This window comes from Rhodococcus sp. ARC_M12 (assembly GCF_022810385.1).
In the GTDB taxonomy this organism is placed as follows: Bacteria; Actinomycetota; Actinomycetes; order Mycobacteriales; family Mycobacteriaceae; genus Rhodococcoides; species Rhodococcoides navarretei.
In genome coordinates, this window is the sequence record NZ_JALGQI010000020.1 from 1 (window position 1) to 57671 (window position 57671).

Here is a 57671-nt window from a genome sequence, read left to right on the forward strand (position 1 = left end):
CAGAGTTACGGCGGCCATAGCGGAGGGGAAACGCCCGGTCCCATTCCGAACCCGGAAGCTAAGCCCTCCAGCGCCGATGGTACTGCACTCGACAGGGTGTGGGAGAGTAGGACACCGCCGAACACAAACAACGGAATGCCCCCGACCTCACGGTCGGGGGCATTCCGCATTTCGAAACCACCCGCACATTCCCGGACAACATTCGAGGACCGGCATCGGAACCGGTTGCCTGCCCACGAAGCGACTGCGCGCTCAGTACGCGGAGACAGACGCGCGCGCATTCGCCATCCGCGTGCACAATCGCACCCCAACCACCGGCCATTACCCGCGCACCTGACAAATGCGCGCGCATTCGCGGACACCGGGGTCGTCGACCCGGACACCGCCGTCACCCCCCGAGCTGCCCGACATCCCGCGACGGTCACCCGACAAACGCGCGCGCATTCGCCATCCGCGTGCACAATCGCACCCCAACCACCGGCCATTTCGCGCGCACCTGACAGACGCGCGCGCATTCGCGGACGGCCAGAACCCCGGTGCCGGCGCGCGAGCGGGCTGCGGGGTATGGACGCGACCGCTTTGGCGGGTTCGGAGTCTCGACCTCGCCTCAGGTGACGATAGATCCGAGGATTGTCGAGCAGAGCACGGTGGCGTCGTTTCGGCTCCGCGTAATCCGGATCTCAGGTACTTGCGAAATGACATGTCTGTCAGGCGAATTCGAGGGCCGAAACTCATGCGTCGTGCGTACTGATTTTAATCGGTGGAGTTCGTCGCCACGGCCGTGCATGATCGTTGCACAGGGACATCGCAGAGACCGTGGAGGTGGACAATGGCAACAACAGCGAATGACGCAGGCCGTCGAGTTGTTCATATCCGGTCTGCGAGTTTTATCGATGATGCTCTCTGAGTAGAGCTTCGGGGCTGTCGGTCCATTCGGACCCAGCCGATGTTGCACTCGATCCAATACTCTGCCGCGCAGCAATGCTCTGCGTTCGGCGTCCACTCTTGTTGTAGGAGAACAGATGTACCACTACGAACAAATCCTGAACGAACATCGACAACGCGTCGCGCGTGGTGCGCAGAACTACGAACGGCGTCGCGTCGCGGCGGAACGGGCCGCCGAAACAACTGTCGCAGAATCGGATTCACGTGAAAATGAGGCCATGCAGGGACCGACGTGGAACGACTGCGAATCGGAATCGGAGATCGGCATCGAGGCGATGTCGTTTCGAGGCTGACTCTCAGGGCTCGACCAGATGCGAGTAGCGATCGCCCGCAGCCGCGATGAAGTCGCGAACGAACCAGCACGTAGGGACAACTCGGAGTCCCTGCGTGCTGGTGTCGTCGAGTGCATATTCGGTGAGGGCAGCGGCAAGCCCTCGACCGCGAAACTGCGGAAGCGTCACGGTGTGATGAAACGTTCTGGAGCCGTCCGATTCGAGGTATTCCGAGTAGCCCGCCAACTCGGCATCGACATAGATCTCGAACCGATGGTCGGCATTGTCGTGGGTGATCTCGACCGTCATGGTGGTACCTCCTGCCCGAGTTCTGTGTCACCACGGTAACCGGCGCTCGTCCGGTGGGGTGTTCTGCGGTTACTCGAGCATGCATCGACGCAGTAGGGTGAGGGAAACCGAGTCGTGCGAGCGCCACCCGTCGCAACACCGCTCTTCATAAGTACGGGGCGCTCTCGAGGCTGAAGGTGGCAATCCGTGGAAGACACATCCGACCGGGGAATCAAGGCATTCATACGAACCGTCGCTCAGCGCGGTGGACGTGCGGAGCGGCTCACGACGTCGCGTCGCAATCCAGTGCAGGTCTGGTCGATGGACGGCACGTCGTCGTGCATAGTTCGGGTGCGATCCAAGGTCACAGGTGATTGGAAGGCCCGCAGGCAGGACGAATCGCTCGAGAGTGACGACACCGGATCCTCGTACTGGGTGTTCGTCGATCTCGCGAACGACGAGCCGCGCTTCTACATGGTCTCGTCCGAGGAGATGGCCACCGACATTCGCGGAGAAGTCGACCTGTGGGTCCAGGATTCGCCACTCCGTACCAGGACCGGACATCACGCAATTGCGGTGGACCGAGTACTGCACGGCAGCGAGCGTTGGGACCTGCTGGGTCTGAGCTCGACGTTGGACACATCGATCGATCTCGGTCCAGAACAGACGTGGGTTCGCACTCCACGGGTGAAAGTAGCTCGTAAGTCGGCGAAGGCGGCCGTGGAGGAAGAAGTGATCGACAACCGAGTACGGGTGGTCGCCGATTGCGAGGGCTATCGGCTGAGCGGTCGCTACGACCCCGAGACGCAGCGACTCGAGATCACCGCAGGCCCGATGGAGGGCAGACGGTTCGACAATCCTTCGGTCGCTGCCAGCGCGGTTGCCACGCACATCAGCGGGGACGTCGAAGAGCGCGACGGTTGGCAGTTCTGGCAGCTGGACACTCCGGATCGCGCGCCGCTGGGATCGTTTCAGTAGAGAACTACAGCTCGCGACTGGTTTGCTGTGACTCCTCACCAAATCGGCATTTACCGTGAAAACGGGACAAAGGTCGGATTAAGCTAGCTCTGGTAGGACGAGCTCCCTCTTTTAGCCCCTGGGTCGAATCGATGTTCGAGAGTTCGTCCGTGCATCGAAATTCGGGAATCAGCGAGCTCAGCGGTCGACAGTGCGAGGGGTGCTGTCGACCGTGGGGAGAGGTATTCACCATGGACCATTCCTACCGGTCGGGCACAGCCCACGCGTCCCGGTTCCTGTTCCTCATCGCGCAGTTCGTCGACAGAAGAATCCCCGCCGAATTCTTCTCTGCGCAGTTTCGCGAGCTACAAAACACCCAGTCCACGTACCTCGATGCCGACGTTTCGTCGGTGATCGGGATGTTGTCGGTCGACGTCGGTGCGTACCTGGGCGATGTCGAGATACGAGGGGTCGACTACATCGACTCCGAACAACTCTGGCTGGCTGCTGGTCAGGCGTTCCGTGACCTGATGACCGTCCAGTCCGAGCACTTCGAGCGCGAGGCCGGGTGAGGACCACGCCCATCATCGCCCGTCATGAGCGAAATCGATCACGGTGCCGCAGAAGATCTTCGAGCCGAAATCGACGATGAGTGCCGCGCATTTCGATCGGCAGATCGCCTGCGTCGGCCAACCGTCTGACATAGGTGTCGGAAACACCGAGCACCTCGGCAGCGTGCGAGGTGGTCAGTAACTCGTCCACCGTTCCGATCGCAACAGCTCGGGCCGTCGCCAGCTGGGTGAGGAGCTCGAGTACTGCGGTGCGTGCTGCGTCGTCGAGCGGTACCTCCGAACCTCCGATTCTGATGTCGACGTCTGCTCCGGTCCGCTCGTGAACGAGCGCCGCGAGCGAGGTGGCCGATCGCGACTCGAGAGCAGGCATGACGAATCGGAAGTCCATTCGTCCAGGATAGGACTGGCGACGGCGTCGGTACGCATAGGCTCGAAGCACCCAGTATGTGAGGAGTGCTCCAGTGCCGCAGTTGTTGCATCTCGATTCGTCCGCTGATTCGGCTCGTTCGGTCAGCCGTCGGGTGACCGCTCGCTTCTCCGACGCCTGGCATGCCGGCGGTTCCGACCATTCGGTGATTCACCGGGACCTGCACTCGAGTCCGCTGCCGCACCTACCCACGTCTGCGCTGCATTGGGCACCTCATCTGCGAACCGCCGACGAAACCGTTGAGCCATCCGCCGAGGCCCTGCAGATCGAGCTGATCGAAGAACTGATCTCGGCAGACGTGGTGCTGATCGGCGCGCCGATGTACAACTGGTCGATCCCGTCGACCCTGAAGGCATGGATCGACTACGTACACGTTCCGGGCATCACCGTGCCGTTCGACGGTGACACGGCACCTCTCGTCGGCAAGCCCGCCGTCGTGGTGACCAGTCGGGGAAACGACTACACGCCCGGTACCGACAACGCGTCCACCGACCACACCACCGCGCAATTGCGCCAGGTGCTCGGAGTGGCGCTGGGGATGGACGTCCACTTCGTGCCGGTCGATCTGACGCTCGCCGAGCGAGTGCCGGCGCTCGCACCGCAGATTCCGAGGGCGCGAGCGAATGTCGAGGCGGCGTTCTCCGCCGTCGACGATCTCGCGCTGCGGTTGGGTGGAGCAACGCCCAGGTGATGGCCGAGTAGTCGGCGAGGTGCTTCCGAACGGCCCAGGCAACGACCCCACGCGCACCGCCGATCACCGCGGCCCCTGATAGGGGAACAACGCCGAAGTCCCCGCGTCGACTGCATTCGCGCGGTACCGGTCAGAGCGTCGATGCGCTGAGGAGAACGTCCATCAGCTGCTTCTCGACTGCCGCGAAGTGCGGCGTCGTGACGATCTCGAGCCCGCGTGGGCGGGGCAGCGTCACCTCGATCTGCCGTCGAACATGGGCAGGCCTGGGGGAGAGGACGATCACGCGATCGGACAGATAGACCGCTTCGCGGATGTCGTGCGTGATCATCAGCACCGTCCACCGGAATTCCGACCAGACCTGCTGCAACCAGGCCTGCATGTCGCTCCGAGTCAACGAGTCCAGAGCCCCGAAAGGCTCGTCGAGCAGCAGTACCGATCGTCCCTGGACCACCGTGCGCAGCAGCGCCGCTCGCTGACGCATACCGCCGGACAGTTCGGACGGCCTGGCCGACTCGAACCCGTCCAGGCCGAACACCGGGAACAATTCACGTGCCCGCGCACGCGCCTCCTTCTTGGCAACGCCTTGCACTTCGAGACCCAAGGTCGTGTTGTCGAGCACCGAACGCCACGGAAACAACAGATCCTTCTGCGGCATATAGGCGCACGGCGGTACTCGAACAGTGCCGGAGTCGGGCCTGTCGAGCCCGGCCAGCATGTTGAACACAGTGCTCTTGCCCGAACCGCTCGGGCCGATGATCGACACGAACTCCCCGGGCCGCACACCGAAAGACACACCGTCGAGTACGGGGTTCTCGCCGAACGATTTGCTCAGGTCGCGGACGTCGATGCAGCTGTCGGAAGTGCCGGCGTCAGACATGAAGGCCGGCCGAACCGTGGCGCGCCCAGGGGGCTACGACACGCTCCACCACGAAGGTGGACACGAAAAGAATCACACTGATCACGGCCGTGACGGCGACCGCGGCCAGAACCAGATCGGTACGAAACGAGTTCTTCTGCTGGCTCATGTAGATGCCGAGTCCCGCACTCGCTCCGGCGTATTCGGCAAAGATCGCACCGACGACGGCGTAGGTGATCCCGATGCGAAGTGAGGTGAAGAACCGGGGGAGCGCCGACGGTAGCCGCACATATCGGAATTGTTGCCAGCGCGAGGCACCCATGCTGGCCAGCAGCGATCTCGCGTCTCGATCGGCAGCTGCGAAACCCTCGATCAGCCCGATGGCCATCGGGAAGAAAGTGGCCAGGGCGATCACCAGGATCTTCGGAAGCAAACCGAAGCCGAACCAGATGATCAACAACGGCGCGATCGCGATGATCGGCAGCGTCTGCGACACGACGAAGAGGGGCACGAACGCGCGCCGCAGCCACGGGGAGAAATCGACCGCGACCGCGAGCAACCACGCCAGGGCCAGAGATACCGCAAAGCCTACGAGGGTCACCTGCAGGGTCGCCGACGCGTTCTCCGCGATGGCATCGCGCTGCGCCCATCCCTGGACCACCACGCGACCGGGGGACGGCAGCACCTGCGGCCTGACGCCGCTCACCTCGACGTAGACCTGCCAGGCCGCTACCAGCAGGACGACGACGGTCAGCGCGGGCCACGCCCACCGTATCGAGGCTCGGATGCCACTGAGCGAGTACGAACCTCGATCGGCGGCTGCCGCCCTACCGATCGCCGAGGTAGTCATTGGTGAAGTAGGTCGACCAGTCCGGCTCTGCGGTCAGCGGCGCGCCGTTCTGATCGGCCAGCACACCGCTCTCGTAGAGGAATTTCGAGTATGCGGTCCACTTGTCGAGGCTTTGTCGTCCGACCTCGCCGGAGGAGTCCTTCATGTACTTCGCCGCCAGCATCTCCTGGCTCTCGAAGACGAGCGATTCGTCGGTGAAGGTACCCGGATTGGCGTCGATGAGATCCTGCGCCGCCCTGTCCGGGTCGTCGGCGGCGAGCTGGTAGCCGCGCTGCAGTGCCTGCACGAATTTCTTCGCCTCGTCCGGGTGGGCTGCGAGCCAGGGTTCGTTGCCACTGATCGTGATGGCGTAGGCATCGGGAAACCCGTAGTCGGTGTAGTCGAAGTACTTCATCGGAGTCCCGCTGTGCTCGGCCTCGATGCCTTCCCATGCGAAATACGAGACGGTGAAGTCCGCGGTACCGGAGTACACGGCCTCGTACGCCGACGTCCCCAATACCACTGTTTCGTATTCGCCTGTGCCGCCGTCGTTCTGGATGACCTTCGCGAGTCCGGCCTGCTCGCCGGACTCACCGAAGCCTGCGTAGACCTTGCCGTCCAATGCTTTCGGGCTCGGTATGTCGTCTCGATCCGCACGAACCCCGATGCCGGTTGCCCAGCGCTGAAGTGGCGCGAGGACCGAGACGGTCTGCGCGCCGGCCGAGGTGGCGAACACGCCGGAACTCTGTGTGCTGATTCCGAACTCGGCGTTGCCGGCGTCCACCAGTGTGTCCGCCGCGGTGTTGTTGTAGGGCAGAATTTCCACGTCCAGCCCGGCGTCGGCGAAATAGCCTTCCTGCAAGGCCACGTAGAGACCGGTGTGGTTGGTGTTCGGGGTCCAGTCCAGCGCGAAGCGAATGGTGTCGGAGTCCGACGACTCCGAGCAGCCGGCCAGTCCGGTGGTGGCAACGACGGCCGCCGCAAACGCGGCAAGGATACGAGTGGTTCTCATGCGGATACCGCACTCTCGGCCAGGGGCCAGGGGGTGGGATGTAAAGCGCTGTCCCAGAACATCAATTCGTACCTCGATGCCACCACGAAGGCGTCGACCATCTGCTCTCGTTGCTGCGCAGTCGCGGCGGCTGCGGCGTCGTCGACGAAGGTCTTGGCGGAGTCGACGACGGCATGGAATTCGGGTGCGTCGTACGCCGCGACCCACTGCGCGTAGGGGTGCTCGGGGTCGCTCTCGAGCACTGTCTTCGCAGCGCGCGCGAGTGCGCGGCCGACATCGGCGTAGATCCAGAAACATGGCAGAACAGCTGCTGCGGCAACGGCATACGGTTCGGTTGCCGCCGTGGCGGTCAAGTAGGAGGTGTATCCCAGGCATGCCGGTGAGGGCTCCGGCGTCCCCGTCGACGGCGGAAGTGCTCCGCCGGTGAGCATGGTCTCGTGCGACGCGGCTTCGTCCATCGCGCTCGCGGCGGCGCTCGCCCAGAACGCACCGGCGACGGGGGTCGGTGCGTGTGCTGCCACAAGCGCCAGCGACTTGACGTACCCGCCGAGGTAGAGCGAATCCTGTTCGAGGTATCGACGGAACGCATCGAGCGGAAGCGTTCCTGCCCCGAGCAACTGGAGGAATTCCAGGTCGTCGATCGCGCGTCGAATGTCCTCGGACGCATCCCACAGTCGATCGGTGAAGCGGACCGGGTCCGCAGATACAACAGGCGTCATCGCCTTGACATCCCTTCGTCAGCATTACCTGCATCAGGTTCGGCGGGTTTGATCTCAGCATCCGCATGAGCGGACACACCCCGTGTCAGAACGAAGCGACAGTAACACCGGTCACTCGGTGTCGCTGCTGCCGCCCCTGCATCTGCGGTCCGGCGTCACCCCAACATGTCTTCGAGTTCCATACCCTTCGTCTCCCTGATCTTGGCCTTGACGAAGAAGAACGAGAGCGCGGCGAACAACGCGAATCCTGCATAGATGACCCACAGGCCCACGGACGACGTCAGGGGTGGGAATGCAAGCGTGACAGCGAAGTTGGCCATCCAGTTGGCCGCGGTACCTATTCCGAGCGCCATCGCTCGCATGCGGTTGGGGAACATCTCGCCGAGCATGACCCACATGATCGGACCCCAGGTCGAGGCGAAGAAGATGACGAACAGGTTCGCGCCGATCAATGCGATCGCACCCCACGGAGCGGGCAACGTGACGTCGTCGCCGCTGCCGGTCGCCTGCGAGAACGCAACGGACGCCATGACGAGCCCGACGAACATGCCCATCGAACCCGCCAACAGCAGCTTGCGCCTGCCGATTCGATCGACGAACAGGATCGCCACGAACGTCATGGCCACGTTGATCACGGCCGTGATGACAGAGGTGGTGAACGACTGATCCTCGGTGAAGCCGACCGATCGCCACAGCGTCGTCGAGTAGTAGAAGATCGCGTTGATGCCGACCAGCTGTTGCAGCACGGCCATCGTGATGCCCACCCAGACGATCGGTTGCAGGCCGAACTTCGGCCCGCGGATGTCGGCGAACGACGAGCGGGACTCCTTGCGGAGTGTCAGTCTGATCTCGTGTACTCGCTCGTCGGGATGTAGTTCGCCGGTGATCTCGGCGAGAACCCTGGCCGCTTCTTCGTCGAGATGTTGACCCACCAGGTAGCGCGGCGATTCCGGTATGAGCGTTGCCAGCAACCCGTACACCAGTGCCGGTACGACGCCGACCAGGAACATCCAGCGCCAGGCCTCGATACCGAACCACAGGTCGTTGGACGCGCCGTCGGCCGCACCGGCGAGGAGGGCGTCGGACAGCAGAGCAGCAAAAATGCCGATGGTGATGGCCAATTGCTGGAGCGAGGCCAAAGAGCCGCGCCATCTGGCGGGAGCGATCTCGGCGATGTACGCCGGTGCGATCACCGACGCGATGCCGATTCCGAGTCCACCGAGCACTCGCCACAGCATGAGATCCGGGACGCTGAAGGCCAATCCCGAACCGATCGAGGACACGACGAACAGGGCCGAGCCCAGCAGCATCACTTTCTTTCGTCCCCATCGGTCTGCGAGGCTGCCGGCGAACCAGGCACCGACGGCACATCCGATCAGGGCGATCGCGACCACGAAGCCGGTGGTGAACGAGCCGAGGGAGAAGTGATCTTCGATCGAGTCGACGGCTCCGTTGATGACCGAACTGTCGAAGCCGAACAGGAAGCCGCCCACAGCTGCGGCGACGCTGACACCGATGACCTTCGCTGTGTGGTGGTCCGAGGTCTGATTCATGAGTGACGCACCTTCCGGCCGCGCGCACGGGCGTCGGCCGCTGGGGAGACCGTACGGCAGGGATTGTCGTACCGTCCTCGGACATTACGCCTGGTAATTCGCCGCACGAACGAGACCGTCAACGAAGGTCGAAATCCTCGTCCGAGACGGTGAATCCGTGACCGACCTGATCGGTGCATGTGACCCCGGTCTGCTCGTCGACGGCGCATCGAAGACCGTTGGTGGAGCCGCTACCGGCGACGGTGAGCACCTCGCCGTACGGCAGGGCCGCTGCAGGCCCGTCGAATCGGTGGAACTTGGGATCGCCGAGACTCTCGAACTTCGCCGGAGATCCGGCGATGAGCTGCACGGAATTGGGCTTCACCGCCGTTCCCGACGCACCGCTTCCGAGAACCTCGGGTGCCGATTCAGGCAGTGACCCGTGGCATCCGGCGATCGACGATTCGAGGACGGCGATCCCGCACTCGAACTTACCGCTGGGACTGGAGAAGTAGTACCAGCCGGGTGCCTTGCCTGCATAGTCCTGCGGGTCTGCCTGGGCTGCAGCAGAACTCGACGGTGCCGCCGTGGTGGACGTCGGCGCGCCGGTCGCTGTGGTGGACGGTGCTGCCGACGTGGCAGAAGGGACGGAGGGAGCCGTGGTGATCGGGGTGGGGCGGTCGGTGATCACGGTGGCCATCGGCCCGTCGCCCCCGCCGCTCGAACCGCAGGCTGTGAGCAGGCATGCTCCGACGACTGCTATTGCGGCACATCCGACTCTGGTCACGGCCTCGTCCTTCGCTCGTGGGTATCGACGCTCCGCAGATCGTCGCCGACGGGGTGGTCGATGTTGGTACGTTGGGCAACGACCGAACGGGAGGTTCGATGGTCAACGCGTCCGGCTCGACAGCGTCCGATTCCGCAGCGTCCGACTCCACCGTGCGTGTGAGTACGCCCTACGGCGACGTCCTGGGCTATCCGGTCGCCGCCGACGCGTCGCCGATCGTGGCCTGGCGGGGTATTCCCTATGCGACGCCCCCGGTCGGGACACTTCGATTCAGGGCTCCGCGCCCGTTGCAGCCCTGGTCCGGTGTGCTCGACGGACTCGAGTTCGGCGCGATGGCTCCGCAGGGGCGTGACAGTCCGGTGCCCATCGATCCGTCGTTGTCGATTTCCGAGGACTGCCTTTCGCTCAACGTCTGGGCTCCCCGTCCCGGGGGGGAACTGCGCCCGGTGCTGGTGTGGATCCACGGTGGTGCGTACTCGCTCGGATCGTCCGCCCAGCGGGTCTACGACGGGAGAAACCTCAGCGAGAACGGCGACGTGGTGGTGGTGACCATCAATTTTCGTCTCGGCGCGTTCGGGTTCCTCGACCTGTCCTCGTTCTCCACCGACGAGCACACGTTCGAGACCAACCTGGGGTTGCGGGACCAGATTGCCGCGCTCGAATGGGTCCGCGAGTGCATCTCTGCGTTCGGCGGCGATCCCGATCAGGTGACGGTGTTCGGCGAATCCTCCGGGGGAGCGTCGGTCACCACGTTGATGACCTCTCCGAAGGCCGAGGGGCTTTTTCAGCGAGCCATTGTGCAGAGCGCGCCTGCGACGTCGGTGTACGGCCCGGATCGGGGTGCCGCGGTGGCGTCGAGGTTCCTGGAGTTGGTGGGTGTCGACCGGGAAGACATCGGCGAACTGTTCGACATGCACTTCACGAAGCTGGTGACCGCGGGTGACACACTCTGCTACGAGGTTCCGACGAGAGTTCCTGGAACACTTGGACTTTCGCCTGTGGTCGACGGTGACATCGTCCCGCGTTACCCCGTAGCGGCATTCCAGAAGGGTCTCTCGCACAGGATTCCGTTGATCATCGGCACCAACCACGACGAGCCCTCGATCTTCCGATTCATGAAGTCTCCTCTGATGCCGATCACCTCCGACACCGTGTCCGAGATGTTCCGCGCCATCGCCCACGACCACGCGGATCTGCCTGCCTATCGGGTTGCCGAGATCATGGCGGCATACCCGGACCGAGACAAACCGGCTGGGGCACAAGCGATGTCGCGCGATGCTGGATTCCTGATGCCGAGCGTGTGGATCGCCGACGGACACAGCAGGCATTCGCCGACGTGGATGTACCGATTCGATCATGCGACGCCGATGCTCAAGGCTGCACGGGTGGGAGCCGGACACGCGACCGAACTGCCGTATGTATTCGGCAATTTCGGAACACTCAACCGAGATCCCACCTTCTGGCTCGGTGGCCGAAAGCCGGCAATGGCGGTGTCCGCGCGGATGCAGAGACGCTGGCTGGCCTTCGCGCGGTACGGCGTTCCCGCCGCACTGGATGCGTCCAAGCACTGGGCTCCGTACACCGAGAAGACGCGCTGGACGCTGGTGATCGATGCATCCGACACCCTCGTCGACGACCCCGACGGCGACATGCGCGCTGCGTGGGGCGACCGCGTTCTCGGATTCAGCTGACACGTCGCTCGTGCGTTTTGCCGCACGGACGTTGCTGACATGAATCGAACGTAACAGCAAGAACACCGGTCGCTCGAGTCACACCGGTAACAATTGGATGTCAGCAACCTGTCGGTAGGTGCGGTTATGTTCGATGCGTGTTGATGTCCAGGATCGTCGAAACGTCCCGTGCCGTGGCCGCGACGCGCTCACGAAAAGTCAAGATCGAGCAGATCGGTGCCCTGCTCGCCGAGGCCGATGCCGGTGACATCGAGCCCGCCGTGTCCTGGCTGTCGGGGGAGTTACCGCAGGGGCGGATAGGGGTCGGCTGGCGCACGCTGGCCGATCTCGACGTGACGTCCGCTGCCGACTCGGCGCTGACGGTTGCCGAGGTGGACGAGGCCATATCCTCGGTCGCGGCGACGTCGGGGGCCGGTTCTGCTGCGCGGCGGGTAGCGATACTGACCGACCTGTTCTCCCGAAGTACAGCCGAGGAGCGTCAGTTTCTGATCCGCCTCGTGACCGGCGAGCTGCGTCAGGGCGCGCTCGAGGGAATCATGGTCGACGCTGTTGCGGCGGCCACCAACCTGCCGCAGGCTCCGGTACGTCGAGCGTTCATGCTCTCGGGTCGTTTGCCCGCGACGGCCATTGCCGCCATCACCGGTGGCGTCGACGCGCTGGATGCATTCCGGCTCGAGGTCGGTCGCCCGGTTCGGCCGATGCTTGCCTCTCCCGCGGAGTCTCTACACGCTGCCTGGGAACAATTGTCCGGCGACCTCACCGTCGAATACAAGCTCGACGGTGCGCGAATTCAGGTGCACCGCTCCGGAACCGACGTGAGCATCTACACGCGGACTCTGCGCGACATCACCGCGAGCGTGCCCGAGCTGGTGGACCTGGTTCTCGAGCTGCCGTGCGATTCGGTGGTCCTCGACGGGGAGACCCTCGCACTCGAAGACAGCGGGCGGCCCAGGCCTTTCCAGGAAACGATGAGCCGATTCGGTGCCGAGAGCGCACACGAGCTCCTGCTGCAGCCCTATTTCTTCGACTGTCTGCACCTCGACGGTGTCGACTTGCTCGATTCCCCGCTGGAGCAGCGGCTGGCTGCACTGGACCGAGTGGCACCGGGGCACCGAATTCCCAGTGCCGTTCGGCCCGATACGGACGAGGCCGCGGCCCACTTCGACGCTGCACTCGACGCCGGGCACGAGGGAGTCATGCTCAAAGCTCTCGGTGCACCGTACGCCGCAGGCCGCCGCGGAAAGAGCTGGCAGAAGGTCAAGCCCGAGCACACCCTCGATCTCGTCGTCCTCGGAGCCGAGTGGGGATACGGGCGTCGCACCGGCTACCTCTCGAACCTGCACCTCGGAGCTCGCGATCCCGACGGCGGTGACCCGATCATGGTCGGTAAGACCTTCAAAGGCCTGACCGACGTGCTGTTGCAGTGGCAGACCGACGAATTCCCGAAACACGAGCGAGAGCGCGACGAGCACACCGTATACCTGCGCCCCGAACTGATCGTGGAAATCGAACTCGACGGCGTGCAGGTCAGCCCGCGTTACCCGGGCGGTGTGGCCCTGCGATTCGCGCGAGTACTGCGATACCGCCCTGACAAGAACCTCGCCACCGCGGACTCCATCGATGCGGTGCGCGCACTCCTTCCACATTCGTGAGAACAGTTCCGACGATTAATACACACGAAACCGGCCGAACGATCCCGTAACACGGCGCAAAATATCTTGAGGGTGCAAGCCAGCGAGAGATGGAGTGCCAATGATGTCCACAGTTCGAGCTGCTCTGGTCCAAAGCACGTGGACCGGTGACAAAGAATCGATGATCGCGGCACATGAGGGGTTTGCTCGGTCCGCCGCCGAGCAAGGCGCGAAAGTCGTCTGTTTCCAAGAACTTTTCTACGGCCCGTACTTCTGCCAATTGCAGGACGCGAAATTCTACGATTACGCCGAATCGGTACCAGGGCCGACCGTCGACCGTTTCGCCGCGCTGGCGAAAGAACTCGGCATCGTGATGATCCTGCCCGTCTACGAGCAGGAGCAGCCTGGACTCCTCTACAACACCGCAGCCGTGGTCGATGCAGACGGCACCTATCTCGGCAAGTATCGAAAACACCACATTCCACACGTGAACGGATTTTGGGAGAAGTTCTACTTTCGCCCCGGCAATCTGGGGTGGCCGGTGTTCGATACGGCGGTCGGCCGGATCGGCGTCTACATCTGCTACGACAGACACTTTCCCGAAGGCTGGCGTGCGCTCGGTCTTGCCGGGGCCGAAATCGTGTTCAATCCTTCGGCGACCTCGAGGGGACTGTCCAACTACCTGTGGAAGCTCGAACAACCCGCCTCGGCAGTGGCCAACGAATATTACGTAGGCGCGATCAATCGCGTCGGAATCGAATCCGAGTACGGTGACGACGACTTCTACGGAACCAGCTATTTCGTGGACCCCGAGGGCAAATTCGTCGGCGAGGTGGCCTCGGATTCCGAATCCGAAATAGTCGTTCGCGACCTCGACATGGACCTGATCAAGGTGGTCCGCGACCGGTGGGCCTTCTATCGTGACCGCAGACCCGATGCATACGGCCCATTGGTGGAACCCTGATGGCCACCACCTTCGTGCACGGTGGAACCGTGGTATCCACCACCGGCGCACAGGAATTGGATGTGCTCATCGATAACGAAACCATCGTCGGCGTGCTGGCACCAGGATCGGTCTCTCTGGCTGCGGACCTGAAAACCTCTGCTGACACCGTCGTCGACGCGACCGGAAAGTACGTCATTCCCGGTGGGGTCGACGGTCACACGCACATGGAGATGCCGTTCGGCGGCACTTTCGCGTCCGATACCTTCGAGACCGGAACGCGCGCCGCGGCGTGGGGTGGCACGACGACGATCGTGGACTTCGCTATTCAGACCCCCGGACAACGCGTCCAGGACACTTTGGCGCAATGGCACGAGAAGGCCTCGGGGCAGTGCGCCGTCGACTACGGCTTCCATCAGATCATCGGCGACGTCACCGACGATTCGCTGAAAGCCATGAGCGAGTTGGTATCCGAGGGCGTCACCAGCTTCAAACTCTTCATGGCGTATCCGGGCGTGTTCTACTCCGACGACGGCAAGATTCTGCGCGCGATGCAGTCCGCTGCCGAAACGGGTGCACTGTTGATGATGCACGCGGAGAACGGCATCGCGATCGACGTGCTCGTTGCTCAGTCGATCGCGCGGGGAGACACGGCCCCGTACTTCCACGGCACGTCTCGGCCGTGGCAGCTCGAGGAGGAGGCGACGCACAGAGCCATCATGCTGGCCAATGTGACCGGTGCACCGCTCTACGTCGTGCACGTCTCTGCCAAGCAGGCCCTGGAACAGATCGCGCAGGCCCGGGGTAACGGGCAGAACGTGTTTGCCGAGACCTGCCCGCAGTACCTGTACCTGTCGCTCGAGGAACAGCTCGGCGCACCGGGCTTCGAGGGTGCCAAGTGGGTCTGCTCGACGCCTCTGCGGTCGCGGGCCGAGGGTCATCAGGACGAGTTGTGGCGGTACCTGCGCACCGGAGACGTGGCAACCGTCAGTACCGACCATTGCCCGTTCTGTATGAAGGACCAGAAGGAGATGGGTATCGGCGACTTCTCCAGGATTCCCAATGGGATCGGCTCGGTGGAACATCGAATCGATCTGATGTTCCAGGGCGTCAAGAGCGGCAAGATCACTCTCGAGAAATGGGTCGACGTCTGCTGCACAACCCCGGCCAGGATGTTCGGCATGTACCCGAAGAAAGGCGTCATCAGCCCAGGAGCCGACGCCGACATCGTGATCTACGATCCGAACGGGCATACCAGCATCGGAGTCGAGAAGACCCACCATATGAACATGGACTACTCCGCCTACGAGGGTTTCGAGATCGATGGCCACGTGGACACCGTGATCTCGCGTGGCCGGATCATCGTCGACGGCGGATCGTATTCCGGTACTGCGGGACACGGCCGTTTCGTCCGACGCGACCTGTCGCAGAATCTGATCTGAGCCATGGACATCGGGGTAGTGCTGCAGTGCAATCCGCCGGCGTCCCGGGTGATCGAGCTGGCGAGGCAGGCCGAGACACATGGGTTTTCGCACGTATGGACGTTCGATTCGCATTTGCTGTGGCAGGAGCCGTACGTCATCTACAGTCAGATTCTGGCTGCGACCAGGCGCGTGACCGTGGGCCCGATGGTCACCAATCCGGCTACCCGCGACTGGACCGTGACGGCGTCGACGTTCGCGACACTCAACGACATGTTCGGCAATCGAACCTTGTGCGGCATCGGTCGAGGCGACTCCGCGGTCCGCGCTCTCGGAGGTAAGCCGACAACGCTTGCCTCGCTTCGAGACTCGATCGAGGTGATCCGCAGTCTTGCCAACGGGCGCAGCGCCCGGGTGGGTGAGACGACGGTGCAGTTTCCGTGGGCGGAGCACTCGAAGCTCGAGGTGTGGGTCGCGGCCTACGGACCGAAAGCGCTCGAGCTCACCGGGCAGGTTGCGGACGGCTTCATCCTGCAGTTGGCCGATCCGGATATTGCTGCCTGGACGATCGGCCGAGTGCGTGCTGCGGCAGAGCAGGCGGGTCGCGATCCGGATTCGATCTCGATCTGCGTGGCTGCTCCCGCCTACGTCACCGACGGTACCGAGGCCGGCCTCGAACATGCCCGCGACCAATGTCGGTGGTTCGGCGGGATGGTCGGCAATCACGTCGCCGACATCGTCTCGCGCTACGGCGGCGATGGCGGTGGTGTTCCACAGGCTCTCACCGACTACATCGCAGCACGTACCGGGTACGACTACAACGAGCACGGTCGAGCAGGAAACTCGCACGCAGAATTCGTTCCGAACGAGGTGATCGACAGGTTCTGTCTACTGGGCACCCCGGCCGATCACATCGCCAAGCTGAAGGAGCTGGAGACACTCGGCGTCGACCAGTTCTCGGTCTACCTTCAGCACGACGCCAAGGCTGCCACGCTGGAAGCGTACGGAGAGAGCATCATTCCGCAGATCCGCAAGTCCGTGACGGCTACGTCGTGACCGGTGTTCTCGATCAGGCTTCGGTGGTGGCACCGACTCCCACACGTGCGGGACGGGGTTTCGTCCCAGATGACTGCGCGAAGTCCAGGCAGAACGCCGAGGGATCCTCTGTGCCGACTGTTGATCCCTACACGAATGCGTACGTCACGGAGGCGCTGGATTTGTCGAAGGCCGACGGTGCGGACGTCACCGGTGAGTCGTACGCTCCGATGGAGGTCACACTGGAGGAAGGCGGCAAGTAGATGGATCACGTGTTCTACTCCTGGGCAGCGCAGGCCGAGCTGAATCCGATCACCGTCGAGGGTGCGGCGGGATCGTGGTTCTGGGACGACAAGGGAAACAGGTACCTGGACTTCTCGTCGCAGTTGGTCAACGTCAATCTCGGGCATCAACACCCCGACGTCGTTGCCGCCATCGTCGAACAAGCCCAGGTTCTGACGACCATTTCTCCCACCGTGGCCAACAACAAACGCAGTGAACTCGCTGCGTTGATCGCCGAACGTGCGCCGGGTGATCTGAACCGAGTGTTCTTCACGACCGGTGGCGCAGAAGCCGTCGAGCATGCGGTGCGGCTGGCGCGACAACACACCGGGCGTACGAAGATGCTTGCCGCGTATCGCTCCTACCACGGTGGAACCGGAGTTGCGATCGGTCTCACCGGTGAGCCACGGCGGTGGGGCACCGAACCGACCAACGTCGACGTCGTACGCTTCTTCGGGCCGTATCCGTATCGGTCGCCTTGGGGGACAACGACTCCCGAGGACGAGACGGCCGCAGCACTGGCACACCTCGAACAGGTCATCGTGCTCGAGGGTGCACAGAACATCGCCGGACTGATCCTCGAATCGGTCATCGGCACCAACGGTGTGCTGATCCCGCCGCCCGGATATCTGGCAGGCGTTCGGGCACTGTGCGACAAGTACGGAATCGTCTACATCGCCGATGAAGTCATGGTCGGGTTCGGACGAATCGGCGAATGGTTCGCGTGCCAGGCCTGGGATGTGACACCGGATCTGATCACGTTCGCCAAGGGCGTCAACTCCGGATACGTGCCCCTCGGCGGGGTGGTCATCTCGGAGAAGATCGCCTCGCAGTTCGATCACAAGCCGTATCCAGGCGGGTTGACCTACTCCGGGCACGTACTCGGGTGTGCCGCGGGCGTGGCGTCCATCGGAGTGTTCGAGCGCGACAAGATCCTGCCGCACGTTCGTCATGTGGGGGAGGACGTGCTGGGTGCGGGCCTTTCGAAGCTGGCCGAATCTCACCCGAGCGTGGGCGAGGTGCGCGGCAAAGGATTCTTCTGGGCCGTCGAGCTGGTCAAGGACGGTACGACCCGAGAGCCGTTGGTGCCGTTCGCCGCGTCGGGCAAGGACGCAGCGGCAATGGGCACGGTGACCGCCGCGGCGAAATCCCGTGGTCTGTGGCCGTTCGTGTCGGGCAACCGCCTCCAGATCGCGCCGCCGCTGACGACGTCCGAGGACGAGATTCGTCAGGGACTGGAAATCCTCGACGAGGTACTGGCGGTGGCGGACGGGTTCGTCGGCTGACTCGGGGTCGTGCGCGGAAGTTCGACCCCTGCTACGAAGTTCCGCGCACGTGCGGCGTCAGCCGCTCTGCTCACAGCACAGCACCGGGGTTGAGGATGCCCGCCGGATCGAGTGCGGTCTTGATGCGGCGGGTCAGCTCCATGACGTCCTCGCCGACCTGATCGGGCAGCCAGGCCTTCTTGAGACGACCGACACCGTGTTCGCCGGTGATGGTCCCGCCCAACGAAATTGCGAGATCCATGATTGCGCCGAAGGCGATGTTGGCGCGACGCGTCATGTCCACGTCCTCGGGGTCGAAGACAATCAGAGGGTGAGTGTTGCCGTCACCGGCGTGCGCGATGACGGCAACCAGTACGTCGTAGTTCGCGGACAGGTCGGCGATTCCGTCGACGAGGGCGGGGAGTGCGGGCAGTGGAACGCCGACGTCCTCGAGCAGCAGGCTGCCGAGTCGCTCGACCGCGGGAATGGCGAATCGCCTGGCGGCAGCGAAGGCCTCGCCCTCGTCGGGGTCGTCCGTGGTGAAGACATCCGAGGCACCGGCCTCGGTACATGCCGTCGCCATGATCTCGATTTCGCGCCCTCGGTCGGCGCCGGGGGAGTCGGACCGAGCGATGAGCATTGCCGCTGCCTCGCGATCGAGTCCCATGTTCATGGCGTCCTCGACGGCATTGATGGATGCGCGATCCATGAATTCGAGCATCGACGGCCGCAAGTTGCGGGTGATGGCGAGAATTGCCGCGGTTGCGTCGTGCACCGACGCGAACGAAGCGACCACCGTACTGGCGGGAGGTTGCGCCGGAATCAGCCGCAGTGTGATCTCGGTGATTATGCCCAGGGTGCCCTCGGATCCGACGAACAGCTTCGCAAGGGAAAGGCCTGCAACATCTTTCAGGCGGGGTCCGCCGAGTCGGACGGCGGTGCCATCGGCCAGGACGACTTCGAGTCCGAGAACGTAATCGGTGGTGACGCCGTACTTCACGCAGCACAGTCCGCCCGCGTTGGTGGCCGCATTGCCTCCGATGGAGCACATCTCGAACGACGACGGATCCGGTGGGTACCAGAGACCGTGTTCCGCGACGGCCTTCTTGACCTCGGCGTTGAGCAGTCCGGGTTGTACGACGGCGATGCGGGTCACCGGATCTACGGTGATTTCTCGCATCAACTCCGTGGTGAGCACGATTCCGCCGTCCACGGCGGTGGCCCCACCGGACAAACCCGATCCCGCACCGCGTGGGACGACCGCCACGTTGTGCTCGGTGGCCCAGCGCATGACGGCTCGAACGTCCTCTGTGGACTGTGCGCGCACGACGGCCAGCGGGGTGCCTGCGTCGGGATCCTTGGCCCAGTCGCGTCGGTAGCCCTCGGTGATGTCCGGGTCGGTGACCACCGCGCCAGGTGTGAGAAGTGATTCGAGCTCGCTCAGGCGCGCATCTGCATGGGTCGTTACCGACATCCGGGTCTCCTCACGTCGAAAATGTGACCGTCGCCACTCGAGTCTGTCACGACCTCGGGTGAGGCGCGGACGAGGGATCCCATCGCACATTCGAGTCACATCAGTAACACCAGCCTCAGGCGTTACCAGATCGATGCGTCGTCGACACGCAAATTTGTAGTTCGTCGCGCTAGCGTCCAGCGCAGCGAACCTCGCACCCCATGCGGTGCGAGTCGACAAGGAGGCTGCACCATGATCGATCCCGGAAGTGACTCCTGGAACTACGTGGCCGCGATGTTCTCGTACGAATTTCTCGGGGGCGGAATCGAATACGACACCATCGAGCGCATTCACCGAGGCGAGATCGACGAGTGGGTGCAGGCGTTGACACAGTCCGGGTTGTTCGAGCGAGCGACCGTCGCGCAGATCGCCGACTCGTGGCGGCACGCCCCTCGTGAGCTGTTCGACATGCTCGTTCTCGACGCGGACGAGATGACCGCCCGGCGATGCGCGTTGGCGTGGTCCTCGCTCGATCGGCTCGCTCCACTTGCTCGCCTGGGGTGAACGAATTTCAACGGCCGAGAAATCGCGTTCCCGACTCATCGACGACGATGGCTTGATCGTCGGTCAACCCATGACAGGCGATACCGGCGCTGTGTAGGCGTTGCAGAGTCGCAGACCCCGAATCGTTTTCGTCGAGAAGCGAATTCAGGTGAGGCACCATCGAGAACGTCACCAGATCCAGTCCGCTCCACACCGGATCGACGCCGGTGGCGGGCCGAACTTCGTCGGGGTCGTCCGCATCCTCGACTCCGGTCAGCGACGGCGCTGCCACGCACGCGCCGGCGCTGTAGCCGCCGTAGACGAGAGAGTTTTGTCGAATGCGCTCGGACAGAATCTCGTCTGCGCCCGAGCGAGCGAGCTGAGCGCGCAGGACGAAGGTGTTGCCCCCACGAACCCAGACTGCACCGAAGCCGTCGAGTGCGCGCTCGAACGCGGCGGGTCGATTCACGTAGTGGCGCAGATCCAACTCCGCGGGCCGATACCCGAGGGCGCGCAGCGGTCCGAACTCACTTCTGAGCGAGGACTCCCGAGCGGCTGCCGGCCATGCGTCGGCCGCGTTCGCGATCACGGCGAGATCGGACGGCGGTCCGGTGAGTTCGACGAAAGCATCGGCGTGGCCGCCGAATCGATACGACGACAGGAACAGCTTCATGCCGTCGGGTCGCCGTCGAGCCGAGTCAACCCGACGCGAACGGCGTCGGCCACCTGTTCGGGCTCACGCAGGCGGCGCGTCACGAACCCGGCAGCGAACCGCAGCCGATCCCGATGCCAACGCGGCACGACGTGCAGATGCAGGTGGAAGACCGTCTGAAATGCCGCCTTGCCGTCGTTGATCACGAGATTGGCCCCGTCGGCGCGCAGGTCCGAGTGGCGTACCGCACGCGCCAGCGTGTGCCCGACGCGAAAGACGTCGGCAGCCGCGTCCGGATGGGTGGCGTTCAGATCGGTGGCATGGTCACGCGGAACGACGAGAAGGTGTCCTCGGGTGACCGGCCGAATGTCGAGGAACGCGACTGCGTGGTCGTTCTCGAACACACGATGTGCGGGCGCGTCGCCGGCGACTATGGCACAGAAGATGCAAGGTTCCACGACTGTCACTGTAGGGTCCGATCATCACCGATAGACCTGTATGACGTGCATCACAATTGCTCGTTCTGTGGCTGCGGAATGCCGAACGGACTCGATTCAGAACGAATCGGACTGTGTTCCGGGTTACCCGCGGTCTGTTTCCTCTGGCTACTATCAGGGACCTTGTGCCTTTGTCGCATGGGTTCGTCCATTCGTCGCACGTTCGAGGCCGTTGGCCGATAGATGGACACCATTCAACGCAGGAAGACGGAGATTTGGATACATCGCAGAGCGCAGAGAATAGTTCGGGATCCACGACTGTCGTCGGTGTGGTTCGGGAATCGGGGGAGGGCGAACGTCGCGTCGCCCTGGTGCCCAAGATCGTTGCATCCCTGACGGGCAAGGGCGTCGAGATCGTCGTCGAATCGGGTGCAGGACTGGGCGCTCTCATCCCCGACGAGCTGTACATCGAGGCCGGCGCGACCATCGGTGACCCATGGTCGGCGGACGTCGTGGTCAAGGTCGCGCCGCCGTCCGACGCCGAGATCGCCAAGTTGACGTCGGGTTCGACGCTCATCGGATTCCTGGCACCGCGCAACGCGGAGAACAGCATCGGGGCGTTGAAGGCGGCCGGGGTACAGGCGTTCGCCGTCGAGGCGATCCCGCGTATCTCGCGCGCGCAGGTGATGGACGCACTGTCCTCTCAGGCCAACGTCGCCGGTTACAAGGCCGTGCTGTTGGCCGCGTCGGAGTCCACCCGGTTCTTCCCGATGCTCACCACCGCCGCGGGCACCGTCAAGCCCGCCACAGTCCTCGTACTGGGCGTCGGCGTTGCCGGGCTGCAGGCGCTCGCCACGGCGAAGCGTCTCGGCGGCCGTCCCACCGGGTACGACGTGCGCCCGGAGGTGGCCGACCAGGTTCGGTCCGTCGGCGCGCAATGGCTCGATCTGGGGATCGACGCCGCCGGTGAGGGTGGATACGCGCGCGAGCTGACCGAGGACGAGCGGGTGCAACAGCAGAAGGCTCTCGAAGAGGCCATCAAGGGCTTCGACGTGGTCATCACCACGGCATTGGTGCCCGGACGCCCCGCGCCGCGGCTGGTTACGGCCGCCGCCGTCGAGGGAATGAAACCCGGCAGCGTCGTCGTCGATCTCGCGGGTGAGACCGGCGGCAACTGTGAACTCACCGAGCCCGGCCAAACCGTCGTCAAGCACGACGTCACCATCTGCTCCCCGCTGAACCTGCCTGCCTCGATGCCCGAGCACGCCAGCGAGCTGTACTCGAAGAACATCTCGGCATTGCTCGAACTCATGCTGGTCGACGGCACGCTCGCTCCCGATTTCTCGGACGAGGTTCTCGCCGGTGCCTGCGTGACACGTGAGAAGGAGAACTGATGTATACCCCGCTGCTCGCGAACATCGCGATCCTGGTGTTGTCCGGGTTCGTCGGCTTCGCGGTGATTTCCAAGGTGCCCAACACCTTGCACACCCCGTTGATGTCGGGAACCAATGCCATTCACGGCATCGTCGTGCTCGGAGCCCTGGTGGTGCTCGGCAAGGTGGAGGATCCCTCGATCGGCCTGCAGGTCATCCTGTTCGTCGCTCTCGTGTTCGGAACCGTCAATGTCATCGGTGGATTCGTGGTCACCGACCGCATGCTCGGCATGTTCAAGTCCAAGCCCGTTCCTGCCAAGGCGTCGAAGGGTGCTGACTCCTGATGGACAATCTCGTCAACATTCTCTATATCGTCGCATTCGGCATGTTCATCTACGGCCTGATGGGTCTGACCGGCCCGAAGACTGCTGTGCGTGGCAACCAGATCGCTGCTGTCGGTATGTTCATCGCCGTCGTGGCGACGCTGATCTCCGTTCGGGACACCGAGAATTGGATACTGATCATCGTCGGCCTTGTCGTCGGCGTTGCGCTGGGAATCCCGCCCGCTCGTCGAGTCAAGATGACCGCGATGCCACAGTTGGTGGCTCTGTTCAACGGTGTCGGTGGTGGAACGGTCGCACTGATCGCCTGGGCCGAGTTCCTCGACACGTCGGGGTTCTCGAACTTCAAGCACGGTGAATCGCCGACGGTGCACATCGTCATCGGCTCGCTGTTCGCGGCGATCATCGGATCGATCTCCTTCTGGGGATCGCTGATCGCTTTCCTCAAGCTTCAGGAGACCCTGCCCGGCTCGCCCATCACGATCGGCAAGTTGCAGCAGCCGCTCAACGCCCTGCTGCTGATCGGCGCGGTCGCCGCTGCCGTGGTCATCGGCATCAACGCCACTCCGGGCGGCGGGGTGTCGCAGTGGTGGATCGTTGCGGTCCTCGTGTTGGCAGGCATTCTCGGTCTGACCGTGGTGTTGCCCATCGGTGGTGCAGACATGCCGGTGGTGATCTCGCTGCTCAATGCTCTGACCGGACTGTCCGCTGCGGCTGCCGGTCTGGCGCTCAACAACACGGCAATGATCGTCGCAGGCATGATCGTCGGCGCGTCCGGCACGATCCTGACCAACCTCATGGCCAAGGCCATGAACCGTTCCATCCCGGCAATCGTCGCCGGTGGATTCGGCGGCGGCGACGCAGCCGCAGGCCCCGCGGGAGCGGCCGGGGGTACGGCGAAGGCCACCTCCGCGGCCGATGCGGCCATCCAGATGGCATACGCCAACCAGGTCATCGTCGTGCCCGGATACGGCCTCGCCGTTGCGCAGGCACAGCACGCGGTCAAGGACATGGCCAAGCTGCTCGAGGCGAAGGGCGTCGAGGTCAAGTACGCCATTCACCCCGTGGCCGGTCGCATGCCGGGGCACATGAACGTCTTGCTCGCCGAGGCCGACGTCGCGTACGACGCGATGAAGGAAATGGACGACATCAACGACGAGTTCTCGCGCACCGATGTCACGTTGGTCATCGGTGCGAACGACGTGACCAACCCGGCGGCGCGCAACGATCCGTCGAGCCCGATTCACGGGATGCCGATCCTGAACGTCGATCAGTCGAAGTCGGTCATCGTTCTCAAGCGGTCGATGTCCTCGGGCTTCGCAGGAATCGAGAATCCTCTGTTCTTCGCAGAGGGCACCTCGATGCTGTTCGGTGACGCGAAGAAGTCCGTGTCCGAGGTGACCGAGGAGCTCAAGGCTCTCTAGGTACGAGGACGTATCAGCACCCCTGGGGCGTTCCCGGTACTCACCGGGAGCGCCCCAGCTTGCGTTGGACCGCCAATGCCGCCGTATCGAGCGGGTTGCGGGCCTCACGGGCAGCGGCGTCCGGGGAATAGAGCATGACGATCGAGCATGCAGGCCACCACAGGAAGGCGATCGAGGCTGCGCCCACGATCCCGGTGATCGACGCGGATCCGACGATCAGGGCAGCCGCTGCCACCGCCAGCGTCGCGACAGTGCCCAGGCCGAGAACCACGGGCCGCCACGTAGTCGATGCCACCATGGACGCGGCTCCGAGGAGCGAGGCCGCGGCGGCGAGTTGGCCGCTCGGAAGGTCGGCGGGCTGCATCGTCGCTCCCATGGTCTGCCTGACAAGAGCAGTGGTCACCATGGCGCCGACGGTGCAGGCGATCACCACCCCGATTCCGAACGGAAGCTTGCGCATCACAGCCACGACGGCGAGAGCGGCGACGACCGTCAACACCGCGGTCACGTCGATCGCGTCGAGTACGCGGGAGGCCAGTGCCGTGGCCGGATTCGATTCCTCGGACAACACGGCCGACACGTGCGGCGACGCCCACATCGGCCAGAGGAGCAGCAGGACCGCGAAGGCACCGGACACAGCCAACCGCGTCATCACGGCTCGCCTGCGCGCCCGGGACGAGGTGTCGGACGGCGTTGCGGGGTAGCCGGCGTCCAGGGATCTTCGGATGGGTCCTGAGTCGAGGTTCGGTGGCGGCATGGGGCCACGGTGCCGGACCCAGCTGAGCACCGGATGTGAGTAGGTTGGGAACAGGCTGATGGTTTACGCGGTAACGATTCCATCACGCGGAAGCATCGGCACGGAACCGCGGTGTCCGCGACCGGATGCGCGACTCGTTACGCGCCCCGAGTTCGTGGAATGCGCCCAGACCAGGCAATCTCACTGTTCAGGGCCGCCAGAACGGGTTTCTGGTCTTTTACTGGATCGACCGGCGCGGACCGGCGACGCGCGAATCCGGGCGACCTCGTATTACTCGATTGAGCGTCACGTGCCGTCTACCTGGGCTTATGTCGGCTGTTTGTCCCCGGTCACAGCATTTCGTGAGGCGAACTATGACTTCGTTGCAAGTCGTTGATCGGATGGGTCCAAGTGTGTGACGATAGTCACAGAGTCCAACTCACCCTGGGCGAGACTGCTCCGAAGGGCGTAGTTTCAGCCGCATCGGAAAACCGTATTCCGTCGTTACAGTCGAATCGGTAACGATATGGACACGGGCTGTTGTACCCGTCACATCCTGCCGTAATCGGGTACTCGACAACTACGGACGCCGGAAACTCGAAGGAGAAGAACATGACCGCAATGTCTCAGGGACAGCTCGATATGGTCCGTGCGTTCTTTTGCAACGAGTTCCAAGCGGACTCGCTCGATCGAACCACCATGCCCGAGCCTACGTCCGAAGCAGTCTCCGAGTGGATCGATGCTCTGGCAACAAGCGGGCTCTTCGCTCCTGCCGAGGTCCGCAACATCTCGTCGGTCTGGGCCGCCGAGCCGGAGACGATGATTTCACTGCTCGTCGGTGAAGTGGACGAAATCGCGGTCAAGCGCCACGCAGTCGCCACTCCGGCCGCGGCGATCGCAACTCCGGCGCTCGTGTCCGCTTTCGGCCGGGCCAGCTGACCCGTATAGGGCTCGGTGTCTCGGCACCGATGCGGGTGTCGCTTCGCTACTATCGGTCGACTCCGGCAACGGCCGTCGACAACGATGTCGCACAGCGAAGTGAGGGTTCTGTATGGGCGCAGTGGGACTGGACGAAAACGCAGTATCGACCTGGATCGCAGGATTGGGAATCGGCGCAACGTCGCCGCTGACCTTTCATCGGATCGGCAACGGTCAATCCAATCTCACCTACGCGGTCCGTGATGCCGGCGGCAGTACGTGGGTGCTCCGACGCCCACCGCTCGGGCAGCTCCTGGCGTCCGCACACGACGTCGTGCGCGAGCATCGAATTCTGTCCGGCCTACAGAACACAGCGGTGCCGGTTCCGAAGATGATCGCGATCACCGAGGATCCTTCGGTGTCCGAGGTCCCTGTGGTGCTGATGAGTTTCGTCGACGGGATCGTGGTCGACTCGGTGGCCACAGCCGAGCAACTCGATGTCGAGCATCGACGGAGGGTCGGACTGGGGCTTACCGTTGCGCTCGCCGATATCCACCGCGTGGATCTCGATTCGTCGGGACTGGCGGACCTGGCCAGTCACAAGCCTTACGCTGCGCGTCAACTCGCCCGGTGGACGAAGCAGTGGCAATCCTCGCGCACTCGCGACGTACCCGGTATCGATTCGCTTGCAACGCGATTGGCCGCCAACGTTCCTCAGCAGCAGGAAGTGACCCTGGTGCACGGAGATTTTCACCTCAGCAACGTGATCACGGACCGCGAGAGCGGTCGGGTAGCCGCAGTCGTCGACTGGGAGCTGTGCACACTCGGAGATCCGTTGGCGGATCTCGGTGGGCTACTGGCCTATTGGCCGCAGGCCGACGACGGGGTCGCGGGCCCGTTCATGGCGTCGACGCTGCCGGGCTTTCCCACTCGGGCCGAACTCGTCGAGTCGTACGCGCAGCACACCGGACGTGACGTTTCCGATGTCGGTTTCTGGCAGGTGCTGGCGCTGTGGAAGCTCTCCATCATCGCCGAAGGTGTCATGCGCCGGATGGAAGCGGACTCGCGAAACAGTGCCGTGGCGGGCGGGCCGACCACAACTCTCATCGACGACATCGTCACCAGGGCGCTGCACACAGCCGATGAGATCGGCCTGTAAGCAGTCAGCTCGTCGAGGTCCCGATCGTCAGAGTGCGTGCCGCGCTTTCGATCTCGGGCGGAATTGCGACAGGTCTGCGCGTGACTCCGTCGACGTAGACATGCACGAATCGTCCCCGAGCCGCCAGCTCCAGCACATCGTCGCCGGCCTCCCGGAACAACCCGAGTGAATACACGATGCTGCGAGTACCCAACTTCTCGACGGCGAGTCCGACCTGAAGGCGGTCCGGAAAGCTCAACTCGGAGAGGTATCGGCACGACGTTTCGGCGACGACGCCTATCGCCGACAGGGTCCGGATGTCCAGTCCCGTCGTCTCCATCAACCATCCATTGACGGCTGTGTCGAAGTACGCGTAGTAGGTGACGTTGTTGACGTGGCCGTAATGGTCGTTGTCGTCCCATCGAGTCGGCACCGGCCACAGCGCCGGAAAGTCCGATGCGAGCGACAACTCGGCAGTGGCGTTCACCTGATCCGTCATGGATGTGACCCTAGCCAGTAGCGTCCGAGACAGGCAGCGCCGGGGACTGCCGTCGCAGAATCGCCCGTACGGCGAGTCCGACGATCAATGCCCAGAACGCCGATCCGATCCCCACAAAGGTCAGGCCGGATGCAGCGACGAGGAACGTCAGGACGGTCGCTTCTCGGTCCGACGCGTGCTGCAGTGCGCCGAACAGCGACGCCGCGAGCGTTCCCAACAGTGCAAGCCCGGCAACGGTTTCCACCACTCCGGCAGGTGATGCGGCCACCAGAGTCGCCAGAGCCGTGGCCAGCAGTGCGAGCGCCGAGAACGAGCATCCGGCGGAGAATGCCGCGACCCATCGTCGGTTCGGGTCCGGATGGGCGTTGGGGCTCGCCGAGAGTGCAGCGCTGATCGCGGCGAGATTGATCGTGTGCCCACCAGCGAATGCTCCCAGCACCGTTCCGGTTCCGGTGACGGTCATCGATGCACGCCACGGGATGCGGTAGCCGAACGACGCCATGACCGATGTGCCCGGGATATTCTGTGACGCCATCGTGACGATGTACAACGGCACTGCGATGCCGACGGTCGCCTGCCACGTCCAGTGCGGAATCGTCCAGTCGATTCGGGGGACGAGATCGGACGCCGCGATGGAGGTGGCGCTGCCGATCACGTCGGCAGCGATGATCGCAGCCGCCGCAGCGAACGCAGCGGGGACTGCCCAGCGTGTGCTGAATCGGAGCACCACGAGCCAGACGAGAACCACCGGCGCTACGTGTTCGGGGGAGCCGGCGAGGGCTACCACCGGTGCCGAGCAGAGGGGTAGCAGTACTCCGGCCAGCATTGCCTGCGCGAGTGGTACCGGGATTCTCGAGACAAGAGCGCCGAGCCGCGGCCACAGGCCGGTCAGGACGATCATGAGCCCGACGGTGACGAACGCACCCACTGCGGCAGGCCAACCGCCGACCACCACGCCGGTTCCGGCGAGCAACGCGGCACCCGGTGTCGACCAGGCAAGCGTGATGGGCTGTCGGTATCTGCGCGCAAGCCACATCATCCCGACGGCCTGCGTCAGACACAGTGCCGACAATCCCGAGGCTGCCTCGGCTGGACTAGCACCCACCGCGCGAAGGCCGGTGAGGACTACGGCGAACGAACTGGTGAAGCCGACCAGAGCGGCCACGATTCCGGCGCTGACGGGGGTCGAGAGACTTGTCGGTCGGTCGGCAGCGGCGGAATTGTCGGCAGAGGTCACGATCGACGATGATGCACGGTCGGCCGTCGCCTGTCGCGTCGTTTCCCACCGAGTCGGGTCGGCGCAACTGGTGGCGACCGGATGCTGTCGGTGCACCCAGGTGTGACGTAGTCTTTGGTTGGACCGGACCAGTCCGTACCGCTGGTCCGTCGAGTGACCGAAAGGCCGGCGCAGTGGTGATGCCCGTACATCTGAGGGACAGTCAGATCCCGAAACACGAACAGCTGCGCGCAATTCTGTTGCACCGCTGCACCAAGGAGCTCCAACCCGGCGATCTGATGCCGAGCGAGCGGAAGCTGATGGAGGATTACGGCGTCAGCCGCATCACCGTCAGGGAAGCAATCGGTCAACTCGTCAACGACGGACATCTGGTGCGCGTGCGCGGCAAGGGCACGTTCGTCGCCAGTCGCACGGTTCAGTCTCGCTTGCACCTGGCGTCGTTCTCGGAGGAGATGCGCGCGCAGGGATTGACGCCGACGACGGTGGTGCTTTTCGCGCGGCTCGAAAAGCCTTCTGCATCAACAATTCGCGCCCTCGGTCTGGTCGACGGGGAGCAGACTTACCACATCAAGAGGCTGCGGTTGGCCGACGCCGAGCCGGTCAGCGTCGACGACGGGTGGTACCGGGCCGGACTGCTTCCGGACCTGATCGACCACGATCTGAGCCAGTCGATCTACGAGGCTGTGCGCAATCACTACGGTCTGACGATCGATCGGGCCGAGCAGACCGTCAAAGCGACTGCAGCCGACAGTGATACGGCCACCCTGCTCGGTACCAAGCGCGGCGCTCCGGTGCTGTACTTCGACCGGGTCTCCTTCAGCGGCGGCGAGCCGCTCGAGCATGCCGAGAGCTGGTACCGCTGCGACCGGTATCAACTGTCGATGGAAGTCGCAGGCGGGCGACGCACCACGCCGCGTCGGTGAGGTCAGGGCAGCTCGAACAGCGGATCGCCCTTCATGACGTCGGTGCCGATGCTCGCACTCGTCACCGAATCCGGCTTCGAATCCATCAGGACCACGGGGACGACATCCGAGTAGCCTGCCGACGCGATCGCTGCGGGGTCATAGGTGACGACGAGGTCGCCGGCCTCGACTCGATCACCCTCTGCTGCAACGAGTTCGAAGCCCGAGCCCTTCATCTTCACGGTGTCGATACCGATGTGGACCAACACACCGGCCTTGTCGTCGGTGAAGACGACGAACGCGTGCGGATGAAGCTTGAGTATCTTGCCCGCGACCGGAGAACGGACCTCGACGGGACCGTCGCTCGCGGCCGGCTGCAGTGCGACACCGGCACCGACCATCTGCGCGGAAAAGACTGGATCGGGGACGTCGGCGAGCGAGATCACCCGGCCGGCAACGGGACTGAGGATCAGGTTGCCGTCGTTCACAGAATGTCTTCGATATCTTCTGCGAGCGTGTCCGCTTCGGGGCCGACGATGACCTGAACGGCAGTGCCCTTGTGGAACACCCCGTGGGCACCGGCCGCCTTGAGTGCTGCCTCGTCCACCAACGATCCGTCCTTCACCTCGGTGCGTAACCGAGTGATGCACGCTTCGATCTCGACGATGTTGTCGGCACCGCCGAGGCCCTTCACGATCGCGTCCGCCTTGGACATGTCCGGTTCTCGCTTTCTGTCGGCTGAATCACACGACCGGGTTGACATGTGCTTGCCACCTGGCCAAACTACAACTGGTAATGACCGGACAGTACCCCTGATGGTGCCCGGTCACAACAGCGGAAACCGCCCTCGAAGGACCAGCCTCGAAGAGAAGGTCGCCATGACCCCGAAGAAGACCGACTCGGTCGATACCGAGCCGAAGAAGGAATCCCGATCACTGGCCGGACTGCAGCGGTTCGGTCGCAGCCTCATGCTTCCGATCGCTGTTCTGCCCGCCGCCGGAATCCTGCTCCGTCTCGGTCAGGACGACCTGCTGGGTAGATTCAGCGCGCTGGAGACGGCCGCCGCGGTCATCTCTGCGGCAGGTCAGGCGGTATTCACCTGGCTTCCGCTCATTTTCGCAGTCGGTATCGCCATCGGCTGGGCCAAGAAGTCCGACGGGTCGACCGCACTCGCTGCTGTGGTCGGTTACATGGTCATGAACGGTGTGTTCACGGCAATGTCGCCGGTCGTGCTCGACGGGGAGGTCGATGCCAACGGTGATCCGGCCGTGATCGACTACGGGGTCCTGGCGGGCATCGTGATCGGACTGCTCTCGGCCATCCTCTGGCAACGGTTCTATCGCCAGAAGTTGCCCGACTACCTCGGCTTCTTCAGCGGCCGCCGGCTCGTGCCGATCATGACGGCGATCACGGGTCTCGTTGTCGCCGTGATCATGTCGTTCGTATACCCGCTCTTCTACAGTGCCCTCCAATGGGTCGGCAATACGGTCGCCGACCACAGCGTTGTGGGCAGCGGAATCTACGGTTTCGCCAACCGCATGCTCATTCCGACCGGACTGCACCACATTCTGAATTCCGTTGTCTGGTTCCTCGTCGGCGACTACCAGGATGCGAGCGGCCAGCTGGTGCGCGGCGACCTCAACCGGTTTTTCGCCGGCGACCCGTCTGCCGGAGTGTTCATGACCGGATTCTTCCCGATCATGATGTTCGCCCTTCCCGCTGCGGCATTTGCGATCTACCGCAACGCCAAGCCGTCGCAGAAGAAGATCGTCGGCGGAATCATGTTGTCCACCGGTCTGACTGCCTTCGTCACCGGGATCACCGAGCCGCTCGAGTACTCGTTCATGTTCGTCGCCTGGCCGCTCTACATCATTCACGCGGTCCTGACCGGAACGTCGATGGCGCTGACCAATGCCCTCGGAATCCACGACGGCTTCTTCTTCTCCGCCGGTGGCATCGACTACCTACTGAACTACGGGATCGCCACCAAGGCGTGGTTGCTCATTCCCATCGGACTCGGGTACGCGGTGATCTACTACTTCCTGTTCAGCTTCGTCATCAAGAAGTGGAATCTGCGTACCCCCGGCCGTGAGGACGACGCAGTACTCGAGCCCGATCGGGCATGACCGCTCCGGCTACGACCACGCTGAGAGGGCGGGTCGTCACCCGCGACGAGGTGATCGAGGACGGCGTTCTCGCGTTGGCGGGAGCCCGGATCGAGTGGGTCGGTCCGGCTTCGGCGTGGCTCGGGGACCCTGCACCGCAGTCGGATACGACGATCCTGCCCGGGCTGGTCGACCTGCACTGCCACGGCGGGGCAGGGGCATCGTTTCCGGATTCACCGGCCGACGATCTCATGACGGCGGTGCGGCATCACCGATCCCGCGGCACCACGACGATGCTTGCCTCTCTGGTGTCGGCACCGCCCGAACGGCTGATCGCGCAGACGTCGCTGTTGGCGGACCTGTACGAGTCCGGTGACATCGCCGGGATCCACATCGAGGGGCCGTTTCTGTCGGTCGCCCGCTGCGGCGCACAGGATCCGGCGTCGCTGCGCAGCGGGGATCCCGGACTGCTGCGCGACATTGTCGGCGCAGGCCGAGGAGCGGTGCGGTCGATGACCCTCGCACCCGAGGTCGACGGGTTCGCTGCCATCGCAGAGATGCTGCGAGAGAACGACATACTGCCGAGTATCGGGCACACGGACGCCGATGCACTCACCACCCGCCGCGGAATCCGGGCACTGGGGAGCGGGCCGATCACGGCCACGCACCTCTTCAACGGAATGCCGACCTGGCATCATCGATCACCAGGGCCGGTGAGCGAATGCTTGGCCGCCGCGGCCCGCGGCGGCATGGTGCTCGAATTGATCGGAGACGGAGTACATCTCGCCGACGAGACCGTGCGCGCCGTGTTCGATCTCGTCGGCGGCACACGGATCGCTCTGGTGTCCGACGCGATGGCCGCGGCCGGTATGTCGGACGGCCGCTACCGACTCGGACCACTGGACGTGACCGTCCACTACTCGGTCGCACGATTGTCTCGCGACACCGATCCCGAGACGGCACCGATCGCGGGTGGGACTGCGACCGTGCTGGATCTGGTGCGCCGGGCCGTGCAGGACGCCGGCGTGCCCCTGGTCGAGGCGGTGCGGGCCGCGTCGTCGACTCCGGCCACGACGATCGGCCTCGGCTCCGACGTCGGTTGCCTCGAACAGGGTATGAGAGCCGACGTGCTGGTGGTCGACGCAGCGTTCGAGCCGATACAGGTGATCAGAAGCGGAACTGCGATCAGGGAGGACAGTTAGATGGAGATAGTGATCCTCGATGGGGTCGACGCAGTGGACCGCACGGCCGCCGACATCGTCGAACGAGTGGTACGAGCCGGTCCGGCCGCCAACCCGGGTCGTTCCGCCGGCTCCACTCCTGTCCTGGGCCTGGCAACCGGGTCCACCCCGGTGGGTACCTATCGCGAATTGGCTCGACGGCATCGGGAGGACGGCCTGTCGTTCGCGCGATGCCGAGCCTTCCTGCTCGACGAATACATCGGACTGTCGAAAACGGCGGAGCAGTCCTACTTTTCGTTCATTCGGCAGAACTTCGTCGACCACGTCGATCTGGACGACGGCGCGGTGTTCTCGCCCGACGGCGACGCAGACGACATCGCGGCCGAGGCGCAGCGGTACGACGCAGCGATCGCGGCCGCAGGCGGCATCGATGTGCAGATCCTCGGAATCGGCACCGACGGACACATCGGCTTCAACGAACCCGGGTCGTCATTGAGATCGCGGACGCGGGTGAAGACGCTGACCGAACAGACCCGCGTCGACAATGCGCGCTTCTTCGACTCCCCGGAGAACGTGCCGCATCACGTACTGACGCAGGGGTTGGGCACCATCGACGAGGCGCGCCACCTCGTGTTGATCGCAACGGGGGAGTCGAAAGCGGACGCAGTGGCTGCCGCCGTCGAAGGACCGCTGACGGCGTTCTGCCCCGCGTCGACGATCCAATGGCACCCGCACGCGACGGTGCTGCTGGACGAGGCGGCGGCGTCGTCGCTCGCACTCGCGGAGTACTACCGGTACGCCTATGCCAACAAGCCCCGGTGGCAGCACCTGTGAGTCAGCGGCGCGAGAATTCCGATGCGCGCGTGATCTGCTCGTCCGACGGCCGCACTCCGGTGTAGAGGACGAACTGCTCTGCGGCCTGCAGGGCGATGACCTGAGCGCCCGTGATCACGGGCTTGTTCGCCGCTCGGGCGGCAACGATGAGCGGGGTCTCCGACGGCATGGCGACGACGTCGAACACGGCGCCGGCTGCATCGACCTGCTGTTCGGAGAACGGTGTGGAGTCGGCGTCGGGCCCACCGGCCATCCCCACCGGAGTCACGTTCACCAGCAGGTCTGCACCGACTGCGTCGGCCGACCAGTCGTATCCGTAGGACTCGGCGAGGGCCGGCCCGGTGATCGCGTTGCGGGCAACGACGGTGCCGCGGGTGAAGCCCGAATCACGAAGTGCGGCAACGACAGCCTTCGCCATGCCGCCGCTCCCGGTCACCGCAACCGACCAGTCCGTCGGAAAATTGCTCCCGGCGAGTAGGTTCGCGACAGCCTGGTAGTCGGTGTTGTAGGCATGCAGAACGCCGTGCTCGTTGACGATGGTGTTGACGGACTCGATCGCGCTCGCCGACTCGTGCATCACGTCGACCAGTTCGATCACATCCTCCTTGAACGGCATGGACACGGCGCAGCCTCGAATGCCCAGCGCGCGAACGCCTCCCACTGCGGCGGCAAGATCGGTGGTGGTGAACGCCTTGTAGACGAAGTTCAGATCCAACTCGTCGTAGAGGTAGTTGTGAAAGCGCGTTCCGATGTTGCTCGGTCGGCCGGACAGAGACATGCAGAGCTGAGTCTCACGGTCGAGGAAGCTGCGCGAGTGTGCCGTTGACATCGTTCTCACCTTACGCCGCGCACGTCGAGGCGACCGAAGCGAGAACACCCTGATCGGCCTGCGTGATCGGCAGTTCGTACTGGGCGGCGACCGAGAGATACTTGCCCGCATAGAAGCAGTGGTAGGCCGCGTTCGGTGGTAGCCACTGCGACGGTGTCTTGTCGCTCTTGCTCTGGTTGTCTGCCCCGTTCACCGCGAGCAGATTGAACGCCACGTCGTTGGCGAACCGAATGCGCTTGTCCGGCACCCAGGTGTTCGCGCCCATGTCCCAGGCGGCGGACAGGGGGTAGACGTGTAATCAGTAGCTATCAGGCAGTGCCGTTAACATCATCCTGGGGTTTGTTCCGTGAGATCGGGATGCGTGGGCGGCAGTGTTATCTAAGGCAACCGAGGTACGCCGACGACACCGCCGACACGCATCGTCTGGGTGCGTCGAATCAGGCGGGGCCGGGCGTACCTTCGAGCAAACGAAGAGGAGCGAGCCGATGGCTACCGCGCAACGCGTCACTCTCAGCGACGGTGCAACGACGTGGACGGTGATCGATAGATCGTTCAGTCTGGTCGAGCCGGTCGAGGCGTACCTCGAGTACGGTCGGCAAGTCGACTTCCGGCCGAACACGACACGCGCCTACGCGCAGAGCCTGGCCCAGTGGTGGTCGTTCCTGGAAGAGACCGGCACGTCGTGGGACGCGGTGAAGTTGCACGACTTCGGCGACTTCATTTCAGCCCTGCGTTACGGCGAACTCGCCTCGCCGATTCGTGAACTCCGCCCTCGGCCAGTACTGAGCGACGGCACGGTGAACTTACGCTTGCGCGCGGTGATGAGTTTCTACCGCTATCAAGCTGACAGCGGAGCAGACGCTGCGCCGTTCCTGTGGAAGCAAGCCCAGGTCCGATCGGGCCGCTACATGTCGTTCCTCGAGCACGTCGCCCGCCGAAACCCGCAGAAGCGAGCCACAATCCGAATTCGTCCCGCCCGCAGGGCCGTTCCAGTTTTGGCACCGACGACGATCGATGCCCTCTACGAGGCCGAGTCCGTCTACGATCCTGCACACGCGGAGTGGGACGGGGATCTGCGGTACCGGTTCCTGTGGGCGTTGCTGGCGGAATCGGGCATGCGGATCGGTGAAGCTCTCTCGTTGCAGCACCGCGACTGGAACACCGGGGTCGGTGGCGCAAGCGCTCGGGTCGCGATCGTCAGCAGAGCGCACCCGCACGGCCTGTCCGCCAAGTCCGGGGAGCGTGAAGTTCACATCGGGTCTCGGCTCGACCGGCTCTACGCCGATTACGTGTGGTGGCTTTGCGACCGCGGAGCTGATGTCGCCCTCGACGATTGGGAGAGCAGCTACATCTTTTGCAACGTGATGCGGGATCCACTGTTCGCGCCGCTGCGCACCGAGTCGGTCTACGCGCACCTGCGCTCGATGAAGCAGCGAGTCGCAGGACTGCCGAACCCCATGACGCCGCACTGGTTTCGGCACACACATGCCACCGCACTGTTGCTGGCGGGGAGCCCGGTCCACACCGTCAGCCGCCGCCTGGGCCATGCGAGCGTGCAGACCACTATGAACATCTACGGCCACGTCACCGAGGATGCCGAGCTGTCTTCTGTCGCGAATTGGCGTGAATACGTATCCGGATGGGAGTACCCGAATGTCTAATCCAGCAGCAGCTTCCTCGAACACATCGTTTAAACGCAGCCCCAAACGGCTGCACCATATCGACCCGGCGTTGGCATTAGCGGACATCGCTGACCCCGCGATCGCGCGTCAGCTGTGGGATTCGCTGCCCGACGAATGTCGGAGCGATCACTTCGACAAGAAGACGATGCCGACGCGGTATCGATCCGCAATCCGTGAGGTCAGCGCTGGTGGCGACTGGACCGCCCTGTACTTGAACTTCCGCGGACTGCCCGAGATCATGACCTGGGAGATTGCGTGGATCATCCACCGTCGCATCGAGCTCGGACATTTCGTCGGCGTCGGCGATACCAATGCCGTCTTCAAATTGCTGCGTGCCGCGATAAGTCACGATGACGAGTGCCGGTCGGCGCAATCGCTGCTGCACCGCTCACCCGAACAATGGGTGCGGGCCGCGCGGAAAGCGCAGCTGCGGGGTGCGACGATCGGAGAATCCGCGTTTTCCAACGGCACCTATCGCCTCGGGCACATGGCCGCAGTACTCGGATACGCCTACCACCGCGATCCGTGGTGGCAGCTGAACGTCTGGAATCCCATCCTCGATCCCAGAGTGCCCCAACGCGACCACGAACCGCAAGGTGGCACGGTGTTGCACTTCACCAACCTGACCAGTACTTGGTTGCGGGAGGGCGCGAAGTACTGGCTTTCGGCGGGCCTGGCCACGGAAAGGTACACCTGGAGCACGGTCCGATCGCGTCTGGACGCGCTCAAGTGGCTGCAACGCTATATCGACAACGTCGGCGACGAAGGCCCGTGTCTGACAGCCGACCCGCACAAGTTGCGGGGCTTCATCCGTGGCTTCTGCGACCTGCTTCTCGCGCACCGCATCGAGTCCGGACCGCGTAGTGGCCTCGCACTGGCTAAGAACCCACGTCGACAGATCATGTCCTCGATCGAGCAGTTCTATCAGTTCATGTATGACCACCGAGACGAAGCCTCCACCGAGCTCGGGATCAGTGCCTGGGCTGCTTTGCGGCCGGAGCACTGCGTGCTCTTTCGCCCTGAGGACAAGCCGCGACTGAGCAACGTCAAGCCACAGGACATGGTCCTCGAAGACGACGTCATGCAGCAAATCGCTGAGGGAAGCGGCCTGCTCGCGCAGCCCGTAGGGGAGGGCGGGCTCGGAGACTTGCAGGCCTTTCACATCCTGATGCTTCTGCTGCGCACCGGGCGCCGCGCCAATGAGGTCCTGATGATGGACTTCGACCCGCTGGAACCGATCCTGCGAACCTCGTCGAGCGAGAACACCGACGGCGCCGGTTTCGTCGCCCGGATGCGCTATCAGCAAACGAAGATCGAATCGAACACCGCACCCACGATCCCCGTGGACGAGGAGATCGTCACGATCATTCGAGCCCAGCAACAGCACGCCCGAGAGGTGATGGCGCAGTTCGGGAACCCTGGCGTAACGCCGAAATACTTGTTCCTCCGCATGACTGGGAACCGGCTGGGCGACAAGCCGTATCCGATGCAGACAATGCATCTGCGGTTCGGCAAGCTCACCAGCTTGCTCGACATCAGGGACTCCGTAGGCCGCCAGGTCGCGGTCTCCAAGACACACCGGTTCCGGCACACTGCGGCGACCAACCTGATCAACGCCGGAGTGCCCTTGCACGTGGTGATGCGCTACTTCGGACATGTGTCGCCGGACATGACCTTGCATTACGCAGTGACTTCGGCTCAGACCATGGAGGAGGAATTCCTCCGTTACAAGAAGGTCACTCGCGATGGACGCACCGCCTCGGTCGACAGCACCGACCTCTACGACCTGATTCAGCTCGACAAGCGAGCCGACCGCATCCTGCCCAACGGCTGGTGCACCCTGCCGCCGAAACAATTGTGCGACAAAGGAAACGCCTGCCTGTCCTGCTCGAAGTTCGTCACCGATTCCACGCACGTACCGCAGTTGCGGGCACAGCTCACCGACACCGAAGCGCTGATCGAACGCCGGCAAGCGGTGTTCACTGCGAAGTACGGCACCCCGATGGACGAGACGAACATCTGGCTGAACGGTCGCCAGGTCGAGGTCGACTCGCTCAACCGGATCCTGCTCGCGATCGACACCGTCTCCGCCACCGACAAGGCCGTTCGCGGCCCCGGAACCGCAACCTAGAGTAAGGAGAACCCAACCCATGCCCGAACACCTCACCGCCGCAGCAAGAGCGCGCCACGCCGAGACCAGAGCACGGGCCGACGCCGCGCTGCTGGCGCTCAGCAGTGCAGGCGAGCCGATCACCTTCGCAGCCCTCGCTCGCCGCGCCGAAGTCTCCACCGACTTCCTCTACAAACAGCCCGACCTACGCGCCAAGATCAACGACCTACGCGCCCAACCTGGCCATCGCCGATCCGCTCCGCGACAGTTGCTGCCCGAATCGGGACAGCAGTCCGCATCGTCCGCAGTCAGAGCACTGGCTTCACAGCTCAAAGATCTTAAACGCCGGCACGCCGAAGAGGTCGGTGAGCTGCGTAAGGCGCTCGCGGTCGCCCACGGCGAGAACCTCGCGTTACGGCGACGTTCGGGCGACACCAGCTAGCGACCGAAGAGTGAGCGGCGGTCTATCGCGTGTCTGCACTGTTGTTCAGATACGTTGCCATTGAGCCTCATCCCCAGGTCGGATTACTCTCGGAGGACCGGCCCGCATACAACAGACCGTTGGCCACTGTAAAGATATTCTGCACCCGCAAAGAAGGCCAGTTGCAGGGCCGAGCGGAGATTGGGGATCACCGTGACTGACAGCAGCGCTATTCGGACGTCGCGGTGCGACCCCATCGAGTTGGGCGGCTCTGTACCGATACCCCTGACGAGGGGGTTCGTACTGCTACGCTGACGCGGCGCTGGGGAGGGCGCGACGGGACTCGCCGGGGGGGAATACCGATGTTGAAAGCTGATCTCGACGCGTTGCGTGCATTGGGGGCGGCGATGGCCGTCACCGCCGATTCGGTGGGGTCGTTGGATCCGGTAGCTCCTATCGTGGCCGCCGCCGATGCGATGCCCAACTCGGCGTTCGGCGCAATTGCCAGGTCCGCTGCGATTCCGACCCTCGCCGCCTATCGCGGGGTGTCGGTACGTATTCGAGAAATGTCCTCTGCATCGTTGGCCTCGGCGGACAGCTACGACGACACCGACCGGGCTTTCAGCGATCAGCTCATACGTCTGAACGCCGATCGTCGATGAGCGCAACGGTCTCGCAGGTTCGCGGATGGAATCCGCTTGCACTCGTCGATATTGCCTCCGATCTTGCTGCGGTGAACGCGGAATTCGACGACTTGGTCAGCGACGTCGGCCGCGCCACGAGGGATGGTCTGAGCCAATGGGAAGGAGACGCGGCGACAGCGGCATCTGCCAGGTCGTTGGCCGATCGGCTCGCCGCGACCCATCTCGTCACCGCTGTGGACGATCAAGCGAACGAGTTCGGCTCAGCAGCAGGGCTACTGACCGAGGTCCGGACGTCGACGCTTGCCGCAGTTGACGCTGCGACTGCCGGCGGCTTCACCGTCAGCGATGCAGGTTCGGTCACCGCCCCTGTCTGCTCGTCCGGCAACATCGTCGCAGACCTGTTGTTGCAGAGCAGTTTCGATGAGAAAGCGCGCAGCCACGAGGCCGTGGTGCGAGGTCTGTTGCGCAGTGCTGCCGACGTCGACCGAATGTGTGCCGACTCGCTGCAGCGCACGATCGATGCAATCGCAGAGATCTCCGAATCGCCCGGGGCTCCCGACCGCTACAACGACGATGTTCGAGCCATTCTCGACGGCGACGCCTTTCTCCCGGCCGATCCCCGAGAGCTCGCTGGGTTCTGGGACAGCTTGACGCCGGCCGAGAAAGACGGTCTGGCGGCCTGGGACCCGACTATCGGGAACCGGGACGGATTGCCAGCGGTGGACAAGACACGCTTGAACGAGGACCTGCTGGTACCGATCACCGCGGCGGCAGAAGCCGATCTCGCCGCTATCGAGGCGCGTCATCCTGATTGGGCCAGAGGTGAGAACGTGCCGCCGACCGAAGGTCTTCTCGACGACGACCAGCAGGCTCTTCGCAAGGACTGGCAGAGCTGGACCGACGATCGCGAGGAGGCGTCCAGTGCGGTGGCGGGTCTTCACGAAGTGCGCAACCAGCTGGACCGCGATGACGATATTTCCAGATTTCTGATGAATATCGACGACCATGGCCGCGGCGTGATTGCGCTCAACAACCCGGACACCGCTAACAACGTTGCGACGTACGTTCCGGGGACAGGCACCGAATTGTCGAAGGTGGGCGGGGACATGACCCGCGCCGACCACATACTGGCCGAGGCCAACAAACTGTCACCGGGAAGCGAAAACTCGGTGGTCATGTGGATGGGCTACGACTCTCCGCCCGGCTTCTCCGACGCCGCGCGGACAACATTTGCCGACGCCGGAGCACCCCGGCTGGATAGCTTTCAGGACGGGTTGCGCGCCGCCCACGACGGCCCGCCCTCGCACAACACCGTCATCGGTCACAGTTACGGCAGCACTGTCGTCGGGCATGCGATGAGCGACGGGGGCTCGCTCGATGTCGATAATGTCGTGTTCGCGGGGAGCCCCGGGGTGGGGGTCAACAGGGCCTACGAACTGGCGCTCGATGGGGTCGATTCGGAACGGATGACCGATCACGTGTTCGCTACCGCCGCCCCGGCCGACCCGGTGACCTGGATCGGGGAAATGGCGCCCGCAGTAGCTCACGGCGCAGACCCGACCGTCGATGCGTTCGGAGCGACTGTCTTCGAGAGCGCACCGGGTAACGACTCGATCCACATACCGGTGCTGGGTGATGTCGGGTTCGACCCCGACTCGCACAGTAGCTACTTCGAGCCGGGCACACCGTCGCTGCGATCGATGGCACAGATCATCACGAACACAGGAAATGTCGAATGACTGATCGGACCGTGCAGGTCAAGCCCAGAACATCCCTCGCGATCGCACTGACTTGTGTTCTTCTCACAGTCGGATGCTCGCAGAACGGAGCAAATGACGTGGATAGCGCACTGTCGCAGGAGCAAGCACAGAATCGAACGGTCGAAGTGCTGGGTCGCTCTCTCTCGGTATTGCCGTCAGGGACACGGCTCGACGTCGAGAATCCGACGTATCCGCAGTCGGATCTGCCCAGAGGGGGATTCGGACCCTGCTACGACGACAACACCATCGATTACGGCCCGCATCGATTCGACGCCGGCTACTGGGTGGTCGGCAATGGGGTGCATCGAGCCAATCTCGACCTACTGTTGGCGAGCTGGGGCGAATGGGGCTGGACAGTCGAAGACGAAAGCAAGGACGGTGGAAAGCGGGCGTCGGCAACGACACCGGATGGGTACCGAGTATCTGCCGAACTCGGAACACCCGAGTACCTGAGCGTGGTCGGTGTGTCGCCGTGCTTCGAGATCGAGGCCGGACAGACCCCTCCGGCCGGTGTTGCTCCTCGGGCGATCGAACAACGATGACCAGCCGGTCCGACGCAGACGTCGAAGAGCTGACAGTCAAGGCCGCTCGCGTTCATCGATCCCTGACGCAGTTACGAGGCAGGGCGACATCGATTGACGGCCATGTGACAATCGAAGTCTCCATTGATGGTCGCATCACCGCGATGGTTGTTTCGCAATGGTTCTCACGACTCAGTTCGGATGCGGCCAGCGCGGTGATTGTCCGAACCCACAGCGACGCACTCGCCGACGCGGAAGCGGCGGCATCGGCAGTCCGGCGGGAGCTCACCGGAGACTATCGGGTGGCCAGAATCGTGGATCGAGTAGCGGCGGAAGGTCCGTCGCTCCATGTGGACAACAAATGGACCGATGATCGAAAGTCCATCTACGACAAATGGTAAAAAGATCAATGGACCGCGTCCTCAGCCTCACGACGGCTTTTGTCCGTGAAAGTGATGTCGAATGATGGCGCGGTGGGCGTCCTCTCGTCGTCGTTGACATTGAGCCAGGACTGAATGGGGGAAACTGCCCCAAACGCACCGTGGCCGACCAACGCGCTCAGGCGTGGCTTCATCACCTGGTGCCTCGACTACAACATCAGCGCCGAACCCGCCGAAGCCGGACTCGAATGTGACGTGCACATCCCTCGTCGCAGACTCGCCGCCCATCACCGCCACCGAGCTCGGAGTACTGGTCCCCATGGCAACCGCTTCGCCCGACGAACCCGAGGACACTGAAACCAGAACGAGGCGGACCCGCGATGAACACCACTGATAGCCGTAAGATCTCAGCCGGACGGCCAAAGGTCGCGGCTGCAGCTACCCGTGCCTCCATCGCCATCCGCGAACGCAGCGGACGCGAAGTGCCTCAGTGGATCCGTGACGCCGCAGCGGGTCGCCCGACCATCCCGTCGAAAGAACAGCTCTAACACGGGCCACAACCGGAGACTTGACGAGCGACGAAGGGTTGTCGTCAATGCAGGTGTGTCTTCACCCGATCGGCCGGTGAGGCGTGCATTATGGGTCGCCCCGGCTTGCGGGGTGGGTCGACCGAGGTTATGTGAAATGACCGGCTTTTCGTTTCATTTCGTTTCATGTAACGAAACGAAACTGAAACGGAGCTAAAGTCCTGCGGCTGTGAGCGCCCTGACCAGTCGTGCAGCGGCCTGGACCCGGTCGCTCGCGTCGACCCGCCCGCCCGGACGAAGCTCTTGTGGGACGGCGAGTTTAAGCTGCGCGTCGATGCCGAACTCGGCGCACACGGCGTCGAAGCGCTCTTGAAACTCTTCGCCCTCGGGCCGTCGCAGCACCCACCCGTCGGGGGCGCAGCGCACTGCGGTACTGCTGCGTGCGAGGTCCAGCCAGCGGTGGTGTTCGACGTGCCCGCCGGTGAACACTGGGCCGACCGCGCCTTCGATCAGCCCGGTGCCGCCTGCTTCCCGGGCGAGAGCGGCGAGGTACGGGTCGCGGTAACGCCCGTTCATCTGAGTCTTCTCGAGCATGCACACGCGGTAGCCCATCTTGCCGCCGACACTCGCGTAGATCCCGGACGTGCCTTCGCGCATCGAGCTGTACCGCACCAGGTAGTACCGCCAGTCAAGGTGGCCGGTCGCTTGTGTTGAATTGACGTAGTCGTCCCGCATCTGCCGCAGGGACACGCGGGGCACCGTCCCGACGGCGACTGCGTCCAGAACCTTGCCAAGAGCGTCGGCGGTTGGCAGCAGATGCGCGCGTGAGGTCCCCGTGAAGAGGGTCCGCCACGGCTCTGCGTTGGACGGGGAGCCGAATTGCAGGTCGCGGTTATTGCGGCGGCGTGGGTAGTTGCCAGCGGCGAGCAGGGCCGCGGTTAGGTCACTCCAGGCGTCGGGTGTGGCCATCAGCGATTCGAACGCTGTAGCGCGCTGCGCGAAAGTGGAGACGTCTAGGTCGAATGCCTGCAGCGAGCCGCGGAGCAGTGCGTGGTCTTCGAGCCTGAATAGAATCGGTGCCAGATCGGGATGCGCCGTCAGGAACTCAAACTTCGCTTGCTCGTCCTCGGCCTGCGCCTTGTTGAAGCCGTTGATCTCGCTGAGTGAACCGTCTCGGACAATGCGCTCAACGTCGGCGACGAGCGCGGGGAGCCGGTGCGGACGGAGCTCGCTCTCTGACGCCTCGATCAGGTTACGGAGCACCCTCAGCCGGCGCGGGAGGTGCCCCGACGGATCGGCACGATCAAGTAGCACCGCGAACAGGAGCAACGTCCGGCCGTAGGTGAACCGCGTGCTGCCGTAGCTCCGGCAGCACGCACCAAACAGGTCGGTGCCAGTCTCGGTCCCGAACAATAGGAGCCGGTCGGGTTGACGGGCGAGATCGGCCCGGTTTGTCGCGAAGAGCCGCTCGAACTCGTTGGCGATGTCGGCACCGCTCCACGTGTCGAAAGCATGGAACAGGAATTCAAGGCCGGTGTCGGCCTGCGGTCCGGCTGTTCCGAACAGCTGCAAGGCGCGCGTCTCGAGCCGGCCCCACCGGGGCAGGACGCCAGCGCGCCACTGGCTGACGTCGGTGATGAACGCGAAGTAGCGCAGGAACTTGTCATCGATACTGTCGTCGACACCGCGCAGGCGCCACATGATGTCCGACCATGGGCCGTCGATCCGGTGATCGAACTCGGTCGACCTGTCCCCGGACCACGCGATCGCGCGTTCGAAGCGGGCCTTGAAGTTCTCGAACGGTGTCAGTGGCTTGCCGCGCGAGTTCATCTTGATGTAAAGGTCTTCGCCCGAGCCCATATCGTCGATGGGCAGGAGCTGGAACGAGATTGCCGGGGCATCGGTGTCGACGAGGCGTTGCCAAGCGTTGTGCGGGTCGCAGCCGTTGAACCGACCGTGGATCGCGGCGATCATCACAAGCATCGCTTGGATCGTCGGGTCGTTTCTCCAGACGTACAAGTACCAGGGCTGGTCGACGATCCACGCTGCGGGGTCTGGCTCGTCGGACGGCGGCTTCGCGGTTGCGAGCTGCTCACAGAACAGCCGCGCCGTCGGTCTGGTTGCGTAGGAGAAGCGCATCCATGCGTGCTGGTTGTCGAGCTGCCCTGCACGATAGGCTAGGTACCAGTGAAGCAGAAAGAGCGTCGTTAGGCGCTGCTGGCCGTCGAGCGGCCGCAAGGTCCCATCTTCGACGTCGCCATAGACGAAGTCGAGGCCGACGCCGTTACCGCTCGTGAGGGCTTCGTGTAGAACATCGAGGAAGCGCTCACGAATGTCGGACGCGCGCGCGTCGGTGCGCCCTTGGGCATAGTCACGCTGGATGAGCGGGATCTCGATGCTTGTCACCACCGGAGCGCCTGTCTCGCTCGGCGCGAACAGCCCGGCGTACGAGGTGAGGAAGCCGGACATCAGATCCTCCCCTCGTCGAGTAGGTAAGCACCGACGTGCTGCCGCATGGCGGCCAGGTAGCCGTCTCGGTCATGCTGGCCCCAGTAGTGGATCTGCTGGCCTTCCGCGTCGGTGTAGTACTTCAGGAAGACGTTGCGCGTACAAACCGGAATGTAGGAACCGATACGGTCCCGATCGAGGATGTTGCGGCGTTTCACCTCGAAAACGGAGTTGCTGAGCGCGCTGTTGTCGTCGCTCGCCAACAGCGCGAGGTTGGCGATCGCGTCGACGTCTCCGCTGTCGCCTCCGACACTGAAGAGAGTGGTGAGCTCCTGCTCCAACGGGGCGAAGGTCTCCGCGGAGATATCGCCGATAGCGGCGTCGATACGCGCGGTCAATGCGGTGCGGGCTTCTTGAGAAATTGCCGGGAGCCCCGCGAGCGCGTCGCGGTGAAGGCGCAGCCACTCCTGCCATTGCGCTGCGCGATTCAGCTGCTCGGCGTTCTGGGCGTGGATGTGCTCGATGCTCCATCGCCGCGCCGCGTGCTGTTGAAAGGAGAACCGCTCGGCCGACAGCTTCATGCTTCGCACGGTCTCGACGTTCATCAACAGCAGCACATCGGCCGTCTTCCTGTTTCCGTACCGAAGTTCTGCGAGGTCTGATCCTTTGAGGGAGAGGTAGTCGCGGATCCACCCGTCGAGGCGAGACTCGAACTCGCGCTTCGTGCAGTCCTTCGACAGGGAGACGAGCTCGCCGAACGTGCGCCCTCGCGAGATCAGGTATCCGATCTTGTGGAACAGGTCGCGGTTGTCGTACCAGCCCATCAGCAGGGAGTGCAGCGCCACGACCTTGTTCCAGGTCTCCTGCGCCGCGTCCTCGATCAGCGGCCGGAGCGTCTCGAACGTGTGGAACAGCGGGCGGTGCTTTCCCTTTGGCCACACCGCGAGGGTGTCGAGCAAGAGCGTGATGTGAGTTGCTTCTTGGCTGGGCCGCCCTGTGACGAACGCCCACAGCTCTGGGACGCGAAGGTCCCTTTCGATGGTGTCCCACTGGGCCGCGATCTCGCGCTCGCGCTTCAGTTCGCTGGCGCGTGTGAGCAGGAGCGCCTTAACGAGTTCGGCGTCCGTGAGGGGGATCCTTCCGACGTTGAGCCGCGTGAACAACGTTGTCGACTCGACCTCTGCAGGTGCCGCGTACCAAATGACGTACACGGACTCGGACAGATACTTGTAAAAGTTGATCGCGGCGAGAGTCGGGTTGTCACGGCTATCGAACCACTCTCGAATGCACGTGACCGCCGTGAAGACGTGGAAGAAGTCGATGTTGTCCTGGCTCTGCTCCGGAGTGGGGTCCTGTAGGTAGCCGGCGCTCCCCGGCCGGGTCTCGTACTCCAGCGAGTACCTCGGGTGCGCCGTCGGTAGGTGCTCGCGGATGTACCGAAGGATTAAGAATAGAGTCGTCAGGCGCTGCTGGCCGTCGATAAGCTCCCATTTGCCGTCGTCGCGGCGTTTCGCGACGACAGGCTGCAGGAAATACTTTCGCCCGGAACTCTCGCTGATGTCGTTGAGAAGTCTGGTGACCTCGTCGCGTCCCCATCGGTAACCGCGTTGGTAGGCGGGCACCAGGAACTCGCCGACGATCTCGCCCACGAGTACCGGCCGTAACTCAGTACTCGTGTCGCTCTCCACGGCCTCAGGGTACCGGGGTGCAACGGGATTCGACCCGACGGGGTTTGCCGACGGCCGCCTGTCGTGCCAGGCGCGATCGATGTATTCGCATCGCGACCAGATACCCACCACCCATACACCCCATAGGGGAAAGTCGTTCGATAACGGCGAGCAACAGAAGGGCCCCTCCGATGAACCAAGGTCCAGTCGATTTACTGGCATGCGTAGCTATTCAAATGTGCGCTACACCGACAACCCGATCGAGGAACCGTCCTCAAATGCGATAACTCGCCAGTGCGGAGAGTGTGCCACCAGGTGCGGCGCACGCGATTGCGTTCTGTCTACTACCTCAGTAGGTACGACATGCCTCGTCAGGAAGTGGGTTCCGACACGAGAATCGCGCTGGCAGGATCTACGTCCTCGCTTGCCTGCAGAACTACGATGTCAGGGTCGAGTCCAGCGAACTCGAGTGCCACAAGACCCGCAGCGTGTGCGGAAGCGATGGACTGGCCGTTCGCGATCGAGGCGTAGAAGCGGGCCGCGTAAATGATGGCGTCGCCGTCGCCGATCTCGTCGGTCATCCCTACGGCGAAAGGGACCAGCCCGCCGGTCAGTGCATCAAGGTGTGCAGCCGAGTCGCAGGAGTTCAAAACGACAAGAGTAGGCCGCTCATCCGTCGCGCGCATGGCGCGCGCGAACGCGGTGCCGGCCACCATCGTCCCGTCGTTGGGTGCATCATCGTCGTTCTCGAAAGCAAGGATGTTCTCGTTGCTGTGCCCCGAGAAGTGGACCACGTGTGGACGAAACTGACTGACGCCGTCGAGCAGGTCTTCGGTCGTCGCAGCCGGCCTGGCCTGTAGCTCGATCATGTCACGGTGATTCGCGGTCCTCACCGCTGCAGCGATCCGTTGCTGTTCGCGTCCTATGCGCAGTCCCGACTCGCCGACTTCTGCGCCTTTGCTGTCTGCGCCTAGCAACAACACGCGTAACTTCTCGGGCTTTGGCTCCGGCAGGGTTCGCGCAGTAGTCGTCGCAACGTGTTGCGCCCGTTGTGCCAACGCTTCCGCGGCGGCGATCCGTCGCTCGTACTCACCACGCTCTGCGTCGCGTGCGCGCTCGACGCGCTTGTCCTCGTTCCTCCGCTTCTGCTCGGCGGCCTTGCGCTCCGACGCCTCGGCGGTCGCCAACCGAGTCGTAAGCCGACCCTCCTCCGTTCGCAAAGTTGCGGCCTTCTTGTCCGCCACTGCTGCGTCTTTACCCGCCTTCGCAGCTTCTTTGTCACGCCTCTCCGCCTCGGAAGTCTTGGACTTTGCCGTCGATGCGATCTTGGTCTTCGCCGCATCCGAGCGAGCTTTGGTCGCTGCGGTCGATGCGCTGGATGCTTTCGCTCTGTGTTTCCCTGCGTCGGTCTCAGCGTCCTGTCGTGCTTTCATCTTGCGCGCCAGTTCACGGCGAATCTGATCTGCACTCATGGGGACCACCTTTCCAGCGACCGTTCGGACCGAGCGGTCGCCTTCAGGCTAGATGAGACGTACGACACCTAATGCAGTACTACGTCACCCCTAACGACACCATCCGTTCGGTCGAGTGCCACTCGATGGAACAAATCAAGCCAAGTGAGACAGTGGTCGTTCAGTTGATCTGGGTTTCGAGTGCTGGTTCGTTGATGTAGACGACCTGTGGGATTTTAGGTGGTGTCGGCCGGGTCGAGAACCGGGCCGGGTTGGCGTGAAACGCTTCGGTGAGCGTGATCTGCTGGGCTTGGTCGATCGCGCATCAGTACAGGAGGCAGACGATCTCGGGGGATCGTGAAGATACTTCAGGGTCATGAACTGCACCTTCGAAAGTAGTGTCATTCGAGACTTTCGGCCATGAATGGGGATCGAACGACACCGAGGGCGAGATTCGAAGTATCGACTGGCGTTGCATCGACGGCATGTGACGTACCGCAGGTCCAGCCGACGAGTTGGCCATATTGAACGCAGACGACAGTCGCCTTGGCGGTTTTTGCGAATTCGCCAGGGAGTGCGACTGCGTGATAGTCCGGGACCCACCGCGGACGACCACACCTGAACCGTCCCTGTGGCGGACGGTAACGGATTTCGTGCAACTGCTGCCTCGCAAATATCTATGTCGCGAATGGCTGCCAAGTTAAGTCAAATCCTGGTCGGATTCGCAAAGCAACGAGCCGGCGGGAACTCCGAGTACTTCCGCAATATCGAACAGCCGCTCGTACAGCAGCCCGCGTCGACCATGCTCGACATGTATGAGCACGTTTCGTGTAACTCCGGATTCCAGCGCGAGTGCCTCCTGCGTCAAGCCTTGCTCGATCCGTAGTTGACGGATTCGAGATCCAACCTGTCCTCGATATTCATCCCAACGGCGCGCACGCGCGGGATCTGTCTGACTCGGTCGCGTGGGCACTCGACAAGTACGTCAATTCGGTATAAATAAGTCTGCCCTACTAGTAGGTCTTCGTGCGGTCATCGAAGACTGCCGTAACCGCTTCCAGGAGGTAGACCAGTGTGTGCCGACAATGATGGGGATACCGCCTGGCAGGCCAACTCCGCGGCTCAGCAGTGGCTTAAGAGAGTCGGAATACCTACAGAACCGCGGATCATCGCAGCTCTGGCCCGAGCGTTCGCGCCACATGCCTACGGTTCTGGCCGCGAGGCTTTGCCGGCACCCGATCCAGATACGGCAGAAGAAGCAATTGTCGTCTCGCTACTTCGGGCTGGGCAGGTTCCCACACCTCGATCCGTCCGCGCGCACCTGAAGCAGGCTGAAAGGAGAAAACTCGCAGCAAAGCTTGCTGCAGACGCAGAATTTCAGGCCTCCGCTGACAAGTGGTATGAGCACATCGATGCTTTTGGCCGGGTGATATCGACCGCAGTAGAACAGTTTTGGGTCGACAACAGTCGCGGCCCACTGCGAAGCGAAGCCTTCGCAGTGAAAACAGTCGTCGCGTTCTCGCAATCGAACAACCTCGCCCATCTGACCAACCCTCAGCTGCGATCGATGCTGTGCGCGGAACTCCACCGCACAGGCTGGCTCGTCTCGAACCAGAGCCGACGGTCGCTCTGTGCCGGGCCAACCCACTTTGCCTTCCTCTGCGGAAAGAAACGTCGACGAAGTTCGTACAAAATCGGTCAACAAGTTGGACGGTTCATCGGTGAATTCAGGTTCCGACATCACCGGAGCCCCACGTGGAGCCAACTCGCTAGCCTCATCAAGAATGAACGCGACCGATGCATCTTTGCGAGCGGCACCGATGCGCAAGCTCAATCGAGATGGCTGCTCACCCAAGAGTGGATCAGGATCGAGAACGGAGAAATCCGCCGCGGCGCACGAGCCAAGGCGCAGACGGCACGACGATCGGCCGGTCGTCAGAGAAGCTGGAAACCAAAATTGCTGGGATAGGCTGCCCATGTCGTTGATGGGGTCGAGTCGGGCGACCGCCAGGCCGACTTTCGCATGAGCGATGTGTCACGGCCTCTAGCGTGCTCGCATCCGGAGCGCTGGGAGGCCAGATCGTCCGCGGCTGCAAGGCAAGGAACGAGGTCGAGGACAAGTGACCAGCGACGGTGCGCACTGGGTTCGCGCGGCTCTGCAGGTGAATCCCTACGCGTACGAGGGCCGGAACGCCCCGAAGAACTTCTTCGCGAACGAGGAGGATTACAACGAGGCGCTCCTCAACGAATGCCAGGTGCAGCAGATCAGCCTAATTGCCATCACCGACCATTGGTGCGTGGACTCTGCGCGTGGTTTGGTCGATGCCGCGGCGGCTCGCGGCATCGTTGCACTGCCCGGATTCGAAGCGAACTCATCTGAGGGCATCCACGTACTCGTCATCTTCGAAGCTGACACCGACTTTTCTGCAGTCAATGCCGCTATTGGTGCATGTGGAGGGTCTCCAGGGTGCGACAACGGCACGGTCGGAGCATCTTATGCAGTAATTATGGAAAAGATGACAGCTATCGGTGCCCTCCCCGTTCCCGCACACGTCAACGTCAAGCCGGCGGGGATGCTCACGACTCGATCCGGGCAGCCTCTGGCCACGATGATCAAGCATCCAGATCTGCACGCCATCGGCATCACGCCGACAACCGAAGAGACTAGGGACCAGCAAGCGGTAGTCGGGGGAACTGGCCTGTTCGAGCGGACACACCCCCTTGCCGTTATCCACGCGGATGACGTGATGGGGCCTCGCCAACTCCGCACTGACGGTTCCAGCAGCTGGTTCAAGGTCAGCACCTCGTCCCTCATGAGCCTCAAGCTCGCTGTTCGGACACCGGAAACACGCGTTTCCCTCACCGATCCCGCCGTCGCCCCGCGCCCCGTAATCAGGAGCGTCTCCTGGGTTGGCGGTTACCTCGACGGGGTCAAAATTCCGATCTCGGCGGATCTCACGGCCCTCATTGGTGGGCGAGGAGCTGGGAAATCGACGGTTATCGAGAGCATCCGCTACGCACTCGGTATCGATGCTATTTCCCGTCAAATGAAGACCGACCACAAGAACATGGTCGACAATGTGCTCCACGCCGGCACAATCGTTCGCCTCGAGGTTGACTCTGTGACACCCACTACCCAACGGTTCACCATCGAACGAGAAGTACCGCATCCGCCGGTTGTTCTGGACTCCGGTGGCAAGCGCACCAAGCTCACGCCGCAGGACGCAATTGGGCCTGTCGAAATCTTCGGACAACACGAACTTGCTGAACTGGCAGGCGACTCGACAAGTGTCGCCGAGCTCGTACGCCGATTCGACGGCTCGAGTAGCGGCGACGCCGATCTCGCACGAGCCCTTGTGAAGCTTCAGAACAACCGAGAAGACCTCAAGCGAGCTGAGGACAGCGAGCTTGAACTCGAGGGCGAGCTTGCCCAAGTCGGCCGACTGGAAGAACAGGTCAGCCATTACGAGCAGACCGATGTGCCCGCAAAACTTGCCGGCCAGCAAAGGCTCGCGCAGGACCAGGCCATCTTCAAAGAAGGCAAGGCGCGTGTCGACGCCGCGCGTCACCACTACGACACGTTCCTCCATGCGCAGGAAGTTCGCGATCTAGCGGCACCAATCGACGACATCGAACGTGCCCCGCAGGTGGCCCGCCTGCAGCGAGTTGAGGCTGCGATCACGCAGCTCCATCTCAAGCTCGCCGAACTTCATGCGCAAGCGACCCAAGCCATTAGTGCTGCCGATGCCGAAATCGAGGCGGCCCGACAGGAATGGGAGGCTGCTACCGCCGACGAGTTGGCGGGGTACGGAGAAGTACTGCGAGAGCTGAACGAGAAGGGCTTGCAGCCCGATAAGTACGTCGCTACCAAGGCCGAGCTGACGGAACTACGGACCTCGAAGCCGCGGCTCGACGCACAGCATGAGGAAATAAGGAAGCTCCTCGCCCAGCGAGACGCGCTTCTCGGCGAACTACGAACTCATGAGACTCGCCGGACCGAGCAGCTGCAAACCGCAGTACGCGCAGCGAATGAGGCGACGGGCGGCGTGGTCGTCGTGCGGCCGGTCCCGACTTCGGACCGCAGCTCCATCCTTGACGTCATCAAGAACCACACGAGCAATCAGCGCACTCAGATCACGGCCGCCGTCAACGCGGCCGATTTCTCGCCGAAGGCCCTCTCAACAGCCATTCGTACGGGTGCCGATGCGCTTGCTGACTTCGACATTCGGGGCGCGCAGGCCGCTGGCCTCGCCACAGCGGGGGAAGCGTTGGCTCGTGAGCTGGAGGAGTTGTCGGTCGACCTGGCCGTCGAGGTCAAGCTCAAGATCGACGGAAGTTCTGGGCTCCGAACGATGGATCAACTATCGAAGGGGCAGCGAGCTACCGCGCTCCTGTTGTTGCTGCTCGGCGCATCCAATGCGCCGCTCATCATCGACCAGCCAGAGGACGACCTCGACAACAACTTCGTTTACAAGGGAATAGTCCGCAATCTCCGGATACTGAAGGGCAAGCGGCAAGTAATCACCAGCACCCACAACGCCAACGTCCCGGTGCTCGGAGACGCTGAACTAATCATCGCGCTTGAAGGTGATGGGACACACGGCAAGCCGTCCGAAGGTGGGATCGGTTCACTTGACGACAAGACGATTCGGGCGCTCGCCGAGAATATCCTGGAGGGTGGACCGGCAGCGTTCAATGCCCGTCACCACCTGTACGGATTCTGACCCGAGACCGGCGAGCTTCGGGTGAAACACGATGCTGTGCGTAGTGATGAACCTGGATCGACGAGGTGCAGCCGACACGACGGGTCGACCTCGCGGCGAAGTAGGTGCCGACCACTAGTGTTCGAGGCGTGCTCGCAGTCCGTCAGTGACTGGATCGATGAGACCTGAGTACCGCTGATAATTTGGAGTGCCTTTGTCTGTCCTGTCCAGCTTCGTGTGGAGTGTCGCCGACACCCTGCGGGGCCCTTACGCCGAAGCCGACTACGGCTCGGTGATCCTGCCGTTCACGGTGCTGCGCCGCTTAGAGTGCGTATTGGAGCCGCATCGCGACGCAATGGCCGAGATCGTGGCTAGTTTCCCCGGCGAGCAGCAGCGGCGCACGCACCTGAAGATCGCCACCCGCACCGAGGACCGCGCCGGGCTGTCGTTCTGGACCGCGAGCGTCTACACGCTGAAGAAGGCGCTGCAGGACCCCGACAACCTGGCTGAGAACCTCATCGACTACGTCGGCGGCTTCTCCTCGAACCTCGACGTATTCAGATCTTTCGGTTTTGAGAACGTGATCCGCACGCTCGACGAGCGCGACAGGCTCGCGCAGGTCGCTCGCCACTTCGACAGGATCGACCTGTCACCCGACGCAGTCTCGAACGCCGACATGGGCGACCTGTTCGAGAACCTCATCTACCGATTCGCCGAGTCCGCCAACGACGGCGCCGGCCAGTTCTACACGCCGCGCGACGTCGTGCGGCTCCTGGTCGACCTCGTATACGCCGAGGACACCGAGGCGCTGCGAGACCGCGGCACCGTCCGCTCGATCTATGACCCGACCGTCGGCACCGGCGGCATGCTCACCGTCGCCGACGAGCACCTGCACGGGCTTAACCCGGACGCGTCCACAGCGCTGTTCGGCCAGGAAATCAACCCGCGCACGTACGCGATCTGCAAGGCCGACCTACTCATCAAGGGGCAAGACCCATCCAACGTCCGGCAGGGCGACACGCTCGTCGTCGACAAGTTCGAGGACCGTCGCTTCGACTACGTGCTGTCTAATCCGCCGTTCGGGACGGACTGGAAGGCCGTCGAGTCTGAGGTGAAGAACGAACACGCTCGCGGGGGGCATGGGCGTTTCGCACCGGGGCTACCGGCCGTCGGCGACGCGGCCATGCTGTTCCTGCTGCACGTCGCCTCGAAGATGCGCGACGTAGACGACAGCGGCCGCGGCGGCAAGGTCGGCATTGTCCTCAACGGCTCGCCGCTATTCAACGGCGGAGCAGGCTCAGGGCCCTCGGACATCCGCGGCCACATGCTTGAGAACGATCTCGTTGAGGCCATCGTCGCTCTGCCGAACGACATGTTCTACAACACCGGCATCGCCACCTACCTGTGGATCCTGTCAAACTCTAAGCCTGAGAAGCGCATGGGCACCGTCCAGCTCATCGACGCCACCGGCTTGGGGTCGAAGCTAAAAAAGTCCATCGGCTCCAAACGTGTCGAGATCGCCGAGAAGCACCGTCAGGCAATCGTGAGCGCCTTCGCCGGGACACAGGATAAGGACGTCGAAAATGTCGTTCCGGTAAAGGTCTTTTCTAACCTCGACTTCGCCTACTGGACCCTAACTATTGAGCGCCCGCTCCAGCTGCGGTTCGAATGCACCCCGGAACGGATCAGTGCGGTAGCTGAGCACAAGACGCTGGGTAAGATCGACGGCCTGACTCAAGCGCTTGAGTCGTTCGGCGACACCGCCTACCTCAACCGCGAGGAGTTCAACAAGGCGCTCGGCAAATCTCTCGGAGACACCGATCTGCGACTGACCACGGCGCAACGGAAGGCCCTGTGGCAGACCATCGGCGTCCACGACGAGACAGCGGATATCTGCCTACACGCTTCAGGATCATGCAAGGGGGAGCCGGAGCCCGACGCCGCGCTGCGGGACACCGAAGACGTCCCGTTCGGCTGGGGTCGATATCCCAAGTCGCACGATTTCCTGGAAGAGACTGTGCAGGCCTACTTCGACGCCGAGGTGAAGCCCCACTTCGAGGACGCATGGATCGACTGGGACAAGACCAAAACCGGCTACGAGATTCCGTTCACCCGCCACTTCTATACCTATGAGCCACCGAGGCCTCTCGAAGAGATCGACGCGGACCTTGAGCGAGTAGTCGGCGAGATCATGACGCTGCTACGCGAGGTGGAGTCGTGACCAGACAACGCTCGACTCGTACGCTTCGAGAGCTCCTTCGCAATGGGTTGTTCATTGACGGAGACTGGGTCGAATCTAAAGATCAGGATCCAAGTGGAACGATCCGCCTGACCCAGCTGGCTGATGTTGGCGAGACTTTATGGCGCGACCGAAGTGATCGATGGATGAACGAGGAGCAGGCTCGCCGACTCAGGATCACCTATCTGCATCCAGGTGACGTTTTGGTGGCCAGAATGCCGGACCCGCTTGGGCGCGCGTGCCTGGTGCCCGAGACGATCGGGCGAGCAGCTACCGTTGTTGACGTGGCTGTCCTTCGGCCTTCACCTCAATCGATTGACAGCCGGTACCTGATGTACGCGATCAATTCGCGCCCAGTTAGGAGTCAGATCGAGCTTCTGCAGGCTGGAGCAACTCGTCAACGTGTGTCTAGGAAGAACCTGGGTGGAGTTCGAGTTCCGTTTGTTCCGGCCGACGAGCAACACGCCATCGCCGACTACCTGGACCACGAGACGGCCGGGCTCGACGCCCTCGTGGCCAAGCAGGAAGAGTTCATTGAGCTGCTGCGGGAGCGGAGACTGAGTGAGGTCTCGGATTCACTTGCACGACTAGGACCGCCCAACACTCAGTTGCGTCGAGTGGCGTATATCCAGACGGGGGTCACACTCTCGGGCGAAGGCGATACTTCGCACCCATCCTGGCCCTATCTTCGTGTGGCCAATGTTCAGATGGGCAGGGTTGACCTGTCGCACGTCAAGGAGATCCGTCTTTCCGCCCGGGACGCGGCTGGGTCAATGCTCCGTGCGGGGGATGTACTAATGACAGAAGGCGGCGACATAGACAAACTAGGACGGGGCACCGTGTGGGACGGCTGCATCAGCCCAATGGTTCATCAGAACCATGTTTTCGCTGTGAGGGCCGAGCCTGGGCGTCTGGTTCCACACTATCTCGCCTGGTGGCTTGACTCGTCGATAGCTCGGGAATATTTCTACCTCACTGCCAAGAAGACTACGAACCTCGCGTCCACCAACAAGACCGTCGTCGGCCGGCTACCGATACATGTTCCCGATCTAAACGAACAGCAAGTGACCGTCGCGCAGATTGTCGAGCGGACCAACCGCATCGACGCTCTGATGGCCAAGGCCAGTCAGCACATCGCTCTTGCTAAGGAACGTCGCTCGGCGCTGATCACGGCGGCGGTGACCGGACAGATCGATGTGCGAACCGCAGCGTCACAGAAAGCGAGTTGAGAACCTTGGCAAGAATCGACGGCACTCGCGAAGAAGCGTTCGAAACGGAGATCGCGAAGTATCTCGCCGAGCATGGCTGGGAGTACTCCGAAACCGACGATGGGTATGACAAAAATCGGGCGATTTGGCCCGCGGACGTGCACTGGTGGCTGAACGAGACGCAGACCGAGGAGTACGCGAAGGTCGTCCGTGTGGGAACCGCTGCAGAGCAGGCCGACCGCGAGGCGCTACTGGACTCGCTCGTGTCGCGGCTGGACACGCCTATGAGCTCGGGCGGGGGCACGCTCAATGTGCTGCGTCGGAAGTTCTCCCACACCCGCGGGGCGACGGCTCACTTGCGGATGTGTCAGTTCAAGCCTGCCACCACGCAGAACCCGACCACCACCGAGCATTACCGGAAGATGAGGCTGCGCGTCGTCCGGCAGGTGCATTTCTCACCGAAGCGTGGGGACAACCGCTCGATCGACCTGGTGCTTTTCGTCAACGGGCTGCCCGTGGCGACGGTCGAGCTCAAGTCGTTCTTCAAGCAGGAGTGGCGCACGGCGGTCAGTCAGTACCGCAACGACCGGAACCCGGCGGGGCAGCCGTTGCTCGGATTTGGCACCCGCGCCCTAGTTCACTTCGCCGTCGACGACGACCAGGTTCACATGACCACCAAGCTTGCGGGAGAAAAGACCTACTTCCTGCCCTTTAACCGCGGACGCAAGGACACCGGCGCTGCGGGTAACCCGCACAACCCCAGCGGGGCCGCCACTTCATACCTGTGGGAGCGGGTGCTCCAACGCGACAACTGGCTGGCCATTCTCGGCTCACAGATATTTCTCAAGGCCGAGGCGGAGGAGGACCCGGCTACCGGAAAGATCAGGCGATCCACGACGCTGATGTTCCCGCGTTACCACCAGTGGCGCGCGGTGAGAAAGCTCGTCGAGACCATTGCTGAGGAGAAGCCCGGCAGGCGCTATCTCATCGAGCACTCGGCCGGGTCGGGGAAGACCAACACAATCGCCTGGACCGCGCACCGGCTCGCTCGGCTTCACGACGCCGCCAACGAAAAGGTCTTCGACAAGGTCCTCATCGTCTCCGACCGCCGCGTACTCGACGCGCAGCTGCAGCAGGCTGTCGAGCAGGTCGA

General features: G+C 63.2%; 53 protein-coding genes, 1 rRNA gene, 1 pseudogene and 1 riboswitch (1 of these 56 running past the window's edge). Of the genes and pseudogenes, 32 read left to right on the forward strand and 23 right to left on the reverse strand.

Translation table 11 applies throughout. The annotated features are described in order from the left end of the window. The first annotated feature begins 6 nt into the window (after positions 1 to 6). A 5S ribosomal RNA gene (gene rrf / locus MTX35_RS22210) occupies positions 7 to 123 on the forward strand. A gap of 1118 nt (positions 124 to 1241) precedes the next feature. On the opposite strand, the gene MTX35_RS22215 is transcribed toward rrf, so the two are convergent. After that, positions 1242 to 1526, reverse strand: coding sequence for a GNAT family N-acetyltransferase (locus MTX35_RS22215; protein ID WP_243597052.1), 285 nt, complete (start codon positions 1524 to 1526; stop codon positions 1242 to 1244). Positions 1527 to 1712: 186 nt separating this feature from the next. Between MTX35_RS22215 and MTX35_RS22220 the strand changes: the two genes are divergently transcribed. Continuing rightward, entirely contained in the window at positions 1713 to 2483 is a 771-nt protein-coding gene (locus MTX35_RS22220) for a hypothetical protein (RefSeq protein WP_243597053.1), read from the forward strand. A 230-nt stretch (positions 2484 to 2713) separates the two neighbouring features. After that, positions 2714 to 3034, forward strand: a complete 321-nt coding sequence (locus MTX35_RS22225) for a homoserine dehydrogenase (protein ID WP_243597054.1) — start codon at positions 2714 to 2716, stop codon at positions 3032 to 3034. A gap of 22 nt (positions 3035 to 3056) precedes the next feature. Here the strand turns inward: MTX35_RS22225 and MTX35_RS22230 are convergent, their stop codons facing one another. Continuing rightward, entirely contained in the window at positions 3057 to 3422 is a 366-nt protein-coding gene (locus MTX35_RS22230) for a helix-turn-helix domain-containing protein (RefSeq protein WP_243597055.1), read from the reverse strand. Positions 3423 to 3495: 73 nt separating this feature from the next. Between MTX35_RS22230 and MTX35_RS22235 the strand changes: the two genes are divergently transcribed. Continuing rightward, positions 3496 to 4152 carry an FMN-dependent NADH-azoreductase gene (locus MTX35_RS22235; protein ID WP_243597056.1) on the forward strand — a complete coding sequence of 219 codons (657 nt, stop codon included), beginning with the start codon at positions 3496 to 3498 and terminating at the stop codon, positions 4150 to 4152. A 130-nt stretch (positions 4153 to 4282) separates the two neighbouring features. On the opposite strand, the gene MTX35_RS22240 is transcribed toward MTX35_RS22235, so the two are convergent. The 6 genes from MTX35_RS22240 to MTX35_RS22265 form a co-directional block, all read right to left on the reverse strand. Then, positions 4283 to 5029 carry an ABC transporter ATP-binding protein gene (locus MTX35_RS22240; protein ID WP_243597057.1) on the reverse strand — a complete coding sequence of 249 codons (747 nt, stop codon included), beginning with the start codon at positions 5027 to 5029 and terminating at the stop codon, positions 4283 to 4285. Then, complete coding sequence (locus tag MTX35_RS22245; protein WP_243597058.1) at positions 5022 to 5858, reverse strand: ABC transporter permease; 837 nt, start codon at positions 5856 to 5858, stop codon at positions 5022 to 5024. The genes MTX35_RS22240 and MTX35_RS22245 overlap by 8 nt, the downstream gene beginning before the upstream one ends. Next, complete coding sequence (locus MTX35_RS22250) at positions 5836 to 6849, reverse strand: ABC transporter substrate-binding protein (protein ID WP_243597059.1); 1014 nt, start codon at positions 6847 to 6849, stop codon at positions 5836 to 5838. Before MTX35_RS22250 ends, MTX35_RS22245 begins: the two co-directional genes overlap by 23 nt. Further along, positions 6846 to 7568 (reverse strand): TenA family protein, encoded by a 723-nt coding sequence (locus MTX35_RS22255; protein ID WP_243597060.1) that lies wholly within the window; start codon positions 7566 to 7568, stop codon positions 6846 to 6848. The genes MTX35_RS22250 and MTX35_RS22255 overlap by 4 nt, the downstream gene beginning before the upstream one ends. After that, positions 7562 to 7661: riboswitch (TPP riboswitch) on the reverse strand. (Overlaps the previous gene by 7 nt.) A 62-nt stretch (positions 7662 to 7723) precedes the next feature. Beyond that, on the reverse strand, positions 7724 to 9121 hold the full coding sequence (locus MTX35_RS22260) for a sugar porter family MFS transporter (protein WP_243597061.1): 1398 nt from the start codon (positions 9119 to 9121) through the stop codon (positions 7724 to 7726). A 118-nt stretch (positions 9122 to 9239) separates the two neighbouring features. Beyond that, on the reverse strand, positions 9240 to 9887 hold the full coding sequence (locus MTX35_RS22265) for a hypothetical protein (RefSeq protein ID WP_243597062.1): 648 nt from the start codon (positions 9885 to 9887) through the stop codon (positions 9240 to 9242). Between the two features lie 98 nt (positions 9888 to 9985). Here MTX35_RS22265 and MTX35_RS22270 point away from each other — a divergent pair, with 98 nt between their 5' ends. From MTX35_RS22270 to MTX35_RS22295, 7 genes are all read left to right on the forward strand, one after another. After that, positions 9986 to 11578 carry a carboxylesterase/lipase family protein gene (locus MTX35_RS22270; protein ID WP_243597138.1) on the forward strand — a complete coding sequence of 531 codons (1593 nt, stop codon included), beginning with the start codon at positions 9986 to 9988 and terminating at the stop codon, positions 11576 to 11578. Between the two features lie 137 nt (positions 11579 to 11715). Then, positions 11716 to 13230 (forward strand): ATP-dependent DNA ligase, encoded by a 1515-nt coding sequence (locus MTX35_RS22275; protein WP_243597063.1) that lies wholly within the window; start codon positions 11716 to 11718, stop codon positions 13228 to 13230. 103 nt (positions 13231 to 13333) lie between these two features. Next, entirely contained in the window at positions 13334 to 14173 is an 840-nt protein-coding gene (locus tag MTX35_RS22280) for a nitrilase-related carbon-nitrogen hydrolase (RefSeq protein WP_243597139.1), read from the forward strand. Next, the gene (hydA, locus tag MTX35_RS22285) at positions 14173 to 15594 is read left to right on the forward strand and encodes a dihydropyrimidinase (RefSeq protein WP_243597064.1); all 1422 of its coding nucleotides are present in this window, start codon (positions 14173 to 14175) and stop codon (positions 15592 to 15594) included. The genes MTX35_RS22280 and hydA overlap by 1 nt, the downstream gene beginning before the upstream one ends. 3 nt (positions 15595 to 15597) lie before the next feature. Further along, a complete protein-coding gene (locus MTX35_RS22290; protein ID WP_243597065.1) occupies positions 15598 to 16629 on the forward strand; it encodes a TIGR03842 family LLM class F420-dependent oxidoreductase in 1032 nt (343 codons plus the stop codon). A 110-nt stretch (positions 16630 to 16739) separates the two neighbouring features. Beyond that, positions 16740 to 16871: a hypothetical protein gene (locus MTX35_RS25795; protein WP_279393602.1), complete on the forward strand. Its 132-nt coding sequence runs from the start codon at positions 16740 to 16742 to the stop codon at positions 16869 to 16871. Then, positions 16872 to 18176 carry an aspartate aminotransferase family protein gene (locus MTX35_RS22295; protein WP_243597066.1) on the forward strand — a complete coding sequence of 435 codons (1305 nt, stop codon included), beginning with the start codon at positions 16872 to 16874 and terminating at the stop codon, positions 18174 to 18176. Positions 18177 to 18246: 70 nt separating this feature from the next. Here the strand turns inward: MTX35_RS22295 and MTX35_RS22300 are convergent, their stop codons facing one another. After that, on the reverse strand, positions 18247 to 19629 hold the full coding sequence (locus MTX35_RS22300; RefSeq protein WP_243597067.1) for an FAD-binding oxidoreductase: 1383 nt from the start codon (positions 19627 to 19629) through the stop codon (positions 18247 to 18249). Between the two features lie 231 nt (positions 19630 to 19860). On the opposite strand from MTX35_RS22300, the gene MTX35_RS22305 reads away from it, so the two are divergent. After that, positions 19861 to 20172, forward strand: a complete 312-nt coding sequence (locus MTX35_RS22305) for a hypothetical protein (RefSeq protein WP_243597068.1) — start codon at positions 19861 to 19863, stop codon at positions 20170 to 20172. A 7-nt stretch (positions 20173 to 20179) separates the two neighbouring features. Here MTX35_RS22305 and MTX35_RS22310 read toward each other — a convergent pair whose 3' ends face one another. Beyond that, on the reverse strand, positions 20180 to 20824 hold the full coding sequence (locus MTX35_RS22310) for a Type 1 glutamine amidotransferase-like domain-containing protein (protein ID WP_243597069.1): 645 nt from the start codon (positions 20822 to 20824) through the stop codon (positions 20180 to 20182). Then, entirely contained in the window at positions 20821 to 21270 is a 450-nt protein-coding gene (locus tag MTX35_RS22315) for an HIT family protein (RefSeq protein ID WP_374230345.1), read from the reverse strand. The genes MTX35_RS22310 and MTX35_RS22315 overlap by 4 nt, the downstream gene beginning before the upstream one ends. A 245-nt stretch (positions 21271 to 21515) precedes the next feature. On the opposite strand from MTX35_RS22315, the gene MTX35_RS22320 reads away from it, so the two are divergent. Genes MTX35_RS22320 through MTX35_RS22330 form a run of 3 tightly spaced genes read left to right on the forward strand, consistent with a single transcriptional unit; the run spans position 21516 to position 24378 of the window. Continuing rightward, positions 21516 to 22634, forward strand: a complete 1119-nt coding sequence (locus MTX35_RS22320) for a Re/Si-specific NAD(P)(+) transhydrogenase subunit alpha (RefSeq protein ID WP_243597071.1) — start codon at positions 21516 to 21518, stop codon at positions 22632 to 22634. Beyond that, positions 22634 to 22957, forward strand: coding sequence for an NAD(P) transhydrogenase subunit alpha (locus MTX35_RS22325; RefSeq protein WP_243597072.1), 324 nt, complete (start codon positions 22634 to 22636; stop codon positions 22955 to 22957). The genes MTX35_RS22320 and MTX35_RS22325 overlap by 1 nt, the downstream gene beginning before the upstream one ends. Next, on the forward strand, positions 22957 to 24378 hold the full coding sequence (locus MTX35_RS22330; protein ID WP_243597073.1) for an NAD(P)(+) transhydrogenase (Re/Si-specific) subunit beta: 1422 nt from the start codon (positions 22957 to 22959) through the stop codon (positions 24376 to 24378). The genes MTX35_RS22325 and MTX35_RS22330 overlap by 1 nt, the downstream gene beginning before the upstream one ends. A gap of 40 nt (positions 24379 to 24418) precedes the next feature. On the opposite strand, the gene MTX35_RS22335 is transcribed toward MTX35_RS22330, so the two are convergent. Beyond that, positions 24419 to 25135 (reverse strand): hypothetical protein, encoded by a 717-nt coding sequence (locus tag MTX35_RS22335; protein ID WP_243597074.1) that lies wholly within the window; start codon positions 25133 to 25135, stop codon positions 24419 to 24421. Positions 25136 to 25726: 591 nt separating this feature from the next. On the opposite strand from MTX35_RS22335, the gene MTX35_RS22340 reads away from it, so the two are divergent. Next, positions 25727 to 26053 carry a hypothetical protein gene (locus MTX35_RS22340; protein WP_243597075.1) on the forward strand — a complete coding sequence of 109 codons (327 nt, stop codon included), beginning with the start codon at positions 25727 to 25729 and terminating at the stop codon, positions 26051 to 26053. 112 nt (positions 26054 to 26165) lie between these two features. Beyond that, complete coding sequence (locus tag MTX35_RS22345; protein ID WP_243597076.1) at positions 26166 to 27191, forward strand: phosphotransferase family protein; 1026 nt, start codon at positions 26166 to 26168, stop codon at positions 27189 to 27191. 4 nt (positions 27192 to 27195) lie between these two features. On the opposite strand, the gene MTX35_RS22350 is transcribed toward MTX35_RS22345, so the two are convergent. Beyond that, positions 27196 to 27669 carry a thioesterase family protein gene (locus tag MTX35_RS22350; RefSeq protein WP_243597077.1) on the reverse strand — a complete coding sequence of 158 codons (474 nt, stop codon included), beginning with the start codon at positions 27667 to 27669 and terminating at the stop codon, positions 27196 to 27198. Positions 27670 to 27679: 10 nt separating this feature from the next. Then, positions 27680 to 28906, reverse strand: a complete 1227-nt coding sequence (locus tag MTX35_RS22355) for a benzoate/H(+) symporter BenE family transporter (RefSeq protein WP_243597078.1) — start codon at positions 28904 to 28906, stop codon at positions 27680 to 27682. A 176-nt stretch (positions 28907 to 29082) separates the two neighbouring features. Between MTX35_RS22355 and MTX35_RS22360 the strand changes: the two genes are divergently transcribed. After that, a complete protein-coding gene (locus tag MTX35_RS22360) occupies positions 29083 to 29829 on the forward strand; it encodes a GntR family transcriptional regulator (protein WP_374230348.1) in 747 nt (248 codons plus the stop codon). A gap of 2 nt (positions 29830 to 29831) precedes the next feature. On the opposite strand, the gene MTX35_RS22365 is transcribed toward MTX35_RS22360, so the two are convergent. Together MTX35_RS22365 and MTX35_RS22370 are read right to left on the reverse strand one after the other, a co-directional pair. Continuing rightward, complete coding sequence (locus tag MTX35_RS22365) at positions 29832 to 30296, reverse strand: PTS glucose transporter subunit IIA (protein WP_243597080.1); 465 nt, start codon at positions 30294 to 30296, stop codon at positions 29832 to 29834. Then, positions 30293 to 30523: a glucose PTS transporter subunit EIIB gene (locus MTX35_RS22370; RefSeq protein WP_032378914.1), complete on the reverse strand. Its 231-nt coding sequence runs from the start codon at positions 30521 to 30523 to the stop codon at positions 30293 to 30295. The genes MTX35_RS22365 and MTX35_RS22370 overlap by 4 nt, the downstream gene beginning before the upstream one ends. Before the next feature lie 163 nt (positions 30524 to 30686). On the opposite strand from MTX35_RS22370, the gene MTX35_RS22375 reads away from it, so the two are divergent. Genes MTX35_RS22375 through nagB form a run of 3 tightly spaced genes read left to right on the forward strand, consistent with a single transcriptional unit; the run spans position 30687 to position 33928 of the window. After that, positions 30687 to 31934 (forward strand): PTS transporter subunit EIIC, encoded by a 1248-nt coding sequence (locus MTX35_RS22375; RefSeq protein WP_243597081.1) that lies wholly within the window; start codon positions 30687 to 30689, stop codon positions 31932 to 31934. Next, the gene (locus MTX35_RS22380; RefSeq protein ID WP_243597082.1) at positions 31931 to 33115 is read left to right on the forward strand and encodes an N-acetylglucosamine-6-phosphate deacetylase; all 1185 of its coding nucleotides are present in this window, start codon (positions 31931 to 31933) and stop codon (positions 33113 to 33115) included. The genes MTX35_RS22375 and MTX35_RS22380 overlap by 4 nt, the downstream gene beginning before the upstream one ends. Further along, a complete protein-coding gene (gene nagB / locus MTX35_RS22385; protein WP_243597083.1) occupies positions 33116 to 33928 on the forward strand; it encodes a glucosamine-6-phosphate deaminase in 813 nt (270 codons plus the stop codon). 1 nt (position 33929) lies between these two features. On the opposite strand, the gene MTX35_RS22390 is transcribed toward nagB, so the two are convergent. Then, on the reverse strand, positions 33930 to 34757 hold the full coding sequence (locus MTX35_RS22390; RefSeq protein WP_243597084.1) for a shikimate 5-dehydrogenase: 828 nt from the start codon (positions 34755 to 34757) through the stop codon (positions 33930 to 33932). 10 nt (positions 34758 to 34767) lie between these two features. Continuing rightward, positions 34768 to 35052, reverse strand: a pseudogene (locus tag MTX35_RS22395) (HNH endonuclease family protein); the annotation flags it as partial. A 190-nt stretch (positions 35053 to 35242) separates the two neighbouring features. Between MTX35_RS22395 and MTX35_RS22400 the strand changes: the two are divergent. From MTX35_RS22400 to MTX35_RS22430, 7 genes are all read left to right on the forward strand, one after another. Then, on the forward strand, positions 35243 to 36418 hold the full coding sequence (locus MTX35_RS22400; RefSeq protein WP_243597085.1) for a tyrosine-type recombinase/integrase: 1176 nt from the start codon (positions 35243 to 35245) through the stop codon (positions 36416 to 36418). 70 nt (positions 36419 to 36488) lie between these two features. After that, positions 36489 to 38570, forward strand: a complete 2082-nt coding sequence (locus tag MTX35_RS22405) for a tyrosine-type recombinase/integrase (protein WP_243597086.1) — start codon at positions 36489 to 36491, stop codon at positions 38568 to 38570. A 19-nt stretch (positions 38571 to 38589) separates the two neighbouring features. Further along, a complete protein-coding gene (locus MTX35_RS22410; RefSeq protein ID WP_243597087.1) occupies positions 38590 to 38991 on the forward strand; it encodes a DUF6262 family protein in 402 nt (133 codons plus the stop codon). Positions 38992 to 39332: 341 nt separating this feature from the next. Continuing rightward, on the forward strand, positions 39333 to 39632 hold the full coding sequence (locus MTX35_RS22415; protein WP_243597088.1) for a UDP-glucose 4-epimerase: 300 nt from the start codon (positions 39333 to 39335) through the stop codon (positions 39630 to 39632). Then, complete coding sequence (locus MTX35_RS22420) at positions 39629 to 41353, forward strand: alpha/beta hydrolase (RefSeq protein ID WP_243597089.1); 1725 nt, start codon at positions 39629 to 39631, stop codon at positions 41351 to 41353. Before MTX35_RS22415 ends, MTX35_RS22420 begins: the two co-directional genes overlap by 4 nt. A gap of 98 nt (positions 41354 to 41451) precedes the next feature. Continuing rightward, positions 41452 to 41916 carry a hypothetical protein gene (locus MTX35_RS22425; RefSeq protein ID WP_243597090.1) on the forward strand — a complete coding sequence of 155 codons (465 nt, stop codon included), beginning with the start codon at positions 41452 to 41454 and terminating at the stop codon, positions 41914 to 41916. Beyond that, positions 41913 to 42296, forward strand: coding sequence for a YbaB/EbfC family nucleoid-associated protein (locus tag MTX35_RS22430; RefSeq protein WP_243597091.1), 384 nt, complete (start codon positions 41913 to 41915; stop codon positions 42294 to 42296). The genes MTX35_RS22425 and MTX35_RS22430 overlap by 4 nt, the downstream gene beginning before the upstream one ends. A gap of 719 nt (positions 42297 to 43015) precedes the next feature. On the opposite strand, the gene MTX35_RS22435 is transcribed toward MTX35_RS22430, so the two are convergent. From MTX35_RS22435 to MTX35_RS22455, 5 genes are all read right to left on the reverse strand, one after another. Further along, on the reverse strand, positions 43016 to 45271 hold the full coding sequence (locus MTX35_RS22435) for a DUF262 domain-containing protein (RefSeq protein WP_243597092.1): 2256 nt from the start codon (positions 45269 to 45271) through the stop codon (positions 43016 to 43018). Continuing rightward, positions 45271 to 46938, reverse strand: a complete 1668-nt coding sequence (locus MTX35_RS22440; protein WP_243597093.1) for a DUF262 domain-containing protein — start codon at positions 46936 to 46938, stop codon at positions 45271 to 45273. Before MTX35_RS22440 ends, MTX35_RS22435 begins: the two co-directional genes overlap by 1 nt. A 350-nt stretch (positions 46939 to 47288) precedes the next feature. Beyond that, positions 47289 to 48389, reverse strand: coding sequence for a CHAT domain-containing protein (locus MTX35_RS22445; protein WP_243597094.1), 1101 nt, complete (start codon positions 48387 to 48389; stop codon positions 47289 to 47291). Positions 48390 to 49068: 679 nt separating this feature from the next. Then, the gene (locus MTX35_RS22450; RefSeq protein ID WP_243597095.1) at positions 49069 to 49341 is read right to left on the reverse strand and encodes a helix-turn-helix domain-containing protein; all 273 of its coding nucleotides are present in this window, start codon (positions 49339 to 49341) and stop codon (positions 49069 to 49071) included. A 300-nt stretch (positions 49342 to 49641) separates the two neighbouring features. Beyond that, entirely contained in the window at positions 49642 to 50346 is a 705-nt protein-coding gene (locus MTX35_RS22455) for a hypothetical protein (protein WP_243597096.1), read from the reverse strand. A gap of 142 nt (positions 50347 to 50488) precedes the next feature. On the opposite strand from MTX35_RS22455, the gene MTX35_RS22460 reads away from it, so the two are divergent. The 4 genes from MTX35_RS22460 to MTX35_RS22475 all read left to right on the forward strand — a co-directional run. Then, positions 50489 to 53092, forward strand: a complete 2604-nt coding sequence (locus tag MTX35_RS22460) for a TrlF family AAA-like ATPase (RefSeq protein WP_243597097.1) — start codon at positions 50489 to 50491, stop codon at positions 53090 to 53092. A gap of 193 nt (positions 53093 to 53285) precedes the next feature. Beyond that, positions 53286 to 55292: a class I SAM-dependent DNA methyltransferase gene (locus tag MTX35_RS22465; protein WP_243597098.1), complete on the forward strand. Its 2007-nt coding sequence runs from the start codon at positions 53286 to 53288 to the stop codon at positions 55290 to 55292. Then, positions 55289 to 56539 carry a hypothetical protein gene (locus tag MTX35_RS22470; protein WP_243597099.1) on the forward strand — a complete coding sequence of 417 codons (1251 nt, stop codon included), beginning with the start codon at positions 55289 to 55291 and terminating at the stop codon, positions 56537 to 56539. Before MTX35_RS22465 ends, MTX35_RS22470 begins: the two co-directional genes overlap by 4 nt. 5 nt (positions 56540 to 56544) lie before the next feature. Continuing rightward, positions 56545 to 57671: the 5' portion of a type I restriction endonuclease subunit R gene (locus MTX35_RS22475; RefSeq protein ID WP_243597100.1), read on the forward strand. 2089 nt of this gene lie beyond the right edge of the window; the window shows 1127 of its 3216 coding nt (coding positions 1-1127); it begins with the start codon at positions 56545 to 56547; its stop codon lies beyond the right edge, outside the window.

Coding starts and splice junctions, on each gene's coding strand:
- MTX35_RS22340 (WP_243597075.1), top strand. CDS start 25,727: ATGACCGCAATGTCTCAGGGACAGCTCGATATGGTCCGTGCGTTCTTT.
- MTX35_RS22445 (WP_243597094.1), bottom strand. CDS start 48,389: ATGAGTGCAGATCAGATTCGCCGTGAACTGGCGCGCAAGATGAAAGCA.
- MTX35_RS22260 (WP_243597061.1), bottom strand. CDS start 9,121: ATGAATCAGACCTCGGACCACCACACAGCGAAGGTCATCGGTGTCAGC.
- nagB (WP_243597083.1), top strand. CDS start 33,116: ATGGAGATAGTGATCCTCGATGGGGTCGACGCAGTGGACCGCACGGCC.
- MTX35_RS22295 (WP_243597066.1), top strand. CDS start 16,872: ATGGATCACGTGTTCTACTCCTGGGCAGCGCAGGCCGAGCTGAATCCG.
- MTX35_RS22375 (WP_243597081.1), top strand. CDS start 30,687: ATGACCCCGAAGAAGACCGACTCGGTCGATACCGAGCCGAAGAAGGAA.
- MTX35_RS22335 (WP_243597074.1), bottom strand. CDS start 25,135: ATGCCGCCACCGAACCTCGACTCAGGACCCATCCGAAGATCCCTGGAC.
- MTX35_RS22215 (WP_243597052.1), bottom strand. CDS start 1,526: ATGACGGTCGAGATCACCCACGACAATGCCGACCATCGGTTCGAGATC.
- MTX35_RS22290 (WP_243597065.1), top strand. CDS start 15,598: ATGGACATCGGGGTAGTGCTGCAGTGCAATCCGCCGGCGTCCCGGGTG.
- MTX35_RS22240 (WP_243597057.1), bottom strand. CDS start 5,029: ATGTCTGACGCCGGCACTTCCGACAGCTGCATCGACGTCCGCGACCTG.
- MTX35_RS22225 (WP_243597054.1), top strand. CDS start 2,714: ATGGACCATTCCTACCGGTCGGGCACAGCCCACGCGTCCCGGTTCCTG.
- hydA (WP_243597064.1), top strand. CDS start 14,173: ATGGCCACCACCTTCGTGCACGGTGGAACCGTGGTATCCACCACCGGC.
- MTX35_RS22455 (WP_243597096.1), bottom strand. CDS start 50,346: ATGGGCAGCCTATCCCAGCAATTTTGGTTTCCAGCTTCTCTGACGACC.
- MTX35_RS22280 (WP_243597139.1), top strand. CDS start 13,334: ATGTCCACAGTTCGAGCTGCTCTGGTCCAAAGCACGTGGACCGGTGAC.
- MTX35_RS22400 (WP_243597085.1), top strand. CDS start 35,243: ATGGCTACCGCGCAACGCGTCACTCTCAGCGACGGTGCAACGACGTGG.
- MTX35_RS22370 (WP_032378914.1), bottom strand. CDS start 30,523: ATGTCCAAGGCGGACGCGATCGTGAAGGGCCTCGGCGGTGCCGACAAC.
- MTX35_RS22410 (WP_243597087.1), top strand. CDS start 38,590: ATGCCCGAACACCTCACCGCCGCAGCAAGAGCGCGCCACGCCGAGACC.
- MTX35_RS22435 (WP_243597092.1), bottom strand. CDS start 45,271: ATGTCCGGCTTCCTCACCTCGTACGCCGGGCTGTTCGCGCCGAGCGAG.
- MTX35_RS22230 (WP_243597055.1), bottom strand. CDS start 3,422: ATGGACTTCCGATTCGTCATGCCTGCTCTCGAGTCGCGATCGGCCACC.
- MTX35_RS22415 (WP_243597088.1), top strand. CDS start 39,333: ATGTTGAAAGCTGATCTCGACGCGTTGCGTGCATTGGGGGCGGCGATG.
- MTX35_RS22300 (WP_243597067.1), bottom strand. CDS start 19,629: ATGTCGGTAACGACCCATGCAGATGCGCGCCTGAGCGAGCTCGAATCA.
- MTX35_RS22390 (WP_243597084.1), bottom strand. CDS start 34,757: ATGTCAACGGCACACTCGCGCAGCTTCCTCGACCGTGAGACTCAGCTC.
- MTX35_RS22310 (WP_243597069.1), bottom strand. CDS start 20,824: ATGAAGCTGTTCCTGTCGTCGTATCGATTCGGCGGCCACGCCGATGCT.
- MTX35_RS22305 (WP_243597068.1), top strand. CDS start 19,861: ATGATCGATCCCGGAAGTGACTCCTGGAACTACGTGGCCGCGATGTTC.
- MTX35_RS22270 (WP_243597138.1), top strand. CDS start 9,986: ATGGTCAACGCGTCCGGCTCGACAGCGTCCGATTCCGCAGCGTCCGAC.
- MTX35_RS22420 (WP_243597089.1), top strand. CDS start 39,629: ATGAGCGCAACGGTCTCGCAGGTTCGCGGATGGAATCCGCTTGCACTC.
- MTX35_RS22325 (WP_243597072.1), top strand. CDS start 22,634: ATGTATACCCCGCTGCTCGCGAACATCGCGATCCTGGTGTTGTCCGGG.
- MTX35_RS22380 (WP_243597082.1), top strand. CDS start 31,931: ATGACCGCTCCGGCTACGACCACGCTGAGAGGGCGGGTCGTCACCCGC.
- MTX35_RS22350 (WP_243597077.1), bottom strand. CDS start 27,669: ATGACGGATCAGGTGAACGCCACTGCCGAGTTGTCGCTCGCATCGGAC.
- MTX35_RS22250 (WP_243597059.1), bottom strand. CDS start 6,849: ATGAGAACCACTCGTATCCTTGCCGCGTTTGCGGCGGCCGTCGTTGCC.
- MTX35_RS22330 (WP_243597073.1), top strand. CDS start 22,957: ATGGACAATCTCGTCAACATTCTCTATATCGTCGCATTCGGCATGTTC.
- MTX35_RS22345 (WP_243597076.1), top strand. CDS start 26,166: ATGGGCGCAGTGGGACTGGACGAAAACGCAGTATCGACCTGGATCGCA.
- MTX35_RS22430 (WP_243597091.1), top strand. CDS start 41,913: ATGACCAGCCGGTCCGACGCAGACGTCGAAGAGCTGACAGTCAAGGCC.
- MTX35_RS22245 (WP_243597058.1), bottom strand. CDS start 5,858: ATGACTACCTCGGCGATCGGTAGGGCGGCAGCCGCCGATCGAGGTTCG.
- MTX35_RS22255 (WP_243597060.1), bottom strand. CDS start 7,568: ATGACGCCTGTTGTATCTGCGGACCCGGTCCGCTTCACCGATCGACTG.